Annotated in this window: 62 protein-coding genes (2 of these 62 only partly in view); 34 read left to right on the top strand and 28 right to left on the bottom strand. The window is 42.1% G+C overall.

Annotated elements, in window-relative coordinates:
• A protein-coding gene (purD, locus tag Q4574_RS14015; protein WP_303474767.1) for a phosphoribosylamine--glycine ligase crosses the window boundary here: on the top strand, positions 1–854 show its 3' portion. Its footprint begins 433 nt before the window's first position; the window shows 854 of its 1,287 coding nt (coding positions 434–1,287); the start codon falls outside the window, past its left edge; it ends in the stop codon at positions 852–854.
• Complete coding sequence (locus Q4574_RS14010) at positions 820–1,095, top strand: VF530 family DNA-binding protein (RefSeq protein WP_368411644.1); 276 nt, start codon at positions 820–822, stop codon at positions 1,093–1,095. Before purD ends, Q4574_RS14010 begins: the two co-directional genes overlap by 35 nt.
• On the opposite strand, the gene Q4574_RS14005 is transcribed toward Q4574_RS14010, so the two are convergent.
• Positions 1,072–1,680 carry a 3'-5' exonuclease gene (locus tag Q4574_RS14005; protein ID WP_303474765.1) on the bottom strand — a complete coding sequence of 203 codons (609 nt, stop codon included), beginning with the start codon at positions 1,678–1,680 and terminating at the stop codon, positions 1,072–1,074. The two genes, Q4574_RS14010 and Q4574_RS14005, sit on opposite strands and share 24 nt — an antisense overlap.
• Positions 1,681–1,755: 75 nt before the next feature.
• On the opposite strand from Q4574_RS14005, the gene Q4574_RS14000 reads away from it, so the two are divergent.
• From Q4574_RS14000 to envZ, 6 genes are all read left to right on the top strand, one after another.
• A complete protein-coding gene (locus Q4574_RS14000; protein ID WP_303474764.1) occupies positions 1,756–2,190 on the top strand; it encodes an ion channel in 435 nt (144 codons plus the stop codon).
• A gap of 23 nt (positions 2,191–2,213) precedes the next feature.
• Complete coding sequence (locus tag Q4574_RS13995; protein WP_303474763.1) at positions 2,214–2,606, top strand: cupin domain-containing protein; 393 nt, start codon at positions 2,214–2,216, stop codon at positions 2,604–2,606.
• A gap of 101 nt (positions 2,607–2,707) precedes the next feature.
• Positions 2,708–3,610 (top strand): phosphoribulokinase, encoded by a 903-nt coding sequence (locus Q4574_RS13990; RefSeq protein ID WP_303474762.1) that lies wholly within the window; start codon positions 2,708–2,710, stop codon positions 3,608–3,610.
• Positions 3,610–4,593: a Gfo/Idh/MocA family protein gene (locus Q4574_RS13985; protein ID WP_303474761.1), complete on the top strand. Its 984-nt coding sequence runs from the start codon at positions 3,610–3,612 to the stop codon at positions 4,591–4,593. Before Q4574_RS13990 ends, Q4574_RS13985 begins: the two co-directional genes overlap by 1 nt.
• Positions 4,594–4,742: 149 nt before the next feature.
• Complete coding sequence (gene ompR / locus Q4574_RS13980; RefSeq protein WP_303474760.1) at positions 4,743–5,465, top strand: two-component system response regulator OmpR; 723 nt, start codon at positions 4,743–4,745, stop codon at positions 5,463–5,465.
• Positions 5,466–5,504: 39 nt separating this feature from the next.
• Positions 5,505–6,797 carry a two-component system sensor histidine kinase EnvZ gene (gene envZ, locus Q4574_RS13975; protein WP_303474759.1) on the top strand — a complete coding sequence of 431 codons (1,293 nt, stop codon included), beginning with the start codon at positions 5,505–5,507 and terminating at the stop codon, positions 6,795–6,797.
• 154 nt (positions 6,798–6,951) lie between these two features.
• On the opposite strand, the gene hslO is transcribed toward envZ, so the two are convergent.
• Entirely contained in the window at positions 6,952–7,848 is an 897-nt protein-coding gene (hslO, locus tag Q4574_RS13970; RefSeq protein WP_303474758.1) for an Hsp33 family molecular chaperone HslO, read from the bottom strand.
• Positions 7,849–7,857: 9 nt separating this feature from the next.
• The gene (gene hslR / locus Q4574_RS13965) at positions 7,858–8,262 is read right to left on the bottom strand and encodes a ribosome-associated heat shock protein Hsp15 (RefSeq protein ID WP_303474757.1); all 405 of its coding nucleotides are present in this window, start codon (positions 8,260–8,262) and stop codon (positions 7,858–7,860) included.
• 141 nt (positions 8,263–8,403) lie between these two features.
• On the opposite strand from hslR, the gene gspC reads away from it, so the two are divergent.
• The 12 genes from gspC (at position 8,404) to Q4574_RS13905 (ending at position 19,839) form a co-directional block, all read left to right on the top strand.
• Positions 8,404–9,351, top strand: coding sequence for a type II secretion system protein GspC (gspC, locus tag Q4574_RS13960; RefSeq protein WP_303474756.1), 948 nt, complete (start codon positions 8,404–8,406; stop codon positions 9,349–9,351).
• 11 nt (positions 9,352–9,362) lie between these two features.
• On the top strand, positions 9,363–11,414 hold the full coding sequence (gene gspD / locus Q4574_RS13955; protein WP_303474755.1) for a type II secretion system secretin GspD: 2,052 nt from the start codon (positions 9,363–9,365) through the stop codon (positions 11,412–11,414).
• A gap of 65 nt (positions 11,415–11,479) precedes the next feature.
• Positions 11,480–12,988, top strand: coding sequence for a type II secretion system ATPase GspE (gene gspE / locus Q4574_RS13950; RefSeq protein WP_303474772.1), 1,509 nt, complete (start codon positions 11,480–11,482; stop codon positions 12,986–12,988).
• Between the two features lie 2 nt (positions 12,989–12,990).
• The gene (gene gspF, locus Q4574_RS13945) at positions 12,991–14,214 is read left to right on the top strand and encodes a type II secretion system inner membrane protein GspF (RefSeq protein WP_303474754.1); all 1,224 of its coding nucleotides are present in this window, start codon (positions 12,991–12,993) and stop codon (positions 14,212–14,214) included.
• Positions 14,214–14,654 (top strand): type II secretion system major pseudopilin GspG, encoded by a 441-nt coding sequence (gene gspG, locus Q4574_RS13940; protein ID WP_303474753.1) that lies wholly within the window; start codon positions 14,214–14,216, stop codon positions 14,652–14,654. Before gspF ends, gspG begins: the two co-directional genes overlap by 1 nt.
• A gap of 17 nt (positions 14,655–14,671) precedes the next feature.
• Positions 14,672–15,298: a type II secretion system minor pseudopilin GspH gene (gene gspH, locus Q4574_RS13935; RefSeq protein ID WP_303474752.1), complete on the top strand. Its 627-nt coding sequence runs from the start codon at positions 14,672–14,674 to the stop codon at positions 15,296–15,298.
• A complete protein-coding gene (gene gspI / locus Q4574_RS13930) occupies positions 15,295–15,684 on the top strand; it encodes a type II secretion system minor pseudopilin GspI (protein WP_303474751.1) in 390 nt (129 codons plus the stop codon). Before gspH ends, gspI begins: the two co-directional genes overlap by 4 nt.
• Positions 15,681–16,310 (top strand): type II secretion system minor pseudopilin GspJ, encoded by a 630-nt coding sequence (gspJ, locus tag Q4574_RS13925; protein WP_303474750.1) that lies wholly within the window; start codon positions 15,681–15,683, stop codon positions 16,308–16,310. The genes gspI and gspJ overlap by 4 nt, the downstream gene beginning before the upstream one ends.
• A complete protein-coding gene (gene gspK, locus Q4574_RS13920; protein ID WP_303474749.1) occupies positions 16,307–17,407 on the top strand; it encodes a type II secretion system minor pseudopilin GspK in 1,101 nt (366 codons plus the stop codon). Before gspJ ends, gspK begins: the two co-directional genes overlap by 4 nt.
• Positions 17,407–18,600, top strand: coding sequence for a type II secretion system protein GspL (gene gspL, locus Q4574_RS13915; RefSeq protein WP_303474748.1), 1,194 nt, complete (start codon positions 17,407–17,409; stop codon positions 18,598–18,600). Before gspK ends, gspL begins: the two co-directional genes overlap by 1 nt.
• 1 nt (position 18,601) lies before the next feature.
• Complete coding sequence (locus tag Q4574_RS13910; RefSeq protein WP_303474747.1) at positions 18,602–19,081, top strand: type II secretion system protein M; 480 nt, start codon at positions 18,602–18,604, stop codon at positions 19,079–19,081.
• Positions 19,078–19,839, top strand: coding sequence for a type II secretion system protein N (locus Q4574_RS13905; RefSeq protein ID WP_303474746.1), 762 nt, complete (start codon positions 19,078–19,080; stop codon positions 19,837–19,839). The genes Q4574_RS13910 and Q4574_RS13905 overlap by 4 nt, the downstream gene beginning before the upstream one ends.
• 54 nt (positions 19,840–19,893) lie before the next feature.
• Here Q4574_RS13905 and yrfG read toward each other — a convergent pair whose 3' ends face one another.
• On the bottom strand, positions 19,894–20,574 hold the full coding sequence (yrfG, locus tag Q4574_RS13900; RefSeq protein WP_303474745.1) for a GMP/IMP nucleotidase: 681 nt from the start codon (positions 20,572–20,574) through the stop codon (positions 19,894–19,896).
• Between the two features lie 93 nt (positions 20,575–20,667).
• On the opposite strand from yrfG, the gene nudE reads away from it, so the two are divergent.
• The 3 genes from nudE to Q4574_RS13885 are packed head-to-tail and all read left to right on the top strand — an operon-like array spanning position 20,668 to position 22,659.
• Entirely contained in the window at positions 20,668–21,246 is a 579-nt protein-coding gene (gene nudE / locus Q4574_RS13895) for an ADP compounds hydrolase NudE (RefSeq protein WP_303474744.1), read from the top strand.
• Positions 21,246–22,070 carry a 3'(2'),5'-bisphosphate nucleotidase CysQ gene (cysQ, locus tag Q4574_RS13890; protein WP_303474743.1) on the top strand — a complete coding sequence of 275 codons (825 nt, stop codon included), beginning with the start codon at positions 21,246–21,248 and terminating at the stop codon, positions 22,068–22,070. The genes nudE and cysQ overlap by 1 nt, the downstream gene beginning before the upstream one ends.
• A 10-nt stretch (positions 22,071–22,080) precedes the next feature.
• Entirely contained in the window at positions 22,081–22,659 is a 579-nt protein-coding gene (locus tag Q4574_RS13885; RefSeq protein ID WP_303474742.1) for a YceI family protein, read from the top strand.
• A gap of 510 nt (positions 22,660–23,169) precedes the next feature.
• On the opposite strand, the gene Q4574_RS13880 is transcribed toward Q4574_RS13885, so the two are convergent.
• From Q4574_RS13880 to Q4574_RS13865, 4 genes are read right to left on the bottom strand one after another with little or no spacing between them, the layout of a single operon-like run.
• Positions 23,170–23,388, bottom strand: a complete 219-nt coding sequence (locus Q4574_RS13880; protein ID WP_303474741.1) for a YheU family protein — start codon at positions 23,386–23,388, stop codon at positions 23,170–23,172.
• A gap of 2 nt (positions 23,389–23,390) precedes the next feature.
• Entirely contained in the window at positions 23,391–24,428 is a 1,038-nt protein-coding gene (locus Q4574_RS13875; RefSeq protein ID WP_303474740.1) for a hydrolase, read from the bottom strand.
• Complete coding sequence (locus tag Q4574_RS13870) at positions 24,425–24,910, bottom strand: TIGR02444 family protein (protein WP_303474739.1); 486 nt, start codon at positions 24,908–24,910, stop codon at positions 24,425–24,427. Before Q4574_RS13870 ends, Q4574_RS13875 begins: the two co-directional genes overlap by 4 nt.
• Positions 24,888–26,822: an ATP-binding cassette domain-containing protein gene (locus tag Q4574_RS13865; RefSeq protein WP_303474738.1), complete on the bottom strand. Its 1,935-nt coding sequence runs from the start codon at positions 26,820–26,822 to the stop codon at positions 24,888–24,890. Before Q4574_RS13865 ends, Q4574_RS13870 begins: the two co-directional genes overlap by 23 nt.
• Before the next feature lie 116 nt (positions 26,823–26,938).
• Between Q4574_RS13865 and Q4574_RS13860 the strand changes: the two genes are divergently transcribed.
• A complete protein-coding gene (locus Q4574_RS13860; RefSeq protein ID WP_303474737.1) occupies positions 26,939–27,142 on the top strand; it encodes a YheV family putative zinc ribbon protein in 204 nt (67 codons plus the stop codon).
• 99 nt (positions 27,143–27,241) lie between these two features.
• Here Q4574_RS13860 and Q4574_RS13855 read toward each other — a convergent pair whose 3' ends face one another.
• Together Q4574_RS13855 and Q4574_RS13850 are read right to left on the bottom strand one after the other, a co-directional pair.
• The gene (locus tag Q4574_RS13855; RefSeq protein ID WP_303474736.1) at positions 27,242–27,457 is read right to left on the bottom strand and encodes a SlyX family protein; all 216 of its coding nucleotides are present in this window, start codon (positions 27,455–27,457) and stop codon (positions 27,242–27,244) included.
• Between the two features lie 16 nt (positions 27,458–27,473).
• Positions 27,474–28,484, bottom strand: coding sequence for a WD40 repeat domain-containing protein (locus tag Q4574_RS13850; RefSeq protein WP_303474735.1), 1,011 nt, complete (start codon positions 28,482–28,484; stop codon positions 27,474–27,476).
• Between the two features lie 287 nt (positions 28,485–28,771).
• Here Q4574_RS13850 and Q4574_RS13845 point away from each other — a divergent pair, with 287 nt between their 5' ends.
• From Q4574_RS13845 to Q4574_RS13835, 3 genes are all read left to right on the top strand, one after another.
• On the top strand, positions 28,772–29,503 hold the full coding sequence (locus Q4574_RS13845; protein WP_303474734.1) for an FKBP-type peptidyl-prolyl cis-trans isomerase: 732 nt from the start codon (positions 28,772–28,774) through the stop codon (positions 29,501–29,503).
• A 545-nt stretch (positions 29,504–30,048) separates the two neighbouring features.
• On the top strand, positions 30,049–30,522 hold the full coding sequence (gene greB, locus Q4574_RS13840) for a transcription elongation factor GreB (RefSeq protein ID WP_303474733.1): 474 nt from the start codon (positions 30,049–30,051) through the stop codon (positions 30,520–30,522).
• Between the two features lie 119 nt (positions 30,523–30,641).
• The gene (locus tag Q4574_RS13835; protein WP_303474732.1) at positions 30,642–32,990 is read left to right on the top strand and encodes a Tex family protein; all 2,349 of its coding nucleotides are present in this window, start codon (positions 30,642–30,644) and stop codon (positions 32,988–32,990) included.
• A 177-nt stretch (positions 32,991–33,167) separates the two neighbouring features.
• Here the strand turns inward: Q4574_RS13835 and Q4574_RS13830 are convergent, their stop codons facing one another.
• Genes Q4574_RS13830 through bioH form a run of 3 tightly spaced genes read right to left on the bottom strand, consistent with a single transcriptional unit; the run spans position 33,168 to position 35,314 of the window.
• Entirely contained in the window at positions 33,168–34,142 is a 975-nt protein-coding gene (locus Q4574_RS13830) for a putative metalloprotease CJM1_0395 family protein (RefSeq protein WP_303474731.1), read from the bottom strand.
• 17 nt (positions 34,143–34,159) lie between these two features.
• A complete protein-coding gene (locus tag Q4574_RS13825; RefSeq protein WP_303474730.1) occupies positions 34,160–34,480 on the bottom strand; it encodes a hypothetical protein in 321 nt (106 codons plus the stop codon).
• A gap of 54 nt (positions 34,481–34,534) precedes the next feature.
• A complete protein-coding gene (gene bioH / locus Q4574_RS13820) occupies positions 34,535–35,314 on the bottom strand; it encodes a pimeloyl-ACP methyl ester esterase BioH (protein ID WP_303474729.1) in 780 nt (259 codons plus the stop codon).
• A gap of 26 nt (positions 35,315–35,340) precedes the next feature.
• Between bioH and Q4574_RS13815 the strand changes: the two genes are divergently transcribed.
• Positions 35,341–36,099, top strand: coding sequence for a ComF family protein (locus tag Q4574_RS13815; RefSeq protein WP_303474728.1), 759 nt, complete (start codon positions 35,341–35,343; stop codon positions 36,097–36,099).
• A 1-nt stretch (position 36,100) separates the two neighbouring features.
• Here the strand turns inward: Q4574_RS13815 and Q4574_RS13810 are convergent, their stop codons facing one another.
• Entirely contained in the window at positions 36,101–38,656 is a 2,556-nt protein-coding gene (locus tag Q4574_RS13810; protein ID WP_303474727.1) for a M14 metallopeptidase family protein, read from the bottom strand.
• Positions 38,657–38,880: 224 nt separating this feature from the next.
• On the opposite strand from Q4574_RS13810, the gene nfuA reads away from it, so the two are divergent.
• Entirely contained in the window at positions 38,881–39,459 is a 579-nt protein-coding gene (gene nfuA, locus Q4574_RS13805; RefSeq protein WP_303474726.1) for a Fe-S biogenesis protein NfuA, read from the top strand.
• A 31-nt stretch (positions 39,460–39,490) separates the two neighbouring features.
• A complete protein-coding gene (locus Q4574_RS13800; protein ID WP_303474725.1) occupies positions 39,491–39,769 on the top strand; it encodes a hypothetical protein in 279 nt (92 codons plus the stop codon).
• Here the strand turns inward: Q4574_RS13800 and Q4574_RS13795 are convergent.
• Positions 39,714–41,060, bottom strand: coding sequence for an MATE family efflux transporter (locus Q4574_RS13795; protein WP_303474724.1), 1,347 nt, complete (start codon positions 41,058–41,060; stop codon positions 39,714–39,716). The two genes, Q4574_RS13800 and Q4574_RS13795, sit on opposite strands and share 56 nt — an antisense overlap.
• Between Q4574_RS13795 and Q4574_RS13790 the strand changes: the two genes are divergently transcribed.
• Together Q4574_RS13790 and Q4574_RS13785 are read left to right on the top strand one after the other, a co-directional pair.
• Entirely contained in the window at positions 41,060–42,145 is a 1,086-nt protein-coding gene (locus tag Q4574_RS13790; protein WP_303474723.1) for a polysaccharide deacetylase family protein, read from the top strand. The two genes, Q4574_RS13795 and Q4574_RS13790, sit on opposite strands and share 1 nt — an antisense overlap.
• 56 nt (positions 42,146–42,201) lie before the next feature.
• The gene (locus Q4574_RS13785) at positions 42,202–42,669 is read left to right on the top strand and encodes a GNAT family N-acetyltransferase (protein ID WP_303474722.1); all 468 of its coding nucleotides are present in this window, start codon (positions 42,202–42,204) and stop codon (positions 42,667–42,669) included.
• Here Q4574_RS13785 and Q4574_RS13780 read toward each other — a convergent pair.
• Genes Q4574_RS13780 through Q4574_RS13750 form a run of 7 tightly spaced genes read right to left on the bottom strand, consistent with a single transcriptional unit; the run spans position 42,666 to position 48,108 of the window.
• Positions 42,666–43,583 carry a dienelactone hydrolase family protein gene (locus Q4574_RS13780; RefSeq protein WP_303474721.1) on the bottom strand — a complete coding sequence of 306 codons (918 nt, stop codon included), beginning with the start codon at positions 43,581–43,583 and terminating at the stop codon, positions 42,666–42,668. The two genes, Q4574_RS13785 and Q4574_RS13780, sit on opposite strands and share 4 nt — an antisense overlap.
• Before the next feature lie 54 nt (positions 43,584–43,637).
• The gene (locus Q4574_RS13775; protein WP_303474720.1) at positions 43,638–44,279 is read right to left on the bottom strand and encodes an N-acetyltransferase; all 642 of its coding nucleotides are present in this window, start codon (positions 44,277–44,279) and stop codon (positions 43,638–43,640) included.
• A gap of 10 nt (positions 44,280–44,289) precedes the next feature.
• The gene (locus Q4574_RS13770) at positions 44,290–44,928 is read right to left on the bottom strand and encodes an SCO family protein (RefSeq protein ID WP_303474719.1); all 639 of its coding nucleotides are present in this window, start codon (positions 44,926–44,928) and stop codon (positions 44,290–44,292) included.
• Positions 44,925–45,839, bottom strand: coding sequence for a heme o synthase (gene cyoE, locus Q4574_RS13765; protein ID WP_303474718.1), 915 nt, complete (start codon positions 45,837–45,839; stop codon positions 44,925–44,927). The genes Q4574_RS13770 and cyoE overlap by 4 nt, the downstream gene beginning before the upstream one ends.
• A gap of 9 nt (positions 45,840–45,848) precedes the next feature.
• The gene (locus Q4574_RS13760) at positions 45,849–46,826 is read right to left on the bottom strand and encodes a heme A synthase (RefSeq protein WP_303474717.1); all 978 of its coding nucleotides are present in this window, start codon (positions 46,824–46,826) and stop codon (positions 45,849–45,851) included.
• Between the two features lie 12 nt (positions 46,827–46,838).
• Entirely contained in the window at positions 46,839–47,405 is a 567-nt protein-coding gene (locus Q4574_RS13755) for a hypothetical protein (protein ID WP_303474716.1), read from the bottom strand.
• Positions 47,398–48,108 carry an SURF1 family protein gene (locus Q4574_RS13750; protein WP_303474715.1) on the bottom strand — a complete coding sequence of 237 codons (711 nt, stop codon included), beginning with the start codon at positions 48,106–48,108 and terminating at the stop codon, positions 47,398–47,400. The genes Q4574_RS13755 and Q4574_RS13750 overlap by 8 nt, the downstream gene beginning before the upstream one ends.
• Positions 48,109–48,141: 33 nt before the next feature.
• On the opposite strand from Q4574_RS13750, the gene Q4574_RS13745 reads away from it, so the two are divergent.
• Positions 48,142–48,351 carry a DUF2909 domain-containing protein gene (locus Q4574_RS13745; protein ID WP_303474714.1) on the top strand — a complete coding sequence of 70 codons (210 nt, stop codon included), beginning with the start codon at positions 48,142–48,144 and terminating at the stop codon, positions 48,349–48,351.
• Between the two features lie 25 nt (positions 48,352–48,376).
• Here Q4574_RS13745 and Q4574_RS13740 read toward each other — a convergent pair whose 3' ends face one another.
• From Q4574_RS13740 to lexA, 5 genes are all read right to left on the bottom strand, one after another.
• Positions 48,377–49,261: a cytochrome c oxidase subunit 3 gene (locus Q4574_RS13740; RefSeq protein WP_303474713.1), complete on the bottom strand. Its 885-nt coding sequence runs from the start codon at positions 49,259–49,261 to the stop codon at positions 48,377–48,379.
• A gap of 11 nt (positions 49,262–49,272) precedes the next feature.
• Positions 49,273–49,842, bottom strand: coding sequence for a cytochrome c oxidase assembly protein (locus Q4574_RS13735; RefSeq protein WP_303474712.1), 570 nt, complete (start codon positions 49,840–49,842; stop codon positions 49,273–49,275).
• A 12-nt stretch (positions 49,843–49,854) separates the two neighbouring features.
• Entirely contained in the window at positions 49,855–51,444 is a 1,590-nt protein-coding gene (ctaD, locus tag Q4574_RS13730; protein ID WP_303474711.1) for a cytochrome c oxidase subunit I, read from the bottom strand.
• A gap of 11 nt (positions 51,445–51,455) precedes the next feature.
• A complete protein-coding gene (gene coxB, locus Q4574_RS13725) occupies positions 51,456–52,601 on the bottom strand; it encodes a cytochrome c oxidase subunit II (protein ID WP_303474771.1) in 1,146 nt (381 codons plus the stop codon).
• A gap of 493 nt (positions 52,602–53,094) precedes the next feature.
• Positions 53,095–53,718, bottom strand: a complete 624-nt coding sequence (lexA, locus tag Q4574_RS13720) for a transcriptional repressor LexA (protein ID WP_303474710.1) — start codon at positions 53,716–53,718, stop codon at positions 53,095–53,097.
• A 255-nt stretch (positions 53,719–53,973) separates the two neighbouring features.
• On the opposite strand from lexA, the gene plsB reads away from it, so the two are divergent.
• Positions 53,974–56,424, top strand: coding sequence for a glycerol-3-phosphate 1-O-acyltransferase PlsB (gene plsB / locus Q4574_RS13715; RefSeq protein ID WP_303474709.1), 2,451 nt, complete (start codon positions 53,974–53,976; stop codon positions 56,422–56,424).
• 127 nt (positions 56,425–56,551) lie between these two features.
• Here plsB and ilvA read toward each other — a convergent pair whose 3' ends face one another.
• Positions 56,552–57,247, bottom strand: the 3' portion of a protein-coding gene (ilvA, locus tag Q4574_RS13710; RefSeq protein WP_303474708.1) for a threonine ammonia-lyase, biosynthetic. Its footprint extends 846 nt past the window's final position; only the last 696 of its 1,542 coding nucleotides appear in the window; its start codon lies off the right edge, out of view — the gene reads right to left on this strand; its stop codon occupies positions 56,552–56,554.

The following is a 57,247-nucleotide window of genomic DNA, read 5'->3' as shown; positions in this document are numbered from 1 at the left end:
AAGCCGACGGTTTAGCCGCAGGCAAGGGTGTAATTGTAGCAATGACAGAGCAAGAAGCTGAAGATGCAATTCGTGATATGTTAGCTGGAAATGCCTTTGGTGACGCTGGCAGCCGCGTGGTTATTGAAGAATTTTTGGATGGCGAGGAAGCCAGTTTTATCGTAATGGTAGATGGTAAAAATGTCCTGTCTTTTGCCACCAGCCAAGATCACAAACGAGTTGGTAATGGCGATACTGGCCCAAATACAGGCGGCATGGGAGCATACTCACCGGCTCCAGTAGTCACCCCAGAAATCCACCAGCGCATAATGGACGAAGTGATTTACCCAACAGTTGAAGGAATGGCAAGTGAAGGCAATCCTTATTCTGGCTTTTTATATGCTGGTTTGATGATTATGGCTGACGGCACACCTAAAGTAATTGAATACAATTGTCGATTCGGCGATCCTGAAACCCAACCCATTATGTTACGTTTGCAATCCGACATTGTTGCCCTTTGTTTGCAGGCCACAAAAGGCAAACTGGATGAAGCTAATATTGAATTTGACTCCAGAGCGGCAGTAGGGGTAGTTCTTGCGGCAGGGGGTTATCCTGGAAGTTATGCTAAAGGGAAAGAGATCCAAGGGCTAGAGCTGGCTTCACAAACCGAAGGTAAAGTATTTCACGCTGGCACAAAATTAGTGGATGCTAAAGTCACCACTAACGGTGGCAGAGTGTTGTGTGCCACCGCTTTAGGAAACTCAGTAACAGAAGCCCAAAAGAACGCCTATAATTTAGTTCATAAGATTAATTGGGACGGTATGTTTTATCGCGACGATATTGCCTATCGCGCCATTGCTAGAGAACAAAATTAAATTGGATATCAAAGATAACAAACCAGGCCAACAGGGTGATCCATTACATGGCATCACCCTAAAGAAAATGCTTGAAGCACTGCATAAAGAGTATGGCTTTGAGGGCTTAGGTTGGAGAATTAAAGTAAAATGCTTTATTGAAAATCCAAGTATGAGCTCAAGTCTGAAGTTCCTTAGGCGAACGCCGTGGGCCCGCAAGAAAGTCGAAGAACTCTACTTATCTACCTTCTGTAAAAAGTAGGTTTTCGATAGTAAGCGCTCGCTTACGAAGCCACATATCTAACGTTGCTGCAAGGCTGCGTACATCATACAAGGCGTTGTGAATATGCCCTTGCAGTGATATTCCATGGAAACGAGCCAAAGCACCACTTGACTGTTCAACGCCTTGTAAACCTAAATTGCGAATAATCATCTGCAAATTGTGAAAGCCACGTTGAAAATCTGGTAGTTGTAAGGAATATAATTCACAATTTTGACGTAGCACAGATAAATCGTTGCCCCATGAAAATACGGGGATATCCCCTTGATTACAGAAAAGATGGAATTGTTTTAATGCAGAAGCAAAATCAACCCCCATTTCATCAATCATAGCTTGTTCAATACCGGTTAAGTTTGTTATGTAATCACTAAGTTGCGGGTTAATAGTGGGGCGTATTAATTCATTGAAACTAGCCAGTATTGAAGCTGAGTCACGGGTCATACGAATTTTAACCGCAGCAATTTGAATAAGCTCTCGATGTTCCCAGTTTTCAGACCAGTTTCGCTGCTTGGAACCATGCCAGGCAGTAAATTCCGTATCAAAGAGCACACACTCAAGTACTTGCATCAATTTCCACAAAGCATATAGTTGATTTAATCTATAAACTTATAATGTCTCAGTATTATATAAAGTCAAACCATTATGCTTAACCAGTTAGTTTTAGGTTCGTTCATCATCATTTTAACGATTATCGTTCAAGTGATATTTTTAGGTATATTATCATCTCGTTTTGACCAGATACGAAAATTTGAAACCAGAGATTATATGCACATCAAGAGTCCTATTGTCATTGTACTATCGGTTCTGTGGTTAGTCTTAGGCATCACTATCAATACCTGGATATGGGCATTTGCGTTTCTGTTTGTTGGCGAATTTACTGAGCTGGAAGAGGCACTGTACTTTGCCATTGCGTCCTTCACGACACTTGGATTCGGTGATGTGATTTTAAGCCAACAATGGCGAATTATGGGCGCACTAAGTGCCGTAAATGGACTCCTAGTCTTCGGCTTGAATGCTGCATTTCTAGTGGAATTAATCGGTATCACTTGGGGTAAGTACAAACCCAACAGAAAATAACCTGTCACTACGGGGTAATAAAGATGCTTGCTAAAACATTATTAAAGACCTTTGCTATTATAAAACCCGACTTATCAGTCGCGACAAAAGACGTTAGCGACAGTATTTACCAGCAGCTAGACCACGAGTTTTCAGGGTTTAAAGATCATTCTTTAGTCTCAGCCCATAGCTTTACGGAGAATTGGCAAACGTGGGAAATGCACCCTACAGGAGACGAGTTAGTGGTTTTGTTGTCTGGACAATGTAAGTTAATCATCCGCGTGGGGAAGCAAGACCAAGAACAATTATTAAAACAACAAGGTGACTTTGCCGTCGTGCCAAAAGGTCATTGGCACACCGCCCATTGCGACGAAGCTACCAGTTTACTGTTTATAACCCCAGGTGAAGCCACCCAAAATTCAAGCACCCCAAATTAGCTTAATTTCAGAATTGAATTAAACTTTGCCAGCGTAAATGACTTGACCATTTGGCTCGCCTTGCTTATAACTAATGGTCCTTAATCCTCGAAACGTTCAATATGTCTGTAAAACATCCAATTATTGCAATAACAGGTTCCTCTGGAGCAGGTACAACTACGACGACGAATGCCATTAGGCATATATTTCGTAATTTAACTGTCAATGCGGCCTCTGTTGCGGGCGATAGTTTTCACCGTTTCACACGTCCGGAAATGGAAGTTGAAATTCGTAAAGCCCAAGAGCAGGGCCGGCATATTAGTTATTTTGGACCAAGAGCCAACGACTTTATTATGCTCGAAAAACTGTTTGCTCAATATGGTGAAACAGGTACAGGTCAGCATCGTCAATATTTGCATACTTTTGACGAAGCAGTGCCTTTCAATCAGATGCCCGGCACTTTTACGCCGTGGCAAGATCTCCCTGAAAACACTGATTTATTATTTTATGAAGGATTGCATGGCGGTGTCACCACCCCAGAAGCCGATGTCGCTAAGCATGTTGATTTGCTGGTAGGCATGGTGCCTATTGTCAACCTAGAGTGGATACAAAAGATTATTCGCGATACCACAGATCGCGGCCATACTCGCGAAGCTGTGATGAGCAGTATTGTGCGCAGTTTGGAAGACTACTTTCACTATATTACTCCGCAGTTTTCAAACACCCATGTTAATTTTCAGCGGGTGCCTACGGTAGATACGAGTAACCCTTTCAGCGCCCGAGAAATTCCAACTCAAGACGAAAGCTTTGTCGTAGTAAGGTTCCGCCGTGAAATGAGGACTGTAGACTTCCCTTACTTATTGAAGATGATAGATGGATCTTTCATGTCTAGAATCAATACTTTAGTGGTACCAGGCGGTAAAATGGGACTCGCCATGGAATTGATTTTATCCCCCTTGATAGAAGAACTATTGGAGCGGAAGCGTAAAGCAGGCTTCCAAATGGATTGGGTTAGCAAAGAATAATGGGTAGCCGGTCTGACTCAATTCGTTGGGGTATGATTGGTTGCGGTGGTGTGTGCGAAAAGAAAAGCGGCCCTGCCTATCAGCAAGTGGCTGGATTTGAATTATATGGAGTAAGCGCTCGCTCACCCGGAAAAGCTGCAGAATTTGCTTCTCGCCACAGCATTCCCCATCACTATACTTGCCCACAAGCGTTGATTGATGATCCCAATATAGACGCTGTTTACATAGCAACCCCACCTGATAGTCACTGTGATTTAGCGCTGAAAGTCGCCAAAGCAAATAAGATTTGCTGCATAGAAAAACCGATGGCATTAAATTTCAGTCAATGTCAGTTAATACAGGACACCTTTGAGTCTCAAAACCTTCCCCTTTTCATAGCCTATTATCGACGTTCATTACCCGGTTTCGTTGCACTCAAAAATGTTTTGGAAAAAGGAACAATTGGCACCGTTAGACAAGTTTCATGGCTTTATAGCCGCTTCCCTTCAGATAAAGATTTACGTCAAATACCCAACTGGCGTACCGACAAAAGTGTTGCCCTCGGTGGATACTTTGATGATCTTGCCAGTCACGGATTAAACGTCATGACGTTTTTGTTGGGACCCGTGCGGCAAGCACAGGGAATTTGCCGCAATCAGCAAGGCTTATATTCAGCCCATGACGCTATTGTTGCCAACTTACTGTTCGAATCTGGTGTAACTGGCATCGGAAGCTGGAACTTCGCCTGTGATTCATATCAAGACAAAATGCAAATACTCGGCAGCAAGGGGCGTATAGAGTTTGCAATATTTGGCGATCAACCGGCCAGTATTTTGACCGACCAAGGTAGTGAGTCACTGGCGATGCCCACCCCAGATCCCATTCAAGGCCCTTTTGTACAAGCCATGGCCGAACATTTACGCGGGTTGAGCGTTCATCCCAGTCAGGCAACTAGTGCCAGCCACACCAATTGGGTAATGGATAAAATATTAGGTGTGCTATAGCAAAATCACTCCATACCGCGGTGCCCCCACTACCCGTCACAAACAATTTGTAACACTCCACTGAACATTGTTACTTTGCTAATCTTTTGAATTCCCTAGTATTCATTTATAGTGGTGTGATTAGCGGATTATTTCCTTTGAGGGTCGACATGGGACAAGAAACACAGAAAGTATTGGTTGTTGATGATGATATGCGCCTACGTAGCTTGCTAGAACGCTATTTGGTGGAACAAGGTTATCAAGTGCGTTCAGCGGCCAATTCTGAACAAATGGATCGCTTTCTAGAACGTGAAAATTTTCACCTGTTAGTACTGGATCTGATGTTACCTGGTGAAGATGGCCTCTCTATATGCCGTCGTTTGCGTCAAAAAGAAAACGAAATTCCAATTATCATGTTGACCGCAAAAGGCGACGAAGTAGACCGTATCATTGGTTTAGAAATGGGCGCAGATGATTATCTGCCGAAACCTTTTAACCCCAGAGAATTACTGGCGCGAGCCAAAGCAGTATTGCGTCGAAAAACCACCGAAGCGCCCGGTGCTCCATCCCAGGAAATGCAGATAGTGGAGTTTGGACAATACAAATTAAACCTCGCCACACGGGAAATGTTTGCAGACGGTGAAGCGCTAACCTTAACCAGTGGTGAGTTTGCGGTATTAAAATCATTAGTCACCCACCCCAGAGAGCCGCTATCAAGGGATAAACTCATGAATTTAGCAAGGGGTAGAGATTACAGTGCTTTAGAACGCAGTATTGACGTTCAGGTATCGCGTTTAAGACGGATGTTGGAGATAGATCCTGCCAACCCTCGCTATATTCAAACGGTTTGGGGATTAGGATATGTATTTGTTCCCGATGGCGAAGCTCAGTAAATGAAGTTATGCCATGCTAGCTAGATTGAAACACTACTGGTGAGAATCTTTCCTAAAAGTGCATTTGGACAAACCGTCTTATTGATTGGCGTGTTATTGTTGATCAACCAAGTAGTGTCATATTTATCAGTAACTTACTATTTTATTCGACCCAATTACCAACAGATTAATTCCTTAATTGCCAAACAAATTAATATGGTATTTTTGGAAGAAGTCGATTATCTCCATCCACAAACTCAACAGCATATTTTCGATGCGACCAATATTCGCATTTACAGCGAAAAACAAGCTGTCGAAAGTGGCTTGCAACAAGCTATTTATTATCAATTTTTCTCTCGTCAAATTTCCGATTTATTGGGAGGAGAAGCAGACGTTAGGATTTCAGTTTCTGAACCATACCTAATTTGGGTTAACCCTCCGCAAGATCCAAAAGTGTGGATCTCCATTCCCATGGCGAGTTTTAGCGAAGGTGATATTTCCCCGCTAACAATCTATTTGATTGTCATCGGCGTGTTGAGCGTAGCTGGCGGTTGGATTTTTGTGCGTCGCTTGAATAAACCCATCCACGCCTTGCAAGTGGCGGCGTTAGAGGTGGCGAAAGGCAAGGTTCCTGCACCGTTAAAAGAAGAAGGTGCAAGTGAATTAATTGCAGTCACCAGCGCATTTAATCAAATGTCGAAGGGAATTAAACAATTAGAAGATGATCGAGCACTATTAACCGCGGGGATATCCCACGACTTGCGCACACCATTAACACGCATAAGACTAGCAACTGAAATGCTTCCCGACGAACAACTATGGATAAAAGACGGGATCGTTCACGACATAGAAGATATGAATGACATTATCGATCAGTTTATTCATTATGTGCGACAGGATACCCGAGAACGTCGAGAGTTGCTGTCGCTGAACGAGCTTATCGAAGATGTTGTCCAAGCTCGTAATATTCAAGAAAATTACCATATCGATACCCAATTGACAGAATTGCCAAAGGTCATGATAAGACGGATTGCGATTAAACGCGTATTGGATAATCTCATTGAAAATGCCTTTCGTTATGGCAGTGAAAATATCCTAATCACTAGCTGTTATGATAAACCCAAGCAACAAGTGTGTTTTGAAGTCCGAGATTACGGACCTGGCATCCCAAAAGAAAATATTGAAAACTTGTTTCAACCTTTTACTCAAGGCGACACCGCCAGGGGCAGCGGAGGTTCTGGCCTTGGCCTTGCCATCATTCAACGAATTGTTGCCCTGCATAAAGGAAACATCGAACTAAGTAACCACTCTGACGGTGGCCTTGTGGCAAGAGTCACTCTACCTATTAGCTAATTTAGCCTAATCAGGGCTATTCACGATACCCAAAAACGGCATCTAGAACCACTAGATAACAGCCCTGAGCGACAACATAACATAACAGCCCTGAGCGACAACATAACATAACAACCCTGAGCGACTAATTATTTTCTGTAACGACAAGGTCGCTTTATTGCGTTTGCTTTGGGGCCGCATATGCGCCGTTATGGATAGATTCCACATCTACGGCATCGAAGCTGTATTCTTTATGGCAGTACTGACAATTCAATCTAACAGCACCATCTTCTGCGACAATATTCAGTAACTCTTGTTTATCAACATTGGCGATTGCCGCGGCACTTCGCTCTTTGCTGCAACTACAAGAGAATTTAACCTCTTGAGGCGGATAAAGTTCAACTTCTTCCTGGTGATAAAGTCGGTGCAATACATCAGTGGCGGGTAAACCTAACAACTCTTCTGCGGTAATAGTTTGGCTGATAGTACTTAAATGAGCGAATTCCTCATGTTCAGATTCGTTAGTCATTTCGCTGCTTGTGGGTAAAACCTGTAGAAACAAACCACCCGCTCTATTTACACCATCACTTGCAGAGGTTTTTAAAATAACCTTAGTAGGTAATTGCTCAGATTGGCTAAAGTACCCTTCAAGACATTCAGATAAGGTTGGCTTGTCTACAGCGACTATTCCCTGATAGCGCTCCCCTTCTTCAGGGGTAATGGTAATTACCAATACACCTTTAGGTAATAAATCGGTAAGGGATGCAGGCAGTTCTTTTACTTCACTATCCCACCTAGCCACACCACGTAACTTTTGATCGTGAGTGCCATTGATCACTGCATATTTGATACAGCCTTCACTTTGCAATTGCAGGGCAATTTCACCTTTGAACTTTAAGGTTGCAGTTAGAAGAGATGCCGCTGCCATTAGTTCGCCGAGCAACTTTTGAATAACAGCAGGATACTGCTGCGAATCCAGAATTTCTTGATAACTGTTTTCTAGTTGGACAAGTTCACCGCGTACATTGGCGTTGGTAAAGACATAACGATGTAACTGATCAAAATGGGACATAACTTTCTCTTACTGCTGTTTAAATTGAATAATTTTGCGACGTTGCTTTTTATCCGGTCGACTTTCAGGTCGCGGACTATGAAATGCGCTTAATTTTCGCGCTTCTGCATTTTTTTCACGTTGCGCGATACTTTTTTCGGTTTCCCCATAAAGTAATTGAGCTTGGGGAGCACTGACTCGTTTGTCACTTAACCCTTCAACAATTACTTCCTTGCTATCGAATCCGGCAGGGAGCACAATTGTCGCACCCAATTCGACACTTCGGCTGGCCTTTGCTCGTTGTCCATTATATTGCACCTTGCCAGATTGCACCATGTCTCGAGCTAAAGATCGGGTTTTAAAAAACCGTGCAGCCCAAAGCCACTTATCCAAGCGAACTATTTCAGTGTTTTTGTTGTCTGTCTTATTCTTCATATATAGCCTATTGCGCGTAAGCTTAAAAACCTTTGAACTGTAATTATATGGTAATGTTAATCTTTAATAGTTGTGAGCCTTTAATCTACTGGTTATCATTGTCCTCGTTTAGCGACAATAATCGACCAAGAAGTGGTAAAGATGAGCCTTAGTAGTACAAACTTAAATCAAATATGGCTGCAAATTAGCAAATATCAATCACAGATTAATCTGTTGGTGGTTATTTTGTTAGTTTTGTATCTTTTGGCTTTTCTTGCACAGATGACTTGGCGGCTGATTCCTGAACCGGAATCGACAGCTAAATCTAGTTTTCAAACGAGTCAAACAGGTAATAATTCGAATAATTCAAGTTCACGGGTGAGTTTGTCGCAACTAAAAAGTTTAAACCTGTTTGGCGATTTAACAGCAAAAGAAAGTACGCCTGTTAAACAAGAAATCACAGAGGCTCCTGAAACTCGTTTGAACTTAACCCTTACCGGTGTCGTCGAAACTGACGAGTCAGGCATTGGTGCAGCCATTATTGAAAACCGTGGTTCACAAAATACCTATGGCATTGACGACGAAATTGATGGTACAAACGCAAGCTTAGTTGAAGTCTTTGCAGATAGGGTAATTATTAAAAATGGCCCTAGACGTGAAACCTTAATGTTAGACGGGTTAGAATACTCAAAAGAAAGCCAAGCTTATCAAGCCCCTGTTGAAGTGGCCAATAACAATACAATAGACGATAAAGAACAATTTACTGAATTAACGCCAGATTTGGTGGAAACGACTCGCGAAATACGCCGTAATCCAAGCGGGTTTACAGAATATTTTATGGTTTCGCCTGTTCAAGGCCAAGGTGGTTCAATTGCTGGCTATAAAATAGCACCAGGTAAAAATCCAAGCTTATTTAAAGGTGCGGGGTTTAAAGTTGGCGATGTGATTACAGAGATAAACGGCTTAGATTTGACTGATCCTGACCAGGCTATTGAGGCCTTGGCAGCGTTAAATCAATCAGATTCGCTACAACTAACAATTAGTCGAAGTGAGGAACTTCTCACTTTGTATTTAGATTTCCCTGAAGGGGAAGAAGAACAAGATATATGAGGATTACCCCTATGACGCAAACAAGCCGTAGTAGATTTAGAGGCTTATGTTTGGCAGTGTGTGCAGTGTTTTTAACGGTGTCTACCATGGCATCAGCTAAAGAGTATTCACCCAATTTTAAAAATGCTGAAATCTCCGAATTTATAAATATTGTCGGTAAAAACCTGCAAAAAACTATTATCGTAAGCCCTGATGTCCGCGGCAAAATTAGCGTACGCAGCTATGATCTTTTGAATGAAGAACAATATTACCAATTTTTCCTAAACGTATTACAAGTATACGATTTTGCTGTGGTAGAAATGCCCAACGGCATTTTAAAAGTTGTCAGAGCCAAAGACGCAAAAACATCAAACATTCCGGTGATTCAAGGAACACCTTTTGATGGTGATGAAATGATCACCCGTGTGGTCCCAGTATATAATGTACCTGTGCGAGAGCTTGCCCCCATTCTTCGACAATTAAACGATCAAGCCGGCGGCGGTAACGTAGTGAGTCATGACCCTTCAAACGTAATGATGTTGACAGGCCGAGCTGCGGTTGTGAACCGTTTGGTGGAAATCATCGAGCGTGTCGATCAGGCTGGTGACGAAGAAGTTGAAATTATTAAACTAAAATATGCATCGGCATCAGAGATGGTAAGAATTGTTGAAAACATCAATAAATCATCGACTAAAGCCCAAACAACGGGTAAATCTGAGCCTCGCCTTGTTGCCGATGACCGTACCAACAGCGTTATTGTATCTGGCGATAACAAGGGCCGTAAACGCCTCATTGATTTAATCACTAAAATGGATCAGGAACTGGAAACCAGTGGTAATACTCGAGTCATTTTTGTTAACTACGCCAAAGCGGAAGATTTAGTTAAAGTACTGCAGGGCGTGAGTGCGAGTATTCAAGCGGAAGAAAAAGGCGGACAGACAAGCGCTAACACCCGCAGTAGCTCGTCAAATAACCGAGAAGTGAGTATTGATGCCCATCCAGACTCTAATGCCCTAGTGATTACCGCAGAACCCGATATGATGCGTTCGTTAGAAGAAGTCATACGACAGCTAGATATTCGTCGCGCCCAGGTCACCGTTGAAGCCATTATTGTTGAAGTATATGAGGGTGACGGAACGACCTTAGGTGTGCAATGGGCAAGTGAAGACGGAGGTGGTCAACAATTTACCAACGGTGTGGTTGGTATAGGCTCTTTAGCAGTAGCTGCAGATGAAGCTGAAGACCAAACTACCACCACAACAGGTTTCGACGACGATGGTGACCCCTACTCTTACGATTCAGTCACCTCTGGCGATTTTACCTCATTAGCATCTTTGCTTGGCGGCCTAAACGGTTTGCTAGTTGGTGTGGTCAAAGATGGTTGGGGAGCGGTATTACAAGCGGTTAGTACGGATACCAACTCCAATGTGTTATCGACACCGCATTTAACCACACTAGACAATGAAGAAGCTTTCTTTATCGTCGGTCAAGAAGTTCCGATTATTACGGGCTCTTCTACCGGCTCAAATAACGCTAATCCCTTCCAAACCGTTGAACGTCAAGAAGTGGGTATCAAACTTAAAGTTACCCCGCAGATTAATGAAGGTGACGCGGTACAATTACTAATTGAGCAAGAAGTGTCCAGCGTGAGTGGCGCAACTTCAGTTGATATAGCGATTAACAAACGTGAAATCAAAACCACGGTAATTGTGGATGATGGCGGCACTATTGTTTTGGGTGGCTTAATTGATGATCAAGTTCAAGAAAGTGTTTCAAAGGTACCGATTCTCGGGGATATTCCATTCTTAGGTAACTTATTTAAGTCAACGACCACCAGCACGACAAAACGAAACTTGATGGTATTTATACGCCCGACCATCGTTCGCGATGGTGCTACAATGAACAGTATCAGTCACAAAAAATACAACTATATTCGTGCACAACAATTGAAGCGCAGTGCAGCAGGAATTCCATTAATGCCCACACAAGAGACGCCTGTGTTGCCGGCTTGGGATGATGAGTTAGCCTTGCCGCCGACCTTTGACCAGTATTTGTTAGAAAAAGAGCAGGAAAGCGAAAACTAATGAGTATTGAAACAGCTGATAATGCCGAGCTGAATATAGAACAGTCGAGCCCTGACGCTGACTTAATGTTAGCACCAGAGACAGCTCAAGAAGAACAAACTGAGCAGCATAAACAATTAGCGTTTAGCTTTGCAAAACGACACAAGGTATTGCTAGACACAGGTGAGCAGCCGGCGGTTTTATACCATACGGCTATGACCGACTTTTCTATTTTTATTGAAGTTCGACGATTCCTGCAGGCTGATTTTCAATTAAGAGAAATTGCCGACGAGCAATTTGAAAATCTGTTAACCAACGCTTTTCAACGAGACTCCTCTGCAGCCAAGCAGTTAATGGAAGATATTGGCAATGAAAGCGATTTATTTGCCTTAGCCGAAGAGCTACCTGACACCGAAGACTTATTAGAAAACGAAGATGATGCACCGATCATCAAATTAATCAATGCAATGTTAAGTGAAGCAATTAAAGAAGGTGCGTCAGACATTCATATTGAAACCTTTGAAAACCAATTGATTGTGCGTTTTCGGGTAGATGGCGTTTTACGAGAAATACTGCGACCAAACCGTAAACTTTCTTCCATGTTAGTTTCTCGTATAAAAGTGATGGCAAAGTTAGATATCGCCGAGAAACGCGTTCCTCAGGATGGCAGAATCACCCTCAGGATCGCCGGCCGTGCAGTCGATGTCCGGGTTTCGACCATGCCTTCAAGTCATGGCGAACGTGTGGTTTTACGTTTATTAGATAAAAATAATGCACGCCTAAATCTAACAGATTTGGGCATGACTTTAAAAAACCGCGAAATCTTCTCCACTTTAATTCGAAAACCCCATGGCATTATCTTAGTGACCGGCCCAACGGGTTCAGGTAAAAGCACCACCTTGTATGCCGGGTTGAGTGAAATAAACTCTAAAGACCGTAATATATTGACGGTTGAAGATCCCATAGAATTCGATTTACAAGGTATTGGCCAAACTCAGGTTAATCCTCGCGTCGACATGACATTTGCACGAGGCTTACGTGCTATATTACGACAAGATCCTGATGTGGTTATGATCGGCGAAATCCGTGATCTTGAGACTGCGCAAATTGGTGTACAAGCCAGTTTAACGGGGCACTTAGTATTGTCCACATTACACACCAATACTGCAGCGGGTGCGATAACTCGACTAGAAGATATGGGAATAGAACCCTTCTTGTTGTCTTCTAGTTTATTGGCTGTTTTATCTCAGCGCCTGGTAAGAACCCTATGTGCAGATTGCAAAACTCCCCACCTGCCAAGCGAAGCTGAATGTCAAATTCTGGGCTTAGATCATGCCATCAACAGCCAAGAAATATACAGCCCTAAAGGCTGCGCAGCGTGCAATCAGACCGGCTATCGCGGTCGAACAGGTATCCATGAATTGCTCGTTGTTGATGAGGAAACTCGTGACATAATGCACAATGGTCATGGTGAGCAAGCAATAGAAAAACACGTTCGTAAAAACACCCCAAGTATTCGCGAAGATGGCTGTAACAAAGTACTGCTAGGATTTACGTCCTTAGAAGAAGTACTGCGTGTTACCCGAGAGGATTAGTCGTGGCCGCCTATGCTTACAAAGCGATAAGTCAATCTGGTCGCAACAAAAGTGGTGTTTTAGAAGGGGATAATGCTCGGCATATTCGTCAACAACTGCGAGAATTAGAGCTTATTCCCCTAGAAGTTGAGCAGGTAACTGAACAGCAACAACGTGACAATAAAAACCGTTTCACTTTATTTACGCGGGGAATATCCGCCAGTGATCTTGCCCTTTTAACACGCCAAATAGCCACCTTAGTTGAGTCAGCCTTGCCCATTGAAGAAGCGCTTTTAGCCGTTGCTGAACAATGTGAAAAGCCCCGCCATAAAAATATGATGATGGCGGTTCGCAGTAAAGTGGTCGAAGGCCATTCACTTGCCGATGCAATGGGTGAGTTTCCGCAAGTGTTCGATGAGTTATTTCGAGCAATGGTTGCGGCAGGTGAAAAATCAGGACATTTAGACACAGTACTGAATCGACTGGCGGATTACACCGAGAAAAGTCAACGTACACGCAGCCAAATCACCCAAGCGCTGGTATACCCAGCTATCATGTTATTTTTTGCCTTTGGTATTATTTTCCTCTTGTTAACTGTGGTTGTTCCGAAAATCGTAGGCCAATTTGACAACATGGGACAGGAACTTCCAGCCATTACCAGCATCTTAATCTCTGTAAGTACCTGGTTGCAGAGTTATGGCTTGATTGCAATGATACTAATAGTTGTACTGGCCATTGTAATTAAACGAATACTCCAACAGCCGCTGATGAAAAAGCGTTATCACAAATTTATTTTGCAAGTACCACTGATTGGAAAAGTATCCAAAGGCCTGAACACGGCGCGCTTTGCCAGCACTTTGAGCATTCTCACCGCAAGTGCGGTCCCTTTGTTGGAAGCCATGCGCATTGCCGGTGATGTACTTGAGAACTTGCACATTAGGGAAGCTGTGGCAGAGGCCGCAGTGAAGGTAAAAGAAGGTTCTAGCTTACGCGGTGCGTTAGAAAAAACCAAAATGTTTCCACCAATGATGATGCACATGATTGCATCAGGTGAAAGAAGCGGTGAGCTTCAACAAATGTTAAAACGAGCAGCAGATAACCAAGATAGGGAATTTGAAGCCCTTGTGGGTGTCTCTTTAAAAGTTTTCGAACCGATTTTGATTGTTAGTATGGCAGCAATTGTATTGTTTATTGTACTGGCTATCCTACAACCAATTTTAGCGCTTAATAATATGGTGAATATGTAATGAAAAAGAACAACCCTAGACAGTCTGGTTTTACCTTAATTGAGGTAATGGTGGTGTTATTGATTATTGGAATCATGGCAGGTTTAGTGGCGCCGCAAATACTGGGTAATCAAGAAGAAGCTCAACGAAAAGCGGCGGCTATTGATATCCAATCATTAGAAAGTGCATTAACCCGTTATAAATTGAGTAATAACCGCTTTCCAACCACAGAACAAGGTTTAGATGCCTTAGTGAGTGAACCTACCATAGATCCAATTCCACGTAACTATCCTACTGGCGGCTACATCAATCGTCTTCCTAATGATCCTTGGGATAACCCATATCAACTGGTTAGTCCGGGTGAATTAGGCGTAATCGATGTTTTCTCAAATGGCCCTGATGGCGAACCAGGTACGGAAGACGATATTGGTAACTGGAATCTTGGCGATTACCTTAACTAACCATTGAGTTACCCATAATGCGAGCACGGTCAGCAAAGTACCATTCAGGATTTACTCTCATCGAGATCATGGCGGTGCTAGCAATTATGGGAATTGTCATCAGTGTCATCTCGTTTAATAACTTTGCTCCCACCCCGTCTGAAGAATTGGAAAAACAGGCTAAACGCTTCCAGATTGTTGTCGATATGGCATCTGATTTCGCAGTATTAAACCAACAAGAAATTGGTATACGCATTGAACCAGAAACCGCTGAATACATATTTATGTGGTTAGATGACGAGCAAAATTGGCAGTTATTAGAAGGGCAGCAGGCATTTGGCCGTTATCAACTTCCCCAACCTTATGCTCTGGAATTAGAGTTAGACGATTTACCTTGGGTGGAAGAAAGCAATTTATTTAGTGACGGCATTTTTGATGAATCCCTGTCGTTCGAAGAAGACCGCGTTGACATTGGCAATGAAGAAGAAGAGAAAAAGCTACCGCCTCCACAAATCATGTTGTTATCCAGTGGCGACGTAACCCCCTTTAGTCTGACGATGATGTACGAACCTGACTTTTCTACTGATGACCCTGTGTATTTTAAATTAAATTCCTATGACTCTGTGCCCATAGAAAGACTCGGGCCTTTGGACAGTGACATATGAAACATAACACCAGTCAGCTAGGATTTACCCTGCTAGAGGTTATGTTGGCGCTTTTAATATTTGCGATCACGGGTACCGCCATCATGAAATCGGCCACAGACCACTTAAATGGTGTTAGCCAAATAGAAGATATTACCTTTGCCACTTGGGTCGCGAATAACCGTCTGACCCAGATCAACATTGAAAACACTTGGCCGTTAAAGGATAACTTAAAGGGCGAAGAAAAAATGGCTGGCACCACCTGGTATTGGCAACAGAAGTTATTAGCCACACCCGATGAGACTTTAATCGGCGTTGAAATTATTGTGGGTAAGGATGAAAACTTCGAACGCACAATCACCAGTGTGACCACTTACATGGCGCAACCCAAGAGCACCATAAGATGATAAGGAACAAACAGCAGGGCTTCACTCTTATTGAAATTATGATTGCGGTTGCAATCTTCACCCTGATTGGCATTGCTTCCACCAGCGTAATGACCGCGGTAATCGATAGTGATGAGCTGTCTGAAAATCGTTTTGAAAAGCTACAAACATTGCAAAGAGCCATGCTCACCATTGAAAGAGATATGCTGCAAGCCGTGCCAAGGGCAGTGCGTATTGATGGCCAAGAAAACACCCAAGTCATGCGAGGCGAAAAGAACTTGTTGGAGAGCGAAGCTGACGGCATTGCTTTTGTTCGAACAGGTTGGCAAAACCCGCAACTAATGTTGCAACGCAGTACCTTGCAAAGCGTAGCTTATCGCCTACAAGAGGGAAAATTAGAGCGTTTGTTTGGTAATTACGTCGACAACGTGGTTGGGTTTGAGCCCAAAGTCAGGGTGTTATTAAATAACGTTGAGGACTTTGAAATTCAGTTTTTATTAAATGCTGGCGAAGATGCTGGTGATTCGGAAAGCTGGGATGACAATTTCGCGCAAGACACGCTTCCTGTGGCTATCAAACTAACGATTACCAGCCAGGAATTCGGAGTGATTCAACGGCAATTTTTAATGAGTAGCGCAGACTCGTGAATACCAGGCTTTTGAATCAACAGAGGCAGCAAGGTGTCGCACTAATCATAGTGTTGATGATTGTTGCATTGGTCGCCATTATTGCCACCGAAATGGGCTCTAGATTACAACTACAAGTGACGCGTGCCACCAATATTAAAGATAATAATCAGGCCTTTTGGTACGCAATGGGAGCGGAACAATATGCCATCAAATCTGTCCGCCTATTGTTAGAGTCCAATTCCGATGTGGTCTCGTTGGAAGGAGGTTGGTCTGAAGAGTTTACGTTTCCTCTAGAGGGGGGCGGGATACAAGCTCAACTAACCGACATGCAAACCTGTTTAAATCTAAACGCCATTGATTCGGTAAATCGAGTCCAACAGGGGGGCAGTCAAAGTGACAACAATAATAATGACAACAACAACGACAATAATAACGATAGCAATAGCGAAGTAAAAAGGACCTTACGGGGTAACACCAGTGGTGATATTAATTCTGCGCCTGAAGAAGCCCTGGCTTTTGAGCGTTTACTAACCAGTACGGTTCCAGAACTAGACAACTATTCGGTAGAAGTCGTGAGAGACTCGTTAATTGATTGGCTAGACCAAGATGACAACATGTCCCAAAGCGGTGCTGAAGATGCCGATTACGCTGCGTTAGTAAATCCTTACTTAGCCGCAAACAACTTAATGGTCAGTAAATCGGAAATTAGATTGGTTAACGGCGTTAAACCCCAATGGATTACAGAACTGTTGCCAATGATCTGTGTTATTCCCAATGTTTCCGAAATGAAAATTAATGTGAATACCATCACCGAAGAGCAAGCTCCTGTGTTGGCAGCATTAACTGGCGCACCAATTTCAGACATACAAAGCCTTATTAGTAATCGTGAACCAGATGGCTACCAAAACGTACAAGATTTTTTAGCTGAAACACTATTTACTAATCACACATTAACCGATCAACAACAAAGTTGGTTTGATGTAAAAACAGAATACTTTCTATTACATACCAAGACCCGTTACAATAACGCCACATTTGCTATGTCTTCCCTACTGAAAGTAGAAAATAACGACCAAATAACCGTCATACGACGAGAATTTGGAGGAGTACTTTAATGGAACATCTGGTTATTCGCCTAGGTTCAACCACACATGACCCGGTAAATTGGTTAGTTTGGTCAGGTCAAGAGCATGAGATTATTGCTTCTGGCGTGCTAGATAACGCGGAGCAACTTAAATCTTTGTCCGAACGCGCAGGTAAGCGTCCTATTACCGCCTTGGTTCCTGGTTGTGACTTTTTGCTAAAATGGGTAGCTATGCCCGCCAAAGCATCGCGAAAAGCGCTAATGGCAATACCATATATGCTCGAAGAAGATTTGAGTATGGACATTAGCGAGCAATTTTTTGCCTTAGGGGAAAAAGACGGCAATATGCAAGCGGTTGCGGTAGTAAGCCGGGACAAGATGCAAGACTGGATACAGGCCATCAAAGAAGCAGGCTTATATTGCAATAAAATGCTCCCCGATGTACTAGCTCTTCCCTATGTAGAAGATGCGTGGAGCTTAGTCACCCTTGGTCAGCAAGCCATCATACGTCAGGATCAATGGCAAGGTTTACAAGGCGAAGCAAGTTGGTTGTTACAAGCCACCGAGCATTTCGCCAAACAACAAACGACCCCTTTAAAAGTAGCTAATCACAGTGATTTAGATATTTCTCATTTGGCCAACGTTGAACAAATCGAGCAGCAACTGGATTTACCCATGCAACTGCTGGCAACCGGTGCCCTGAACACGTCGTTCAACCTATTACAAGGCGAATTTAAAGCTAAACAACAAAGCCGCAGTCAATGGCGTCAGTGGCGTGTTGCAGCAGTATTAGCGGTTATTGCTTTATTAGTGACTTTGGTCGATAAAGGCTTGCAAGTGAATCAATTGAAACAACAAAGCGCCGATCTAACCAAACAAATGCATGAACAATTTGCTAAAGCCTTCCCCAGTCAACCTAAACCAACTCGAATTCGCTTAGCAATGGAAAGGGAACTGAAAAAGCTAAACAACGGTGGTGGACAGGCTTCAATGCTGGCCATGATGTCACAACTTACTGAAGCCTTCCAAAGTAGCCAGGTTAAACCGCAAACCATTCGTTTCGACAGCGCCCGCTCAGAGTTGCGACTGCAAGCCGTGGCCAACAATTTTGAAGCTTTAGAAGAGTTTAAACGCTTAGCTCAGGATAAAGGCTTCGAAGTAGAGCAAGGTGCAATTAACAATAAAGACGACCAAGTCATTGGTTCGTTATCCATAAGGAGCTGATATGCAAGATTTATTGGATAAATTTAATCAGCTATCTGAGCGCGAGAGAATATTAGTGGCAGTATCAGGGGTATTGCTAATAATTTTTCTGTTTTATTACATAGTCTGGGCCCCCATTGATAAATCATTAGAAACCCAGAGTAAGTTAGTTGCCACTAAACAAAGCGATCTACTTTGGTTTAAACAAAATGCCAATCGCGCTATCCAAATGCGCAGCGGCAATGGCGCAGCGACAGTCTTTACAGGTTCTCTTCCACAAGCGGTGAACAAAAGCGCAGGGCGAGTGAATATTGCCATATCAAGAATGCAGCCCCAAGGCGATGAATTAAAAGTATGGGTCGATCAAGCTCCCTTTAACGACGTACTAAGTTGGTTACAAAGCTTAGAAAACCTCGGAATACGCATTATCAACGTTGATTTGGCGGAAGCCAACGTATCAGGCATGGTAAAAGTCAGAAGTTTGCAGTTAGGAAAATCATGAAGCAAGTTGTTAAATGGAGCCTTTTAGGGATTCTAGCCTATTTGGTTTTGCTTATTATTAAGTTACCCGCTAGCCAAGTTATTTACCGCGTGAATCAATCCAACGATTTAAGTATTGAAGGGGTTCGAGGAACCATTTGGAATGCTTCAGCAAGCAGAATTAGTGCAAATAACCTAACTATTGAAGATGTTAGCTGGCAAGTTTCATTTTGGGACTTACTAGTGGGTCAATTGACGTTAGACATTGACGGTGGTGATATACGTGCAAATGACAAAGTCTCAATTAAAGGGCTTGTCAGTCTTGATCTATTTGATCCAAATCATGTGCAATCTTCTAACTTAGCGGTTTATTTACCAGCCGACATGGCAATTGCTCAAGTCCCTTTACCCATACCTGTAAATGCAGGAGGCCGCTTCAAAGTGGCCATAACTAATTTGGACTATGCAGGGAAATGTGTCGACCTATCGGGCAATGGTCAATGGTTAAATGCTCGGCTAGAAGGACTTGTGGGCCTGAATGAACCTTTGAGTTTAGGGAACTTCACAGCAGATTTAAGTTGTATTGAAGATGATATATTAGTCAAAATCACACCGCCTAATGTATTTAACTTAACCGCTGATGCGCGGATCCCCAAAAACTTCAAAGTGAAATTAAATGGCCAGTTCAAACCCGAAAATACTTTACCCAAGCAGGTTAGGGACGCAGCACAATTTTTTGGCCGACCAGATAAACAAGGGTTTTATAAGTTAAAACTATAGATAGCTAAGGAAACTCAGTTTTCCTTAGCTACTGCGCCGGGTATCACCCGCATTTTACATGATTGGATTGTTTTTAATATCTTCAATCAAGAATCGGTAGTCTTGTATACCCGAAAATTCGTCACTTTTACGAATTTCACCTTGGCTATCGGGGTTTTCCACAGCCAACAAATGCGCAATTCCAAACTCTTTAGCAGCGTGTAAAATCGGCACACTGTCATCAACAAACAAGGTACTCTTTGCATCAAACCCTAGGCGTTTCTGTAGTTTTTGCCATAATAGCTGGGATTCTTTCGTTACCCCAAACTCATGGGTAGAAATTAAGGTGTCGATATGACTGTCTAACTGCGTCTGTTCAATTTTAAGGGACAAGCTGCCAGGGTGTGCATTGGTTACCAACACAACTTGTCTGCCGCTACTATGCAGCGCATCTAGAAATGGCAAAGTATCTTCACGCATACTGATTAAATGTTTAATTTGGCGTTTTGACTCCATAATATCCATATCCAACTTTTGCGCCCAATAATCGAGGCAATACCAATTTATTGTGCCCATGACTTTTTGATACTCTAAGTGAATATATTCTTTTGCTTTTTCGAGACTGATGGCTTTTTTATGTGCTATCTTTTGCGGCACGACTTCCATCCAAAAATGGTTGTCGAAGTGTAAGTCGAGTAACGTTCCATCCATATCGAGTAAGACAGTTTTAATTTGGTTCCAGGGCAACATTGGCAAGTCGGTTATCCATGAGTTAAAGTAAGACAAAATAGTAGTAAAAGTGCAGCATCCACATCATGGAAACTGCCGTTAGTTTAACGTGATAGGTAAATGAATAAAATAGACCCGAACAAAACTCTGCCCCAAATCCATCAACGAGAAATCGTCGCAAAGAGCGGTTTATTTCGAGTCGAACGTATTGATCTTGAATTTTCCAATGGTGCTACACGCCAATTTGAAAGAATGGCCGGTTCCGGTAGTGGCGCAGTGATGATTGTCCCTTTCATAGATCCTGAAACCATTTTGCTCATTCGAGAATATGCCGCAGGCACACACTCATATCAATTAGGTTTTCCTAAAGGTTTAATTGATCCTGGTGAGTCTCCCCTTGAAGCCGGTAACAGAGAATTAAAAGAAGAAGCAGGATATGGGGCAAACTCGTTAAAAGAGATCCATACTGTGAGTATGGCGCCAACATTTTTTGATGCCAAAATGAATATTTTATTGGCCCAAGACTTATATGAATGCAGATTAGAAGGGGATGAACCTGAACCTTTAGAGGTTATTCCGTGGTCTATTCATGATATAGACACATTGTTGGCACGTGAAGATTTCATTGAAGCGCGCTGCATTGCAGCATTGTTTTTGGTACAAAAGTATTTGGCGCAAAATTCATCAGGGGAAAAATAATGGCAGTAGACCCTCGACAAAATTTGTTAGACATTGCAAAGTTTGCGGCTAAAACCGCAGGCGAAGAAGTGTTGAAGATCTATGATAGTGGCGATTTTAAAGCTTACGAAAAAGCAGATGAATCCCCAGTGACTTCAGCTGATTATAAAGCCAATGAAATCATCATGGACATACTGCAAAAGCAAACCCCTGAGATTCCCATCATGTCAGAGGAAAGCAATAATGGTGACTTATCCAGTCGTCAACATTGGCAACGTTATTGGTTAATCGACCCTATTGATGGAACCCAAGAGTTTATTGCTCGCAGTGGTGACTTTGCCGTCAACATAGCGTTAATTGAAAACAATGAACCTGCTTTGGGGGTGATATACTGGCCCGCTGGTGAAACGCTGTATTTTGCCAGCAAAGGACATGGAGCTTATAAGTCTTGCTCCCTAGAAAATAATAAACAGATCCATGTCCGTAAATTTGAAGAGCCCGAAACCGACGTGGTGATGATAGCCATTAGCCGCCGCCAACCCCGTGAAAGAATAATGAACCATATGAGCGATGCGCGTTCATATCAAACACTCCCCCTAGGAAGTTGTTCTCTTAAAGCCTGTTTTATTGCCGAGGGGAAAGCAGACGTATTTTTACGTGTTGGGGTAACGGGTGAATGGGATACAGGCGCTTCCCAATGTATTGTTGAAGAAGCAGGTGGTAGCGTACTTTCAGCTGAATTCCAACCACTTACTTATAACCGACGAGATACGACTGACAATCCAGACTTCGTAGTGTTAGGGGATCATAAAGTAAACTGGCAAAAAATCGTCGAATATAAATAAGGAATCGTAAATGAGAAAACATAGTCTAATAAGTTTAGCCGTTTGCTGTGCAACATTCGGTGCATTCGCCCATGCAAGTTGGACCCTCGATAATGATTCATCTACCCTGAGTTTCATTTCGACTAAAAACGAGCACATTAGCGAAATTCATCAATTCACTAAATTATCGGGCCAACTTAGTGACTCAGGCCAACTCAAAGCGGCCGTGCACCTGAGTTCAGTGGAAACCAATATTCCCATTCGCAACGAAAGAATGCAGACATATCTTTTTGATGTGAAAAGCACGCCCGAAGCAGTAATTACCGCGCAAATACCCAAATCTGTCATGGAGATGAGCCCTGGCACAACAGAAATGGTGACACTCGATAGTGAGATTACAATCAAAGGAAAATCTGCAGCATACAAAGTTGCATTAAGCGTCAGTAAAGATCAAGACGGCAATTTCCACGGAACAACCGTTGAGCCGGTTTTAATTAAAGCGGCAAGCCATGATTTAGACCCTGGCGTCGCCAAATTACAAGAACTGGCTGGATTAAAAAGCATTGGTTTAACCGTACCAATGACATTTTCCGTGACATTTACCCAATAATGCATAGCACGGGCTTCGGCCCGTGTATATAAACCCAATCAACACACCTGTAGCATGGTCTTTAGGCCATGAATGTAAAACCCAATCAATACACCTGTAGCATGGTCTTTAGGCCATGAATGTAAACCCAATCAACACACCTGTAGCATGGTCTTTAGGCCATGAATGTAAACCCAATCAACGCACCTGTAGCATGGTCTTTAGGCCGTGAATGTAAAACCCAATCAACACACCTGTAGCACGGTCTTTAGGCCGTGAATTTTATAGCTTTGCAGAATTTACGCCGGGCTAAAGCACCCGCCTACAGGCAACGGAGCAATGCAATAACAGATCCTTGTAGCTCGGTCTTTAGGCCATGGATTTTCCAGGTTTGCAAAATTTGCGCTGGGCTAAAGCACCCGCCTACAGACAACGAAGCAATCCAATAGCAGGCATCTGTAGCACGGTCTTTAGGCCGTGAATTTTATAGCTTTGCAGAATTTACGCCGGGCTAAAGCACCCACCTACAGGCTAGGTCTCAATTTGGTCTTTACTTACAATATTCACACTTTCGTGTAATTCAGAATATTGCACAAATGCCTGACCTGACTTGAGTTGCATCATCACATGATTTACTTTCTGCTCGAGATCGTATTCCATTTCACCATAATCTGTGCCCTCTTGAAGAACAAAGGCTTCCACTAGGTTTTGTAATGTTTCAGGAGCGATCTCATTTAAAGGAATAATCATTCTTATACACTTGTGTTGATTGCAAAAGGCGCAATAAAATCAGAAATACGTTTATGAAACCAGATATTCGGATTCCAAGGAGTTCCTTGTAAAAACCCGACGTGGCCACCAGTTTCACTCAATTCCAATTGTACCGCTTCAGAAAGTTCATGTTCTTCAGGCAGCACTGCTTCATTCATAAACGGATCATCAATTGAGTGGAGCACTAAAGTAGGCGTTTCGATATGCTTAAGGAAACTAATTGCACTGCATTTTTGGTAATAATCATCGGCATCGGCAAAGCCGTGTAAAGGCGCTGTCACATTTTGATCAAACTCTTTAAAGTTAGTCAATTTGGCGGCCTTTTTGTCATCAATAGAAAGTAGCCCTTTGTAATCTATAATGCGCATTTTGGCGCGCAGGGTTTTCACCATACTTTTTAGTAAATAACTCTGATAAACCTTAGAGAAACCCTGATTAATACTTTCAGCGCATTCAGCCAACTTGAACGGCGTAGATACTGCCACGGCAGCCTTTAAAAATGATTGCTTTGGCGTTTCTCCTAACAGTTTAAGTAGCATATTAGCACCTAGTGAAAAGCCAATAGCCACTTTAGGTAAGTCGGGAAATTGTTTGTTCAACCAATCCATGAAAAAGTTCGCATCTTCGGTTTCCCCAGAGTGATAAGCCCGAGAAGTCTTATTCGGCTCACCACCACAGCCCCGGAAGTGCATTAACACAGTTTGCCAACCTTGAGACTGCAATTCAGCCATTAAGTCATTGGCATAGTGGGATTTTACTGACCCTTCTAAACCATGGAAGATCACCGCAATACCTTTACTGCTGAGGGTTGCTTCCGGCTGTCCCCAAACCACACTGACTTCGTCATTATCCGGTAACTGTAACTTTTCTACTCGTAACGCTAGCGGACGTCGACGTTGAATAAACCTAGGCCATAGCGTCTGAACGTGACGATTCCTAGCCCAAAACGGTGCTTTGAAGTCGCTTCGCTTTATTCTATTTTGTTTAAGGTCAATGACTGTTTTATATTTTTGGTTCATATTTCAGGATTAGTTTGATTGTTGCAAATGAGCTCGGCTAATTGCTTAAGAATACACTTTAAATCACCATTATTTTGGTATTCAAGTGAGTTTAAATAGTGCTCAAAATTAGATTTGGCCTGTTTCGTTAAACGTGTTTTATTACAAAATTCTATAAGTTGTTTTTGTTGCGCTTTTTCAGCCTGCAATTCTTGCTCTAAAAGTTGAGCATACAACGCTGGTTGAGGGTTTTTAGCTTCAATGCGTAATTTTCTTATACCCTCAACCTCTTCTACAGATTGCGCAATAAACTTAGTTAATCGTATAAATTGTTTCACACTGAGTTGTCGATTATGCCTATCTAAAAAAGCGCAAAGAAGCAACAGGTTGACGTTTAAAGAATAATCATTCTGCAAACACAGAGCTAATCGTTTAACTTCTGAATTGGCATAATGAAATAAGGAGAACTGCCAAAAATCTTCAGCTAACCATTTGTTGTTCATCAAATACCTGTTGTTTTAATTCCAACTCTTCTTGGGCCTCCATCCAGCGCATTTCTGCGTCTTCTAAGTCGCCCTTAATATTGGCTTGTTCTAATAATAACTGCTTTAACTTAGCTTTATTTTCTTCAAGGTAGAGATCAACGTCAGTCAGTGCTAATTCTAATTTCTCTAAAGCAAGGGTGCATTGATTCATTTGCTTTTCCGCAGACTGAATAGTCTTGCGTAGCCCTTGAGTTGCTTGTCTAAACTCAGCTTCTAAGCGCTTTACACTTTTTCGATCAACTTTACTTTCAATGGGTTTAGATGTTAAAGAATCATTATTCTTGTTATTCGTTTTCTGAGTAGCGTCTTTTAATAACCAATCTCGATAATCATCTAAATCGCCATCAAAAGACTGTACTTTTCCGCTATCCACTAAATAGAAATCATCGCAAACAGAGGTGAGTAGAAAACGATCATGTGATACTAAAACCATTGCCCCTTCGAAACTTTGCAAAGCGATATTTAGGGCATGGCGCATTTCAAGATCGAGGTGGTTAGTAGGCTCATCTAATAACAATAAGTTTGGTTTTTGATAAACCAATAATGCTAATACTAACCTTGCTTTTTCGCCACCCGACATAGGTTCAACTTTGCCTAACGCCTGATCTCCATGGAAACCAAAACCGCCTAAAAAGTCACGCAGAGTCTGTTCTGGAGCTTGCTTGTCTAATCGATAAAGGTGATCTAGAGCACTGTCTTGAGGGCGTAAAAATTCGAGTTGGTGCTGGGCGAAATAACCAATACTCAAACCAGCAGACGTCATGTATTCACCGCTCATGGGCGACTTTTCATTTGCCAACAACTTTATCAAAGTAGATTTACCCGCACCATTTCGTCCTAATAACCCAATGCGGCTGCCAGGCACCAAATTTAAATGCAAACTATCAATAATCACAGTGTCGTCATAGCCCACTTGCACCTGCTCCATTTTCACCAACGGATTCGGTAGCTTAGGAGGTGTAAAAAACTCAAACGAAAACTGCGATTGAGCATGGGCTGGCAGCAAATCTTCCATTTTTTCTAATTGCTTAATCCGGCTTTGCGCCTGCTTGGCTTTACTCGCTTTGGCTTTAAAACGATTTATAAATGATTCTAAGTGAGCGACTTTAGCTTGCTGCTTTTGATATTCCAAATCTTGTAAACGCAAACGTTCTGCACGCTGGCGCTCAAAGGAGGCATAATTACCTGTATAGGCAATTAACTTCTGACTTTCGACACTGAGTATTTCAGTCACAGTGTTATCCAAAAAGGACTTGTCATGGGATATAAGAATTAATGTTCCTGTATATCGGGTTAACCATCTTTCTAACCAGATAACTGCATCCAAATCCAAGTGGTTAGTCGGTTCATCAAGTAATAACAGATCAGAATGACATAATAATGCCTGGGCTAGGTTAAGACGCATTCGCCAACCACCGGAAAAGTCTGTTACCGGATTTTTAATTTGTTGGTGGCTGAACCCCAGACCTGCGAGAATAGTCGCTGCTCTTGAATCAATATCGTAGGCTCCAGCTTGTTCTAATTGACCATGAATTAAGGCGATTTTCTCACCATCATGGCTTTCTTCAGCTTCTGCCAGCTTTTGTTGTAATTGGCGGTACAGCACGTCGCCATCAATCACATAATCTAATGCGCAGCGATTTGATGCGGGGGTTTCTTGAGCCACTGACACAATTTGCCAGTTTTTAGGTACTTGGCACTCTCCTGCATCAGGTTGTAACTCCTGTCGCAGCAAAGCAAATAAACTCGACTTTCCACAACCATTTGAACCAATAAGTCCAACTTTGTGGCCAGGGTAAATAGTCGCGGTAGCATGTTCTAGGAGGACTTTACTGCCTCGCAATAAAATCAGTTCTGAAATTTGGATCATTTACGAAGAATACTAATCAAATTAGTTGAATTGGCGTATTATATACCTATACCACTTTAAATTGCGCGTTTGTGCAACAATGAAAGTTAATTAGCCTAATCAAGTAGCAAATATTAATGACTAACAAAACTAAAAAACGCTTCGTGGCCGGTGCCATATGCCCCAACTGCAAAGCACAAGATACCATAATGCTGTTTTTCGAGAATAATGTTGAAAAGCTAGCCTGTGTAAAATGTGATTACACTGAGTCACAAACAGAGCAACAAGTTGACTCCGCTAAACGACAAAATGAAAGTGTTATTGGCGTGTTTAAGCCCTAAAACAGGTTAGCGGAAGTCATCTTTTTCCATGGTTGTTGAAAAAACTAGAGTCAATAGTGTTCAACAACCGAAGAATACTCGAACCTTGAGTTAACAATGTTAATAGTGGGGTGGAGGAGCTTCTTCTGTGGAATCTGCAATATTTGAAGGCTCAATCTGTTTCATCCTCTCGGTCATATGCTTAAGCTGGAAGGCCATTTTGTCGATTTGAATCTGTTGGTCGGCCAATGCTCTGTTTAGTTGTTCAATAGTGTCTTCTTGAAACGCCAACTGCGTCTGCAGGTGCGCTATTTCATTGTGTAAATCGGTACTCATATTTGTACTCATATTCCTATTCGATTGCCCAATACTCGGCAAGTCCGCTGCTACTTTCAGATAATAACTGATTTTTTTGTTCGAAGCTCACCGCATAAACCACCGCACTTTGAGGTTGCGTGCCATCTTTGGGGGTGACACGCCATTCTTGAATCTCACTGCCCGTGGAAACTGACCAGAGATTCAGCGATCTTCCCGGCGAACCCGTGGCTAAATATTTACCATCTTCGGAAAAGGTAGCGGCACTAAAGATTTTTTGCCGTTGTATAAAAGATAACTGACTTATTTCTTGCCCAGTTTGCAGGTCCCATATTTTTGCGCCTCGTTTACTGTCTGCAGTAAACGCATAGCGGCCAGCATCATCTAACGCAACTTTTGTTACACGGCTGGAGTGAGTAAACCGATGGACAACCTGACCACTACGAGTATCCCATAGGTAAGCAACATAATCATTGCCACCGGTGAGCGCATAGAACCCATTGGGCGATATATCTACGCTATTGATTTTCTCTTGATGACCAAGAAACTCCAGTCGGCGCCCTGTAGTAGGCTCAAAAAACATTGCTTTGCCATTCCCACGGCCAACTAAAATGCCACGCCCATTATTACTTACAGCAATATCGCGAACACTGGCTTCATCTATTCGCCAGAACCCTTCAGGTTCCCCTGAGGATAAGTTCCAAAGTGCAAAAGCATCTCTATCTGCAGTTACCACATAGCTGCTATCGGCAGCTATGTGCACTATGCCAACAGTGTTGACAACATGACCTTCCCCTTCATGGCTCCATTTGAATTTTTCGGTTTGCGCGACTAAATCCCAAACTAAAACCCCCTGTTGGGCGGTGGAAACTACAGCAATTTTATTATCCACAGAAATATCTGCTGCATAGGCTCCCTCAATGGCATGACGCACCGATTTATCGGGCTCACTAATGGCACCACTGCATCCAGCAAGGATAAAGATTAGCGGGATGCAAGCTTTTCTAAGTAGATTTTGTAAAATCATTCGGTCGGCTGTTTTGTACATACTGTCTATTCAAATTTGTGTATTAGTTCAGTTCGTTTAGTATATACCCAAGTCACCTTAAAATGCGCGTTTGAGAACGATTGGTGAGTTAAATACCAAGCCGTAAACGAGTAAATTCACCTACTCGTTTACAGTTTGTTGCTAGCATGTTTAGACAGATAGATTTAAACTGCCCCGCAAATATATATGAGATTGTTGAGTCTAGGTCCCAACAATGAAAAGACGCATTTGAATGTTTGCTTAAATAAATAAGCAAATTGATTTTTTAGAAATTTTGGAGAAATTGAATGAAAAAGGCAGCTATTGCATTAGTCGTCGCATCTGTTTTCGGCATAACTGCTTGTCAACAAAAAGCCGATCCGTTAAAAGTTGAAGAAGTGAAGTTCACATCTGCTGAAGAAGAGCAAGCTTATGCGTTCGGCGCAAGTGTTGGCGGTTTTGTTGAACAACGTTTGGCCACCCAAGAAAGTATGGGCGTTGAACTAGACAGAGCACTAATTTTGAAAGGCTTTGCTGCTGCTATGCAAGCACAATCTCAATTGGAGCAAGGTGAAATTCAAAAATTGAATGCTGATATTGATAAAGCTATGCAAGCAGGTCAACTGGCATTAGCAGAAAAAAATATCGAGAAAGGAAAGCAGTGGCTAGCTGAAAATGCGAAAAAAGAAAACGTGACTGAAACAGAATCAGGACTTCAATACGAAGTCTTAATTTCTTCAGAAGGTGAAAGCCCTTCAGCTGAAGACACCGTAAAAGTTGATTACCGCGGTACCCTGTTAGACGGCACAGAATTCGATTCTTCATACAGCCGAGGCGAGCCGGCGACTTTCCCACTCAATCGCGTAATCGCAGGTTGGACTGAAGGTGTTCAATTAATGACAGTTGGTTCGAAATATAAATTTTATATTCCGTCAGAGCTTGCTTACGGCGAACGCGCTACAGGTAAAATCACGCCAAACTCAACACTAATTTTTGAAGTTGAACTTTTAGACATCTTAAATAAAGAAGCTGTTGAATAGATCGCTATTTTTTAAATAAGCAAGTCAATAAAAAGCCGGAAGTCAAAATGACTCCCGGCTTTATTTTTTATCAGCATTTTCCTTGCTGAACCTAATTCCACGATTTTTATTGGTCTTTCTAATCGACCTTAAGGCCCAAATTTAATTCGGGTTTAAATTTTAAATTGTACTACCTAATTGTAATGAAGGTGCAACACGATAAGTGTTCAACACCGACAGTTTTTACCGATAGGCCTCCTTTAAAAAGTCACCTTCGATTAATTTACGTTATATAATAAAACCCTGTAACATGCTCGGTAGGAAAGTCAGCTACAGCGTACGTTAAAACGACATTTTAGTTATCTACTTTAAGCTTCAGGACGTCGTTTAACTATCTTTAATATTAGCCTAAAATGTCGTTTTTGGCTGCTAAATATAATCGTTTTTTTGGAACATTTTTGACTAATAAAACATCAGTTATAATTTATAGTTAGGTTACTAAATAGCCGTCGACAACTAAGTCTTTGAATACAAAACAGTGTTTAACAAATAAAGAGGTTTTTCGATTGAGAACCCCGTTAATAACCCGCAAGGGATATCAAAAATTACAGAATGAACGCGACCACCTTTGGCGCGTTGATCGTCCCGAAACAACGAAAAAGGTCACTTGGGCCGCTAGTTTAGGCGACCGCAGTGAAAACGCAGACTATCAGTATAATAAGAAGCGTCTGCGTGAGATTGACAGACGCATTCGATATCTAACCAAGAGTCTCGAAAATTTAAAAGTTGTCGACTACTCCCCACAGCAAGAAGGCAAAGTGTTTTTCGGTGCTTGGGTGGAAATAGAAAACGACGACGAAAAAACCTTAAAACTGCAAATCGTCGGCTATGATGAAATATTCGACCGTAAAGATTGTATTTCCATCGACTCTCCCATGGCTCGCGCCTTATTAAAAAAGGAAGTTGATGAAGAAGCGACCGTACGAACCGAGGCTGGCGAGTTCAATTGGTTAATAAAAAGCATCGAATATGAAAAATAACCGCTATTAGGTGTTTTTTATCATCTGTCGCACTGGTAAAGTTGCGGCTGTTTATTTCTGGGCTCTTAGAAGCCCATTTTTAGTTTTTCAAGGCAAATATGCCTTATCAAGGGTCTTGTATGATCATCGAAAAAATTGCTAGCGAGCTTAACGTCGAGCAGAAACAAGTTAATGCGGCTGTTGAACTATTAGACGGCGGCGCCACAGTACCATTTATCGCGCGTTACAGAAAAGAAGCCACTTTTGGCTTAGATGATGCGCAATTAAGAACTTTAGAACAGCGCTTAGGCTACTTACGTGAAATGCAGGAGCGTAAAGTAGTGATTCTTAAATCCATTGATGAGCAGGGCAAACTCACCCCAGAGTTGAGTCATAAGATTCAGGCATCTGAGAATAAAACCGAATTGGAAGATCTATATTTACCCTTTAAGCCCAAACGACGCACCAAAGGACAAATCGCAATAGAGGCTGGTCTTGAGCCACTAGCAGACACGCTGTTTGCAAATCAACAATTAGATCCTCAGGAAGAAGGCGAAAAGTTTGTTAATCCAGAAGCAGGTGTTGCAGATGCAAAAGCTGCTCTAGACGGCGCTAAATATATTTTAATGGAACGTTTCTCTGAAGATGCGGCCTTATTGCAAAAAATTCGTCGTTATTTGCAGCAAAATGCTCATATCAGAAGTACCGTCGTCAACGGTAAAGAAAAAGAAGCAGCCAAATATTCAGATTATTTCGCCCACAGTGAAAAAATCAATAAAGTGCCCTCCCACCGCGCCTTGGCCATGTTTCGTGGGCGCAATGAAGGACTACTTCAAGTTAACCTTGATGCCGATCCACAACGAGAAGAAAACGATCGTAGTGCCTATTGTGAGACCATCATTCGCGACCATCTAGATTTACAATTTAGTGGGCAACCTGCTGATGCGTGGTTAACCACGGTAGTGCAGTGGACTTGGAAAGTAAAAATCCAACTGCATATGGAATCAGAACTGTTTGGAGCAATCAGAGAGCAAGCCGAAGAAGAAGCGATTGGCGTATTTGCTCGCAACTTAAATGACTTGCTAATGGCCGCTCCTGCAGGAGCAAAAGTTACCATGGGATTAGACCCTGGTTTAAGAACTGGCGTAAAAGTAGCAGTAGTAGACACCACCGGTAAAGTGGTTGCGACCAACACAATTTTCCCTCACGTACCACAAAATCAGTGGGACAAATCACTGCGCACATTAGCCAATTTGTGTAAGCAACACAAGGTTCAACTAATCAGCATTGGCAATGGCACAGGCTCGAGAGAAACAGACAAACTCGTGGCAGAGTTAATTAAATCTGCGCCTGAATTAAACCTGCGCAAAATTGTCGTCAGTGAAGCAGGTGCATCGGTATATTCTGCATCAGAACTAGCTTCTCAAGAGCTGCCAGGAATGGACGTATCTTTACGCGGGGCAGTGTCCATCGCTCGCAGATTACAAGATCCCCTTGCTGAGCTTGTAAAAATCGAACCTAAAGCCATTGGCGTTGGTCAATATCAGCACGATGTAAGCCAAAGTAACCTTGGCAAATCCCTAGAGCATGTTATTGAAGATTGTGTGAACGCGGTGGGTGTGGATGTAAATACTGCCTCACCTGCATTGTTATCCCATGTATCAGGGTTGAATCGCACGCTAGCGCAAAACATTGTTATGTTTCGCGATCAGCATGGAGCCTTTAACCAACGCAAAGATTTACTCAAAGTAGAAAGGTTAGGTCCAAAGGCTTATGAACAAGCTGCTGGTTTCTTACGCATCGTGAATGGTAGCAATCCACTTGATGCCTCAGCAGTCCACCCAGAAGCTTACCCTGTGGTTAATGACATCGTTGATAAAACCGCCTGTGCCGTCAACGATCTGATTGGCAATAAAGATATTTTAAAAACCTTATCTCCTGAAACCTATACCAATGATAACTTTGGTTTACCCACTGTAACCGATATTATCGCGGAATTAGAAAAACCTGGACGGGACCCTCGACCAGAGTTTAAAACCGCGGCTTTCAAAGAAGGCGTCGAAAAAATATCTGATTTGAAAGAAGGCATGATTCTAGAGGGTGTGGTTAGTAATGTAGCCAACTTTGGGGCCTTTGTGGATGTGGGAGTTCATCAAGACGGTTTGGTGCATATTTCTGCAATGACCAATAAGTTTATTTCTGACCCCAGAGAAGTCGTAAAAGCCGGTGACATAGTCAAAGTTAAAGTCATTGAAGTGGATGAACAGCGCAAACGAATCGCATTTACTATGAAATTAGATGACAACTCGGCTAAGCCTCACAGACCGAGAGAAAATTCATCAAGAACTGACAACAGAAGTAGCAATAAAAGTCCTCGTCCGGCTAAAAGTCAAGGCCGAGATAATACCCGCAAGCAATCATCTGCACCAGGCAATGCGGCTATGGGGAATGCATTTGCAGATGCATTTGCAAAAGCAAAACAGAAGTAAAAACGACCATCCTCATTGGGAAGTTGTCAATATCCCCACGGGCAAGGTTATGCTTGTTTGTGAGGATGTTGGCACCAAAGCCGACTAACAGCTAATAGTGAATCATTAACAATCAATAAGGTTGATTGCTAAATTTAAAGGGATAAAACAAAAGTAACCACTTACTTCAAGTGGACTTTAGGCACTGAGTTGTAATTGTGAAGAGCGAGGTTCAGATACTTTTTGATAGAAATTTTCAATCACGGATACTCGCTGTAAGATTCCGCCATCACGATTTTCAAGGCGCTCGCGGTTTTGCTCAAGACTGGCAATATCCGCACCTCGATCTAACGAGCGAGTCGGAGGCTCGGCAGCAAACCCGTCGACAATTTCATCTAAATCGGGAACATTGGCGGTAAGGGGCGATTCCGTTGACTCTTCAACAGATGAGCTATACGAATCACTAAATTGTTGCTCGATATTATTAGTAATAGCTTGTTTAGCACTTTCCGCTTTTTCCTTAGCGATATCAGAACGCGCTTCTGTTGCTATTTTAGTGGCTTCACTTGCAACCCGTAAATCTTGTGATGAAGGATCTGCTGGCGCAAGAGCTGCAGCCCTTACCTGCTGCATTTTACGAATAGTTTCTTCAGGAGTTTCCTCCTCCGAAATGTCGATAGACACTTCGCCACTAACAGCATATTGATTACCATCAGGCCCGTTTTCATATTCATAAGTGGGCGACGCAGCGTACTGACCGCCTACGGCAGCATGGGCTTGTTCATGTGACCGAACTTCGGCATCACGCTCTTTTAATTCCTCAATTTCTTGCTGATCGGCTAGTTGTTGCTGCTGCTGTTTACTTTCCGCGTCTTCTTTGCCAGCACTAGGATCTTCAGCATTATCTTTATCTGCTAAATTTTCTTGTGTCGCACCGCTTTGAGTTTGACTGTTCTGTTGAGCTTGAGGTCGCTCATAGGTCACCTGAACTTGTTGACTAGGGGTTTTTACACGATCTGACTCCGAGCCTAAGCCACTCTCAGCTGCAGAATTTTCAGCATTGCTGGTCTGTGGGATCGTTTCCCGCTGTTGATTATCCCTACGAGCAGCGTCAGTGCTGACATTATTCGTTGGAAATAATATGGCGGTTGGGGTGGGAGTGACAATATTCATGCTAAAAGCTCGATATCCTAAGCCAGCTCATCAATGATACGACCGACAGTATCATTAGCCACTTCCAATACTTTGCCAGATGCTAACGCATTACGACTGTTAATTTGCAAAGAAAGTAAATTATCAGTTAAAGAATCACCGCCACTAGGTAGTAGCTGACTAACCTGACCTAACTGTTGGGTTGCAGCATTGGCTAATAGATCTTGAGTCGTCTGACCCTGACTATTATTCTGCGCAATCGATATCGAGGCTTCTGTAATGCCCTGCTGCGCACGATTCAACCCAAGCGTTCCAGATATGATCGCTGAATTTACATTATTTGTTACATCAAATGCCATAGATAACCCCCATTACCTGTGCAAATTATAGCCTATTTAGATTAAATTGGAAACTTAGGGAGTGATGTTTAAACACTTGTATAAAATCTGCATAAATTCCTCTGGATGGGAAATGAAAGGGGCATGGGAAGCGTGGGCAAAAACATGCGACAAATTAGAGGGTTGAATACTCTCGATTAACGGGATCACTTTTGCTGGAACTAAACTATCTAAGCGACCATACAAGCGAAACGTAGGGCAGTTTATTGCACTTAATTGCGAGCGCAAATCGGCATTAGCCAAAATATTCAGTCCGGCCCTCAATGCGATATCGTCTGGAATGGGGTAATGCTGGATGTGAGATTTGATTAACTTAATGTCTTGTTTAGCAGACTCGCTACCGATGGCTTGAATTGCCATAAAACGATCCAGAGTTTTACTGAAGTCTTTTTCCAGTTGTTGAGTAAATACTTGTAAAACATTCGCTTTTATTCCTGGCCAGTCTTCAGATTCCGAAAACTTAGGAGAGCTTGCGACTAACACCAAGCTTTCAACCTTATCAGGATGACTAATGGCAAGTTGTTGGGCAACTAACCCACCAAGCGACCAACCTAGAAAACTAGACTTGTCGGGAATACAGTCTGCAACCATACTGCTAATAGAATCTAAGTCGTAATGTGCGGGCAAGACATCAGCATTGCGTCCAAAACCTGGCAAATCTAACAATGTTATCCGAAAGGACTGTTCCAAAATATGACTAATAGGTTCCCAAACACCGCTATTGAGCCCCCAACCATGTAAAAGCACCAAATTAGGACCTTGTCCTCGTGTTTCAAAAAATAAGGGATTACTCATTGGATTCTCATTATATAAGGTATGTTATGGGACTAGATTTTTTTCAAATTGCATCTATCAATATTAGCAAAGGCCGTAATTTTAGTAAAAAACTCGCAACTTGGTTGGAACTAAACCAGCATTGCCTTTTGTGCCACCAATCTAGTGGTTATTTAATTTGCAGCTACTGCGAGGGGGATATCAGCTACTTTGATCATCAAAAATACGACAATAATTTGCTCAACAATGTAGCTGTATATCTGGGATTAAGTGCAATAAATTTTGACAGTTTAACGGCACTTGCCGAATACCAATGGCCACTGTCACAGTTGATCACTCGACTAAAATTTAATAGCAAAAGCATCCACGCTAGGGGTTTAGCACAATTGTTTTGTAGTCACGCGCTTGCCACAAAAACACAATTGCCACAGGCCATTATCCCAATTCCGCTGCACAGTTCAAGATTAGCCCAACGCAAGTATAATCAAGCCGCTATTATCGCATTGAAAATAGCCAAAGAAGCGGATATTTTGTGTTTAACCGATACCCTATCGCGAACCAAAAATACCTCGGCACAAACCGAATTAACTGCCCATCAACGACAACTCAACACCCAAGGTGCGTTTGCAATAAACTCGCCTTTACCGCAACCTTTAACTCATATTGCATTGTTTGACGATGTCGTGACGACTGGAGCAACCATGAGTTCAGCCGCCGAGGTGTTGCGTAGGGAGTATCCCGAAATGCAAATTGACGCTTGGACAATTTGCATTACACCGAAAAAAAATCAAACTAACTCAGCTTAAATTAGTCGATAAATTGAGACATAAATATGGCGTTACCCATTAGCCTGCTGGTTCCGTACCAAACACCGCGGAAGTTAGGGTTGTTTACAAAGCCAATCACACGGCCCTTACCAAATCGGTGAGCCACTATGGCTGCAGAGTCAGAGATAAGATCTTGCATCTCATCGGAGGCAAAACCGGCCATTAGCGGCTTTTCAACATACTTGGCTGGAGTAATAAATGGTTGTTCTGGCATCAATAGCACTTCTGTGGTGTTGCGAAACACCGGTAACAAAGAACGGTTATATCCGAATCCTAATGGATGACTGATATCTAATCTAGTTTCAAACACCGCTCCAGCAATGCGTTGCTTAGCTGCAAACGCCTCTCGATCAGCAAAACTGAGATTTTTGGCATTAAATGCGTCCTGAATTTCAGACCTTTTCATAAAGGTGGCTTTTAACCAGCCATTATCACTTAAAAATTTGGTACCACTTTGCTGACCAATTAATACACCGCCATTATCAACCCATTCAGCCACTTTTTCGATAACGACTTCGGACAGATTTTTGTATCTTCCACTGACCCAAATCATATGGGTATAGGCTGATAAATCGACCCCAGATAAGCGATCCATGTCAACCATTGACACTGGCATGCCAACCCTAGTATCTAAGTAATGCCAAGTTTCACCGGCTTCGTATTGATTGACTCCTAAGCCACCAACTATCATCACTTTAGGGAGCGTTATGGGAGCCATTTTAGCGCTGCCTAAATCAATACCTTGTCCAGTTAGTCCGCTTTCAATCGACCAAACCGGGATATTCATTTCGGTGGATAAGGATTGAATTTTCGAAAACATATCATCAGGTTGATCTAGCCCAACAGGAATGACTATAGAGCCCGATGAAAAACTAATAGTGCCACTGCTAGTTTTCGCTGAAAACGCGGTTTCAGCAGCTCTTACTTGAATACCACTTTGTAATAATCGTTGCAGCAATTTAGGTGCTTTGAAGTCTTCCCAACTAAAGCCATACGCATAAGCTTCAGGATTTAACTTGGGTAACTTCGCCACTTTCAATTCTGCTTGCTTGTCAGAATATGAGATTTTACGGAAATCTCCTTTGTCTACTTCTGTGTATTGCAAATTAAATGCTAATGGCAAGTTCCAATTAGAAACATCGTAAAAGGTATTGTCGTCAAACCGTTTGCGAGTCGAAAATATCGACTTCACTAAACGATACCGAGACTGGTTAGTAGGAACAAAAATGCTATCTACTGAATTGTATGTAACATCATCTATTTTAACGTTCTTATTTAACGAATAATGCTCAATTTTATGTTGCTGTAGAATTTTCTTTAACTCATTGAATCGACTTTTATCATGACTTTCACTAAGCAAATAGCCTTTTACTCGATCATCTTTTATCAGCTCATTAGTGTGTTGATTAAAATTAGATTGATAGTCAACAAGGGCTTGTTTGTTTGCCAGCGCACCTTTGAAGGTTGATAAAGAAGTAGTGACTTGATTTTGAATCGTTTCAGAGAAGGTTAGCTGTCCATTATCGGTGTCTCGCAAATGGCCACGACTACTGGCTTGTTCAAACAATATGCCAATGGTGCCTAAACCATCAGGATAAGTAGAGCCTTTACCATAGTAGAAGTCGTCATAAGCCTCCTGAGTAAAGTACAGCTGTTTAGTATCATCCAAGGCGGCAGCGTGAAAGTTCGCAAGAGCCTCTGTGAGTTGCACATTTTGCTCTGGTGTCCAGGGGTTTTTGCGTGATGAAATACCTGGCTGAAAAAAGAACGTACTGTTGGAGCCCATTTCATGAAAGTCGGTTAATACATGGGGACGCCACTGCTGAAACTGCTTAATGCGAGCTCGAGACTCAGGATGAGTTAATAGTAACCAATCACGGTTCAGGTCAAACCAATAGTGATTTACCCTGCCTCTAGGCCAACGTTGATTTAATTCTCTACTATTAGGATCTGCAACCAAGTTTTGACTTTTATGCATATTCGCCCAATGTGCAAAGCGTGCTAAACCGTCTGGATTAAGGGCTGGATCCAACAATACAATGTTGTTTTCCAATAGTTTATCTACTTCAGGCCCTTGCGCTGCGGCTAAATAATAAGCCACGAGTAAGGACGCATTTGCCCCTGAAGATTCGTCACCATGAACACTGTAGCCCATCCACAATATCAAGGGATCAGTGTCATTTGACTTGGCCCCTTGTTCAATAACCTGCAAGTGACGTTTCTGAATGCTTTTAATGTTTTTTTGGTTATCAGCAGAGGTGATTGTCATCAACAGAAGACGACGATTCTCGTAGGTTCTGCCGGTTTCAGTTAAGCTAACTCTATCCGAGGATTCCGCCAATATTTCCATATAACGAACGATTTGATCATGGCGAGCATGCCATGTCCCCACGGGAGAACCTAGTACTTCTTCAGGCTTCGGAATACTTGTGTCATAGCTCACTGTTTTAGGAAGGTAATCTAAGTCAGATAAGGCGGAAGCAGAAAAGGATAAACATAAAAAAAGTACGGTGGCGCATAAACGCTTTAAATTCATATAAAACTCTTTAAAGTAGATTTTAATTATTATTTTGACTAACGCTTAAGGACTAAAGCCATCTGGCCTTCAACGACTGGGGCAGTTCCTTTTTATTTTGTGTATATTATGCATCAATTCTTTGTTAGTTAAAAATTTCATATACAGAATCACATTACTTGAGTGTTTTACTCAAGTATTTCTGCTAAACTAGCGCTCTAATTTGAAAAGATCAGGAATGATTGATGATTAATATTTCTGAAAGTGCCCAAGCGCACTTTACTAAATTGCTTGAAAAACAAGAGCCCGGCTCAAACATTCGTGTCTTTGTGGTTAATCCTGGTACACCAAGTGCTGAGTGTGGCGTGTCTTATTGTCCACCAGATGCCGTCGAAAAAACCGATGTCTTACTCACATTTAATGGTTTTGACGCTGTTGTCGACCAAGAAAGTGCCCCCTTTTTAGAAGAAGCGGAGATTGACTTCGTTACCGACCAAATGGGTTCACAACTTACCTTGAAAGCGCCAAATGCTAAAGCCCGCAAAGTAGACAGTGATGCGCCACTCGCGGAACGCATTAGTTACATGATTGAAGCGGAGATAAACCCACAACTAGCCAGTCATGGCGGCAAAGTCATGTTAATGGAAATCACTGACAATGGTGAGGCAATATTACAATTTGGCGGTGGGTGTAATGGTTGTTCAATGGTGGATGTAACCTTAAAAGATGGTATTGAAAAACAAATGTTAGAAGCCTTTGCTGGTGAAATAACGGCTGTTAAAGATGCCACTGAGCATACCGCTGGTGAGCACTCTTATTATTAACCTGAACACGTCCTATTTTTAACATTCGATCATGTTTAAAAACTGGCTGTATAAAATGGGGAGCAATCCCCATAAAAGTTGGGCCGATTTTAAAATCGGCCTCGCTATTTTTATGGCTGGGGTGATATCCATTTTTGCAGGTTTAAAGCTATCGATTTGGTTGCAAATTCCGGGAGTTTTAATGTTAGCCTTAGGGTTATTTTTCGCTGCAAAAGGGTATTTAGGTATATTTGCAAATCGATTTTCACAAACCCTTAATCGGTTTGAACAGGCCAGCGGTAAAGCCAAAGGAAATACCCCGAAAGACTGATCCCTCTGGCCCCAAGAAATGCTAACAAGGCTATCCACAAGGCTAAATTACCCATATCTTGGCAAAACCACCAAACCGGAAAATACACCAACACCGCACTTATCAACATACTATCGCGCATCGCATTAGCCCGTGTTAAGCCTACAAAAACACCATCCATTAGAAAACACCAATGTGCCACTATGGGTAGTAACCAGATAATAGGTAAAAACTCAGCAGCAGCCTCTTGCAAGGTCGGTAAATCTGTCAACAAAGCGATGATATTGTTACCCCAAAGCACAAAAACTAAGGTATAGACCACAGCAAAAGCGCTGGACCAAATAAGTCCTAACGCAACATTTGCTTTTAATGAGCGCTGATTAGATGCCCCCTTGGCCTCTCCGACTCTGGCTTCAACTGCAAATGCAACCGCATCTAAACCCAACGCAATAAGCACAAAAAACTGCATTAATAAGGCATTTATTGCCGCTGCTTGTACCCCTAAACGGATACCTTGAAAGGTCATGAATACCAAACAGGCTTGCAACGCTAAATTGCGGATCAACATGGCGCTATTTAAGCGAGTTAAGATGGCCAAGCTTTCAACCTTGAGCCATTCTCGTTGCGGTAAAATACCTTGTCCTTTAAAGACAAAGAACAATCCCACTAAGGTAATGCAATATTCAGCGATAACTGTGGCAGCAGCCACACCGGCAACCTGCCAGTCAAAAACAAACACAAAGAGTAGATTCAGAACTATATTCAACAAGTTGGCAAAAACTTGGCTGTACATCACTAATTTATTTCGTTGTTGACCGAGTAACCAACCAATGAGAGCCAAATTAGCCAAGGCTGCAGGAGCTCCCCACACACGAACATTAAAGTATTCGACAATCACTTGAGAAACCAATTCATTTGCTTCTGAAAAGTGTAGTCCCACAGCCAAAATAGGCTGCTGAAATAACAACAGTAAAACTGCAATTATGCCCGCACTAAACATACTCTGATAAAATACCTTAAAGCTCGCTTGAGTCGACTTTTGTCCTTTTGCTTGGGCACTTAGCCCTGTAGCAGACATGCGAATAAACCCGCAAATCCAGTAAATTTGAGTTAGTATTAAAGTGGCAACTGACGCACCGGCTAAAATATGGCTACCTTCCATGTGCCCGAGTACGGCAATATCAACAAATCCCATTAAAGGCGCAGTAATATTTGCCAATAACATTGGAAAAATTAACGCAATCATTTCTAGATGGGCGTTTTTTTGCCAGAATAAGGGTTTTGATGCGGTTGAAGTAGGAAGCTCAGGCAATGATGAAATCCAAAATGAGTGACACAAGTAAAGTTAAGTATTATTCCATTTTTTTAATGCTTGGCGGCTTTTTATTTCTAGTCGTTAGCAAAATAGCTTATGCAAATCCTCAGCATGGTGTGGTATTGCTATATCACCATGTGAGTGAGGATACGCCAGCAAGTACTTCTATTAGTCCCGACAAGTTTGAAGAACATATGGCGTACTTGAAACAAAATCATAAGGTTGTTCCATTACAAAGATTAATCGAGAATATTCAAAACAATCAACCTTTACCTGAAAACAGTGTTGCTATCACCTTCGATGACGGCTATCGAAACATAGCTGAAAATGCGCATCCAATTCTACTCAAATATGATTTCCCATACACTATCTTTATTAGTCCTGATTTAATTGGCAAACAAAAACATCAACTCAATTGGTCTGAAATAACAGAACTCAGTCAACAAGGAGTCACTTTCGCTAACCACACGAGTATTCACAAACATTTGCTTTTGGATAATGATCAGGAGGGGTGGTTGGCTAATACCATTGAAGACATCGAACATGCTGAGCAAAGTATTAAGCAGCATACTAGCTTCAACTTAAAGTACCTTGCCTATCCTTATGGCGAATACAATCAAGCCCTTAGTCAAGCGCTACTGGAGAGAGGTTTCATAGGGTTCGGGCAACAATCTGGAGCTATCTCTAAAAATAGTGATTTCGGCGCATTACCACGTTTCCCCGCTGCGGGCATATACGCCAACCTAAACACCCTAAAAGTAAAAATGAACACCTTAGACATGCCGATAATCAGCAAAAGTATAGCAGAGCCACAACTAAGCCTTACCGAACGAACACCGTCTCAAACCATTAAGGTTGAATTAGATGACATACATAAAAATCAACTATCGTGTTTTTTCGCCGGACAACCAATCGATTTGAGTTGGGAAGATAATGCTTTTACTTATCACATTCAAACTAAACTCCCCAAGGGACGTTCAAGAATAAATTGCACGGCGCCGAGTATCGCATATGCGGGTAAGTACTACTGGTTTTCGCAACCTTGGTTTGTACCTGATGAAAACGGCAACTGGCTGGATTAAAAGCGCTTTTCATTTAATAAAGATAAAGTAATGGAGATGGTGAAAGGAAACTGTTTATGAAAATAACCAAAGAGCAGCCAATTTCTGAGCAAGTCATTGCGCTTTTAAAAGCCCATCATCAAGAAATGTTCGAACATTCCCCACCAGAGAGTGTGCACGCAATAGATGAGTCTAAATTTAATGCAGACGACATCACTTTCTGGGGGTTATGGCAAAAAGATAAATTGGTGGGATGTGGCGCCCTTAAAGCGCTTTCAGATAAACATGGTGAGATAAAGTCTATGCGCACCTCGAACCAGTTTCTGCGTCAAGGGGTGGCAGCCAAGATGCTTGCTCACCTAATCAGCGAGGCGAAACAACGGGGCTATCATCGCCTTAGTTTAGAAACGGGAAGCATGGCGTTTTTTGCGCCAGCTAGAGCCTTATATGCGAAACATGGGTTTATACAATGTCCACCTTTTGCAGACTATGAGGAAGACCCCCATAGCGTTTGCATGACCTTAGATATTCCCAGTAACGACTAAAATATCGGTTTACTGGTATTTGCGTTTTGCGCCAGATGGGTTGCAAAAAAACTTAGTGTGCGTTGCCAAGCCAGTTCCGCCGCAGATTGATCATAACGACTGGTAGAATCATTATGAAACCCATGGTTCACATCTTGGTAAGTATGGGCAACATAATTTGCGTTATTTGATTCTAAAACCTTTTTATATTCTGGCCAGGTGGCATTTACGCGCTTATCTAACCCCGCAAAATGCAGTAACAGTGGCCCTTTTACATTATTAACAACATCCTCTTTTCCAGGCGTTCCATAAAATGGCACAGCAGCGTTAATCACCTTGGGTAGGGTGGCAGCCAGCATATTACTGATATAGCCACCAAAACAAAATCCGACAACGCCCAGCTTTCCGTTGCCTTTTTCATGGGATTTAAGCATTAAGGCGGCAGCTTTAAAGTCTTCCTCGATTTTGACTCTGTCCATTGAACGTTGCATTTTACGCCCATCATCATCGTTACCTGGATAGCCACCTAAGGGGAACAACGCATCTGGTGCAAAGGCGATATAACCTGCTTTAGCGAGGCGACGAGCCACATCTTTAATGTAGGGATTAAGGCCACGATTTTCATGCACCACCAGTACAGCGCCAAGATTCTCGTTCTGTGCTTTAGGAAGCACTAAATATCCACGTCCTTTGCCATGGCCTTTGGGAGAGTCGAATTCTAAGTAAGATGCTGTTATCTCGGGATCATTAAACGAAACTTGCTCCGCTTTAGCATAATTAGGGGTCAAGGAAGCCGCAATTGTAGAGATTGCCAAGCCGCTGATGGCTAAACTAGATAGTCGCGTGATAAAGGTACGTCTGTCTATATCACCATGGGCGTATTCGTCATACCAATCAAAGGCTTGCTGGGGAATTTTAACCGTTTTATCACTCATCACATCGACCTCTTTTGTTGGTTGTTTAAAAAATTGAATAAAGCTTCTGTAACCTTACACTAAACTTTTTTGCATGTGAATGTGGGGTAAGAAACCCATTTTTTTCGCTTCTTTGCTTGGTTGAGATTTAGATTTTTCCATAAAGCCAAATTTAATATAAGCCTGAATTGCAATATCATTGTCTTCCATCACATCTAATACAAGGGTTGATTTGCCTAAGTTTATAGCCACTTCTTGGCAGTAATTTAGCAAATTAGTCGCCACTCTCTCCCTGCGCTTTGAGGGTTCAACAGCCAAATGACCAATACTTAACTCATTGCTGGATGGTGCTCTTACCAAAGTCGATAAACCTTCACTGTTTTTTAGGATAGAAGCGGTTTCTGCAACACCAAAATGGGTCATTAAACTGGCTAAAGTCTGTTGTTTAAACAAATCGCTCATTGGTGCTTGCCAGTAACTGACGCAGCCACATATAACATCCTGTTTAAATGCCACTATTTGATTTAGGTAACCAAATTGCCCATCGGGAATTTGTAGAGCTGTTTCTAGAAAATCTAAACAGATTTTTTGTTTTTGTTGCAGGGTTAAAGCCGTTTGATGACTAGTGAGTAAGCTTATTAAGTTGTCCGAACCAGACAAAAATAGCAACTGCGCCAGAGAGCGATAGTCACTTTGTTTTGCGCGGGTAATGAACATCTTATTGGAATTACATTGAAACGACGATAGGCATATCTTCGACTATTTGTGAGCCTTCACTCACAGGTATGGAGCCAGGTTCAAGTGTTGGTTTGAAACGCCCAACTACCTCGCCTTTTGGGTTAATCAAGGTGATGGAGGCACTGTGATCCACCAAATAATTGGGATCATCCGTGTTATCGCTCATGGCGTACATCATGCCCATTGATCTAACCAATGGAAACAACTGTTTATGTTCGCCAGAAGTGGCCCAAAAATCAGAATTAAAAAAGTTTATATATTCTTTTAAACGCGCTGCGGTATCCCGTTTTGGATCAACAGATAAGAACCAAATCTTGATTGGGTAATCACTATTAATCGCCTGCAACTGAGGATAAATACCTTTGAGCTCAGCTAAAGTAGTAGGGCAAATATCAGGACAAAATGTATAACCAACGAAAGCTAACGTCCAATAACCTTCAAGCTGTTGATTGCTAAATAGGTCATCATTTTGATCATAAAGCTCAAACTCTGGTAACGCCCGTGCTGCCGGGTACTTTTGCAGATACTTAACCTCAGCAACATCAGGTGGCGCAATTACTATCGAAAAATACAAGCCTGCTATTAAAGCAACAATAGCGACTATGCCAATTAATAAATTTTGTTTCATAGGGTGAATTTTAAATAATGGTCAACGAGTAATACAACAAAGAGTACCATCAAGTGCACGATTGAAAAACCAAAGGTTTTCATCGCTGTGTTTTCGTTAGCTGCATATTTTAATTTCCACGCGTAATACATAAAGCCAACATTCAATAAACCTGAACCTAATAAATAGATAACCCCAGACATTCCGGTTAAATAGGGCAACAAACACACAATAGTAAGTAATAAGGTATAAAGTAAAACTGAGGTTTTGGTAAATTCCACTCCATGAGTCACAGGTAACATGGGAATTTCAGCTTTCGCATAATCTTTCACTCGATGAATAGCTAACGCCCAGAAATGAGGAGGGGTCCAAGTAAAAACTATAAGCACCAAAAGCAATGCATGGGAATGAATTTCACCAGTAACCGCCGTCCACCCTAGCAAAGGAGGAGCGGCTCCGGCTAAACCGCCAATGACGATATTTTGCGGAGTAGCTCGCTTCAAAAACATGGTGTAAACACCAGCATATCCAACTAAGCTGGCCAAAGTTAATAGTGCAGTTAGGCGGTTAACCCAAAGTTCCAGACATATATAACCTGCAACTCCCAACACAAAAGCAAAGATAGTGGCGCGCAATGGACTTATTTTGCCTTTCGTCACCGGACGATTAAAGGTCCTGGCCATTTTGCTATCGATATTCCGATCGACCACATGATTAATCACCGCCGCAGAAGACGACAATAAACCAATGCCCCCTAAGCCAGCAATTAATACCTGCCAACTCACCCATGTCTCAGTGGCTAGGCACATTCCAACTAACGCGGTCAGTAACAACAGCATCACTACTTTGGGTTTAGTTAATTCATAGTAGTCACGCCAATTAGCGACTTGCGAAGATGATTTTGCATAGTTTGCTTGCAGCGTTTTATTCACGTTGATCTCCTAAGTCTTTCTGTAAAGGGTGTAACAGAGTTTCACCATCACTAACAGTAAGCATGCCGCTACAGCATTGTGTAAAACAGCTACAGATAAAGGCAGACTGAACACTACATTGCTCACTCCAAGCATAACTTGTAACCCTAGAATCAAAACCAAACTGATAGATAAACTCTTTATTAATTGAGAGGATGCAACGGCGTATAAACGAATTGCTAACCAACATAAATATACAAATGTCACGATAGCACCCAATCTATGAGTAACATGCATCGTCATTCTTTCAGCCCAATCATGCACCCCAAATTCATAATTTTCTGCATGGGGAATACTATAAGCCCCGGCATAGTCTAATTGACTCACCCAATCACTTTCACAGAAAGGAAATTCGGTACAGGCTAAAGCGGCGTAGTTTGCTGAAGTCCAGCCACCTAGGGCTATCTGACCGATTAAAATCAAAATTCCCAAGGCACAGTATTTAGCAAACACTTTCATCTGTGAGTCACCACCAGGTATCCGATAGGGTGTTAATCTCAGATATAATAAATACAGACAAGACAACACCGCAAAACCACCTAGTAAATGCCCCATAACCACCAGCGGCATCAAGTTAAGTGTTACCGTCCACATTCCCAATGCTGCCTGGAAACAAACTAAACACAGTAAAAAAAACGGTAATTTAACTGGACTGTGAAATGACCGTTTAACTAAGCTAACGGCAAAAATAACTAAAATGAATAAACCCAAAGTACCTGCGGCGTAACGGTGGATCATTTCATTCCAAGCTTTATGCGCCTCAAAAGTGCGTTCTGGAAATGCATCCTGGGCGGCACTAATATGGGTATCACTAGCGGGTACACTCAAATGGCCGTAGCAGCCTGGCCAATCAGGACAACCTAATCCAGCATCGGTTAAACGAGTGTAAGCCCCCAACACTATTACCACTATTGCTAGCACCACTGAAGCCAGCACTAATTTTCTCATTGCAACCGTTCCTTACCCAATGCGAGACAGCTTTAATAACTTGCGTAAATCGGCCAAAATGTCGCGGCTCTGTTGAATCGCGTCTTCTTGTTGTTGTTTAATTGGATACTTTAAAATGACATTTCCTAGAGTATCAACAATGAAAATACCATCTGCAGACTCATCTTTAAACAAATTATTTACATTTTGCTCATCGGTTTTTAACACCTTGATATTGGGATGACGTTGCATGTCGGTCAATTCGATTTGTTCGCTTTTTTGATGAGTCAAAACCAAAGGCTCAACCCGATCAGATTCTTTCCCTAAAGCGACCCAAATCTGGTTAAGGCTATAAAGTGCATTTTCACATCCTTGTCCACAATCCTGAGGCATAATAAACAGTAGTCGCCACAAAGGTTTTCGCTCAGCAACCACAGCACTCAAATCTAGTGGCGGTGTAATTAATGCACCTTTATTTGTTGCTCCTTTATTGAACCAATCGAAGGTTAATGCTAGGTAAGCAAGCACCACTGGAAGAACAAACACTATGAACATTATAATAGGTGTTTTCGATTTTTTGTTGTTAACAACTTCAGACATCTTTAGGTGCGTTCCTTTTTCGTAATGCGACAACATAAATAACAAAACAAGCCATTGCCAAAGCAAACCACTGTATTGCATAACCATAGTGTTTTTCAGGAGCCATAACTACGGGTACCCAATGGCGAGAAAAGCCAATGGGAAACGCCGGATCTAATTGCAAAACCATGGGTAATACCTCCGTCCCTAAAAACTTCGACATCAGGGTTAAATCGATACTTTGTACCAATACCGGCCAACTGTCGGTAATTTGTGCCGTTTCTGTCACCATTGGGTTAACGGTGGGAACCCAGCTTGTACCGAACAACACTTGTTCATAAGTGGGTAGATCAAATTTAGGTAAATCATTGCGATACTGACCGCCTTTAACCCAACCTAAATTAGTAATTACAACACCAAACTCGGTGCGAACAGGAACTAAAACATGAAAACCTACCTGGCCATTTTCAATTCGATTATCAAGTAAAAAGATCTTATTCACTAACATTCGACCTTTGAATTCTAATGGCAAGTCTCGCTTGTCCTGACGTTCTAAAATATCTTCAATATTCAGGGGGGTCGTTGCCTTTCTCAATTCAATTTGTTGAATGCGATCCGTTTTATAATGCCCACGCTGCAATTGCCATACGCCCAAAGAACACAAAATTGCTACTGCCAACAACACTAAAAATGTGGCAAAGTAAGGGTGTTTGGAACTATTCAATTTAGTGACCATAATTCTTAAGGAGTGATCGATTTGTTAGTTAAACTATTAGTTGGCGGCTTATTGCTTTTTATGCTCTACAATCTTTTTCGCGCCATGATAATAATGTTAAAAAACGACCCCAATCAACCTCCTATGAGTAAATTTATCGGCCGCCGGGTTATGACCTCCGCAATTATTGTGATTTTGTTATTGCTCGCTGTAGCAACGGGACTTATTACTCCCAATCCGCGTCCCTATTGAGGGACGCTTAGGTACCTCATTGTATTTACAGTATGTAGACAAAGAAAAATAGCATTACCCACACTACATCTACAAAGTGCCAATACCAGCTACCGGCCTGAAATGCGAAGTGATTATCTGGTGTAAAATGACCTTTGAGCACTCTGAAAAACAATACAATCAAAATGATTGTCCCCAAGGTAACATGCATTCCATGAAAGCCTGTTAATAAGAAGAATGTATTACCATAGACGCCTGATTGTAAGGTCAGATTCATTTCACGATAGGCGTGCACGTATTCTTCAACTTGCAAGGTTAGAAAGAAACAACCAAGTAAAATTGTCACACCCAAAAATGCAATCAACTTGCCGCGTTGTTGCTTCTCCAGCGCCACATGAGCAAAATGACAAGTAACTGAAGATATTAACAATATTATGGTGTTGTACAGAGGTAAGCCCATCCAACCCATTGCAGTTGTCTCAACACCACCAGGGGTTTTAGTTAATGGCCATACAGCTTCAAAATTAGGCCATAACACTTCAGCTGTCATGGCATTGTTGCCCGCCCCGTCTAGCCAAGGCATAGCAATCATTCGAGCATAAAACAGCGCGCCAAAAAATGCCGCAAAAAACATCACTTCAGAGAAAATAAACCACGCCATACCTTGGCGGTAAGAGCGACCTAATTGAGCGCTGTACTTGCCGGCCATAGATTCATGGATCTGATTTCTGAACCAACCGACTAACATAACTAACAAAGTCGCTATGCCGGCAAGAAGCGTCCAGCCACCATAGCCACTTTCACCTTTGGTTTGTTCCACGACAAAATTGCCTGCACCAAACGCAATCAGAAATAAAGCTATCGCTCCAACAATGGGCCAAGGGCTTTGGTCTGGAACATAATATTTTTCATAAACTTGTTGTTGTGCCATTTTTATTCCTTTTATCCTTGATTCATTGCAACGCCTTCGGCACTTGCCGTTACGTCATACAAGGTATACTGAAGGGTGAAAAATTTAATATCTTTTGGTAACTGTGGATCAACGTAAAACTTCATTGGCATAATCGCTTCTTCACCAGCAGCCAAAGGCTGATTATTAAAGCAAAAGCACTCTGTTTTATTCATATACAAAGCTGCCGTTCCTGGTGAAACAGAGGGAACGGCTTGTGCCACATAGTCTTTGTGAGTGTTATTTTTAACGTAAAAATCTACCTGATTCATTTCACCCGGATAGACTTCGACCTTGCGGGTTTGCGCTTTGAACTCCCAAGGCATACCCGTGTTTGTGCGGGTAATAAACTCAATGGTTATCATCCGAGAGTGATCAACTTCAATTGATTCATATATCGCTGCGGTATCACTGGTTTTGCCATTAATGCCAGTAACTTGGCAAAACACTTCGTATAGCGGAACCAATGCAAAAGCGAAACCAAACATGCCAATCACCACAGCCACCAGCTTTAAGACCAGTTTACCGTTGTTAGATTGGCTGTTGTTTGAACCCTCAGTCATGATGAATCACACTTACTTAATCACTGGCGGTGTATCGAAGGTATGATAAGGCGCTGGAGAAGGGATCTCCCACTCCAAACCTTCTGCACCTTCCCAGACTTGGTCAGAAACAGGCTCACCGTGTTTACGACATGCTTTTATCAGCAAGGCAAGGAAGATCAGTTGAGACAGTCCGAATGCAAATCCACCCAAGCTTATCCATTTGTTAAAGTCAGCAAATTGCAAAGCGTAATCTGGAATACGACGAGGCATACCAGCTAAACCAACAAAATGCATTGGGAAAAATAGTACATTGACGGAAATCAGCGAGCACCAAAAATGCCATTTAGCTAAAGTCACATCGAACATTTTGCCAGTCCATTTAGGCAGCCAGTAATACACCGCTGCCATGATGGAAAATATAGCGCCTGTCACTAATACATAGTGGAAATGAGCCACTACAAAATAGGTATCGTGATATTGGAAGTCCACTGGTGTAATCGCCAGCATTAAGCCAGATAGCCCCCCAATGGTAAACAATACAATAAATGCCAAAGCAAATAGCATAGGCACTTCAAATGAGAGTGAGCCTCGCCACATGGTTGCTACCCAGTTGAAGACTTTGACTCCAGTGGGTACCGATATCAACATAGTGGCAAACATAAAGAATAGTTCAGCACCGACCGGCATTCCCGTAGTGAACATATGGTGAGCCCAAACGATGAATGACAGCAAAGCGATGGAGGTTGTGGCATATACCATAGAGGCATAACCAAATAATTTTTTCCTTGAGAACGTCGGCACTATGGCTGAAATGATGCCGAATGCAGGAAGGATCATGATATACACTTCTGGATGCCCGAAGAACCAAAATATATGCTGGAACATCACGGGATCACCACCGCCAGCAGCATTGAAGAAGCTCGTTCCGAAAAATTTATCGGTTAACACCATGGTCACTGCACCAGCTAGAACTGGCATAACAGCAATTAACAGAAACGCGGTAATTAGCCATGTCCACACAAATAGTGGCATTTTCATCCACGTCATCCCTGGTGCGCGCATATTGAAAATAGTCACTATCACGTTAATCGCCCCCATGATGGAAGAGATCCCCATAATATGCACCGAAAATACGAACAAGGCTGTGGTGTCATTACTGTAAGTTGTAGAAAGAGGTGCATAGAAGGTCCAACCGAATGCTGGACCACCGCCTTCCATAAACAACGACGCCAGTAGTATGGTAAATGCCATTGGCAATATCCAGAAACTCCAGTTATTCATTCTCGGTAATGCCATATCCGGCGCACCAATCATCATAGGTACCAGCCAATTTGCTAACCCAGTGAATGCAGGCATAACCGCACCAAATACCATGATTAGGCCGTGCACTGTAGTCATTTGATTGAAGAAGTTCGGATCAACTATCTGCAAACCCGGCTGAAATAATTCAGCACGTATTACCATGGCCATCGCGCCGCCAGTTAAAAACATGATGAACGCGAACCACAGATAAAGGGTTCCGATATCTTTATGGTTTGTCGTAAATAACCAACGCTTTATGCCACTAGGAGCATGATGGTGATGGTCGTCATGATCGAGTTCGGTTGTCGCTGTGCTCATAACTGCTCCCCTTATTGACCTGTCATTACGGCGTTAATATCTTTGGCTTGGACCATGTCGCCGGTATCGTTACCCCAAGCATTACGTTCATAAGTAATAACTGCAGCCAGTTCACTCATGGTTAATTGTTTTCCAAAGGCTTGCATGGCAGTTCCCGTTTTACCGTTTACAACGATATCGATGTGAGCCGCCATATCATTGAGAACCATGTCACTGCCGACCAAAGCGGGAAATACGCCGGGTAAACCTTGCCCATTTGGTTGGTGACAAGCTGCACATGCACGCATGTAAACCTGTTCACCATTGCTCATCAATTCTTCCATGCTCATATTCATGGCGAGCAATCGTTGCTCTTCTTCTTTTGCTTTGCGCTGCACTTCTTCTTGAGCGTTTATCCATTGTTCATATTCGGCAGGTTCTTTGGCGATAACAACAATGGGCATAAAGCCGTGATCTTTTCCACATAACTCGGCACATTGACCGCGATACACACCTGGTTCAATGACGTTTGCCCAAGCTTCATTAATAAATCCAGGGTTTGCATCTTTTTTAACCGCAAAGTCAGGAACCCACCATGAATGAATGACGTCATCGGAGGTCACAAGAAAACGGACTTTTTTACCCGTTGGAATAACTAAAGGACGATCAACTTCCAGGAGGTAGTTGTGGCCTTTTTCAAATTTGTTATTGATCTGTTCTTGTTGAGTGGCCATCACGGAGTAATATTCAACATCGTTCTCCATGTATTTATAATGCCACTTCCATTGGGAACCCGTCACCAGAACAGTGACGTCTGAATTTTCAGGATCTTCCATTGCGATCAATGTTTTAGCTGCTGGAAATGCCATTACCACGAGAATAATGAAAGGGATTATTGTCCATGCAATTTCCACTTTGACACTTTCATGAAAATTAGCAGGTTGTGCGCCTCTGGATTTACGATGGAAAATCATACTCCAAAACATCACACCGAATACCAACACTGCAATTACGACACAAATGAAAAACATCAGCATATGCAAGTCATAAACTTGACCACTAATTTCTGTCGCGCCTTTGCGTAAATTTAATTGATACTGATCAGCAGTCGAAGTCGATTCTGCGGACACTGTAAATGCAATTAGACTGGTCAGTATTACCAATATGCTGGACCATATCTTTTTCACTCAACACCTCCTGATGATGTAAGCCTTTTCCAAAGGAGCAAAGCAGAGTAATAAACCGCAAAAGACTCTAACATGGTAAATGACTTGAAATCTTAATGTTACATAACTGTAAAAACTAGTATAAGAATTACTCAACTAAAGTCTGACGTCTAGTGTTTTTTGTTAAAATTTTAATCAACCGGTTGATTTTCAATCAAAATAGAGGGAAAAGTTATCTTTTATATCAATTTGAAATAGATACACTGAATATGGAATTTGAACTGGTAATTTTTGTCTTTAAAACGAAAAATTCCTAACTGAAGCGGTTCCCAAGCTCCATGATATGAAATAAGTAAACGAAATTTTGTTGAGAAAAGTGAATTTATTGAAGGGGAGAAAATAGATAATTAACAATTTAAATTTTTTAAATAACCAAATACAAGTCATTAAAAAGGTGACTAGATAAGTCACCTTTTTGGAATTATTCAACTTTAGACAATTTGGTTTACATCCAATCAGCGTTACGAATAACCCCCACGGCAATACCTTCAATGTTGAAAGGTTGAGAGGCTAAATCCACTTTAATAGGATTAAAATCATCATTTTCAGCATGTAGGATGACTTCCCTTCCACGCTTTTCTAAGCGTTTTACGGTGACATCTTCATCTACTCTCGCCACAACAACCTGACCATTATGAACATCTGTAGTGCGATGAACAGCTAGCAAATCGCCATCCAAGATACCGATATCTTTCATACTCATGCCGCTAACTCGCAGCAAAAAGTCTGCGCTAGGTTTAAATAAGTCCGGATCAACTTTGTAATGACACTCAACATGCTCTTCGGCCAAAATAGGTTCGCCCGCAGCCACACGCCCAATTAAAGGTAAACCGGTTTCTTCCAATTCATCTTCCAAAGGAACATTCAGTTTAATTCCTCTTGAGGTACCGGGAAGAATCTCAATGACACCTTTGCGGGCCAGTGCCTTAAGATGCTCTTCAGCCGCATTAGCCGATTTAAATCCCAATTGACGCGCAATTTCGGCACGCGTAGGCGGCATTCCCGTTGCTAGCATGGTTGTTTTTATTAATTCAAGAATTTCGCTTTGTCGTGGTGTTAGTGGACGCATAAACAGCCTGTTTTTCTATACAGTTTAACTGTTAGTATATACAGTTGCGAAGATAACACAAATTTTGTTTTTCATTTATTGCTGAATTATCAAAAACCTATTCAGCTAATTAGGGTGACTTTACATGCCGTAACAATATAAAATGGTTGTTCAACTTAATAGACGTTAGTCTGCGCATTTTAGTATGCAAACATGAATAGAGTTGTACTCTTCATGCTATGCTTTTAACGATTTCGAAACCTCAAGGTGTTAAATATGGATTGGCTGCATAATTTGCTGCTTTCGATTTTTGCTTTTCCCGTGAAATGGCTAGTTAAAGTCAATAGTATTCCCACTGACATTGAAACTGAGTTAGGAATAGATAAAAGCAAACCTATTGTATATTTGCTTAGAACCCACTCGATTACCGATCAACTTGCCCTAAAAATGTCTACCAAGAAGGTTGATTTACCCAACCCGACTAAGAAAATCGTTATTGGCGGAGAAGAACACAGTGCCAGCGTTTTCCTAGAACAACCTCAATCCGTCATAGGTAGAACCATTAAAGGGACTAAAATTGCGGCAGATTTAACCCATCTATTTCAGCTTCACAAAGACAATACAGATCTAGATTTGCAAATCGTCCCAGTCACGGTTTTTTGGGGACGTGCTCCTGGCAGAAAATCTAACGGTTTAGCCGATCTCCTTGCAGACAAAGCATCGCCAAGTTGGTTACGAAAGTTTTTTATAGTGCTGTTTTTAGGCCGTGATAATTTTGTTTCTTATAGTAAAGCCGTATCTTCAAGGGATATGACCAAACTCCCTGGCACTGAAGCTGAAATCGCACACAAATTAATTCGCTTGGCAGGCACGCATTTTCACCGAAAAAGACAGGCGTTTAACGGTCCAATGCTGTTAGAAAAGCAAGAATTATATAATTCAATTCTTGGTTCAGTGACGGTCATCAATGCCATCAATGAAGAGTCTAGACAAAAGAAAATACCTTTGTCCAAAGCCAAGGCCAATGCAAAATCTTACATCAACGAAATTGCCGCGGACTACCGTGAAGGGTTGATCCGTTTCGGTGATCGGGTGCTAACGCGGATCTGGAATAAAATATACGATGGAATCGAAGTAGGTCACGCGGATAAAGTCAGAAAGCTCGCTCAAAATGGTCATGAAATCATATACGTTCCCTGCCATCGCAGCCATATGGACTACTTACTGTTAACTTACGCAATTTATCACCAAGGCTTGGTTACTCCGCATATCGCTGCTGGAATTAATTTAAACTTTTGGCCTGTTGGCGGCATTTTCCGGCGCGGTGGCGCATTTTTCCTACGCCGCAGTTTTGCTGGTAACAAACTATATACAAGCGTATTTCGTGAATACTTAGAACTGTTATTTAACAAAGGCTATTCCGTTAAATATTATGCTGAAGGCGGACGAAGCCGCACGGGACGACTGTTACCTCCGAAAACCGGAATGTTAGCAATGACCTTGCAGGCCATGATTAAAGGGGTAAATCGCCCAGTGAGCATAGTGCCTGTGTATATAGGTTATGAACACGTAATGGAAGTGGGCAGTTACCTTAGTGAGTTAAAAGGCAATACTAAGAAGAAAGAATCGATATTTGGTTTATTTTCTGTCGTCAGAAAGCTGAAAAACTATGGCCACGGATTTCTCAATTTTGGCGAACCTATCCAGCTTAATAATTTCCTCGATGAGCAGGTACCCGATTGGCGTGACGCACAAAACAGTGAAGTTGATAAAAAACCAAGTTGGCTCACTCCCACAGTAAATATCCTTGCCAACCAAGTCATGGTGCGAATTAATCAGACAGCGGCGATAAGTGGTATGTCATTGTGTGCATTGTGTTTACTTTCTGCTAAGAAAAACGCCATGGGGCAATTGGAATTAGAGCAGGCTGTTGATGATTATATTCATTTACTAAAATTATCGCCGTACAGTGAACTGGTGAGCCTGCCGGATAAGAATGGCCATGAAATTGTAGAACAAACCCTAAAACTGGGAAAAATGAATGTCTCGGAAGATAGCTTTGGTAAGATTATCTCTCTAGAACAACGTAATGCCGTAATGCTAACTTATTATCGCAATAATATTTTGCACTTGTTCGCCATCCCTGGGTTAATTGCCGCTATCGTGTTTGCTCACAATGGGTTAGGTAAAACCAAACTGCTTGATCTTATTATGCGCCTTTATCCCATGTTGCAGCGAGAGTGGTTTTTGTATATGTCGCCTGAACAAGCAAAAGAATATGTGGAAGGGCTAATTGATAGCATGTTAGAAATGGGCATGATTGTCACAATAGGGCGTAAATTAGCCCCCGCCGAGCCGACAGCGAATTCATTTTATTCATTATGGTTACTCAATCGTTGTATTCAAGAAACCTTGCAACGTTATGCCCTAGTATTGTCTTTGTTAGCAAAAGAAAAGAAAATGAGTCGCGGCGCTTTAGAACGGCAAAGTGCCAAGTTTGCAGAACGCTTAGCCGCTTTGCACGGTATCAGTTCGCCGGAGTTTTTCGATAAAAATGTATTGGCAAGCTTCGTGAATGCACTACGGGAAAATCAGCTTCTCGCGGACAGTGAAGATGGTCAATTGCAACATTCAGAAACAAGCGAGACCTTGCGCCAAGATATCATTGCATTAATCGCACCTGAAATTGCACAGCGTTTGGAAAAGCTCTACGCACTGCAAAACTAATCGCATAAGCAAAAATAAAAAGGCCTGAGTCCGATACAATATCGAAATCAGGCCTTGGTTACCCCTTAGCAATGAGCCCAACTAAATGGGGTCACTTCATTAAGGAGCCATTTGCATTTTTTGGCAACTATTTAGCTAAATCAGATAAAAAGAATTGATAAGCTGGATTGCTTGTTTGTTCGTCATATTGATAGCCAAGTTTATCTAGATGCTGATCGAAGTCGACTCTCCCTTGATCAGGTAAATCAAACCCAGCAAGCACTAAACCTTCGGCAGCACCATGATTCCGATAATGGAATAGCGTGATATTCCATGACTCACCAAGAGTATTTAAGAACTTCATCAAAGCTCCGGGGTATTCCGGAAACTCAAAGGAAAAGATGCGCTCATTGAGCAACGTAGGTGGACGTCCACCCACCATGTAACGCACATGCAGCTTAGCCATTTCATTTTCAGACAAATCAAAACACTGATAGCCGCTATCGGTGAGTAACTTCTCTAATTGATGATATTCTTCTCGTCCAAAGCGTAATTTTATACCAACAAAAATATGGGCTTCACCATCATTGGCATAGCGATAATTGAATTCAGTAATGGTTCTGCCACCTAGCAATTCGCAAAAGCGTTTAAATTCACCTTTCTGTTCAGGGATTTTAACGGCAAAAACCGCTTCTTTTTGCTCTCCTAGCTCACAGCGTTCAGATACGTATCGCAGGGTATGAAAATTGATATTCGCACCACATAAGATGCCACCAATTTTTTTGCCCGATAGAGTATGCTCACTAAGGTACTTTCGAATCCCGGCCACAGATAAAGCACCAGC

It is taken from the genome of Aliiglaciecola sp. 3_MG-2023, assembly GCF_030548205.1.
GTDB lineage: Bacteria > Pseudomonadota > Gammaproteobacteria > Enterobacterales > Alteromonadaceae > Aliiglaciecola.
The sequence above is the reverse complement of the archived record's forward strand: the minus strand, read 5'-3'. Positions and strand labels throughout refer to the sequence as shown.

Coding starts and splice junctions, on each gene's coding strand:
- Q4574_RS14005 (WP_303474765.1), bottom strand. CDS start 1,680: ATGCAAGTACTTGAGTGTGTGCTCTTTGATACGGAATTTACTGCCTGG.
- Q4574_RS14000 (WP_303474764.1), top strand. CDS start 1,756: ATGCTTAACCAGTTAGTTTTAGGTTCGTTCATCATCATTTTAACGATT.
- Q4574_RS13995 (WP_303474763.1), top strand. CDS start 2,214: ATGCTTGCTAAAACATTATTAAAGACCTTTGCTATTATAAAACCCGAC.
- Q4574_RS13990 (WP_303474762.1), top strand. CDS start 2,708: ATGTCTGTAAAACATCCAATTATTGCAATAACAGGTTCCTCTGGAGCA.
- Q4574_RS13985 (WP_303474761.1), top strand. CDS start 3,610: ATGGGTAGCCGGTCTGACTCAATTCGTTGGGGTATGATTGGTTGCGGT.
- ompR (WP_303474760.1), top strand. CDS start 4,743: ATGGGACAAGAAACACAGAAAGTATTGGTTGTTGATGATGATATGCGC.
- hslO (WP_303474758.1), bottom strand. CDS start 7,848: ATGTCCCATTTTGATCAGTTACATCGTTATGTCTTTACCAACGCCAAT.
- hslR (WP_303474757.1), bottom strand. CDS start 8,262: ATGAAGAATAAGACAGACAACAAAAACACTGAAATAGTTCGCTTGGAT.
- gspC (WP_303474756.1), top strand. CDS start 8,404: ATGAGCCTTAGTAGTACAAACTTAAATCAAATATGGCTGCAAATTAGC.
- gspD (WP_303474755.1), top strand. CDS start 9,363: ATGACGCAAACAAGCCGTAGTAGATTTAGAGGCTTATGTTTGGCAGTG.
- gspE (WP_303474772.1), top strand. CDS start 11,480: ATGTTAGCACCAGAGACAGCTCAAGAAGAACAAACTGAGCAGCATAAA.
- gspG (WP_303474753.1), top strand. CDS start 14,214: ATGAAAAAGAACAACCCTAGACAGTCTGGTTTTACCTTAATTGAGGTA.
- gspH (WP_303474752.1), top strand. CDS start 14,672: ATGCGAGCACGGTCAGCAAAGTACCATTCAGGATTTACTCTCATCGAG.
- gspI (WP_303474751.1), top strand. CDS start 15,295: ATGAAACATAACACCAGTCAGCTAGGATTTACCCTGCTAGAGGTTATG.
- gspJ (WP_303474750.1), top strand. CDS start 15,681: ATGATAAGGAACAAACAGCAGGGCTTCACTCTTATTGAAATTATGATT.
- gspL (WP_303474748.1), top strand. CDS start 17,407: ATGGAACATCTGGTTATTCGCCTAGGTTCAACCACACATGACCCGGTA.
- Q4574_RS13910 (WP_303474747.1), top strand. CDS start 18,602: ATGCAAGATTTATTGGATAAATTTAATCAGCTATCTGAGCGCGAGAGA.
- Q4574_RS13905 (WP_303474746.1), top strand. CDS start 19,078: ATGAAGCAAGTTGTTAAATGGAGCCTTTTAGGGATTCTAGCCTATTTG.
- nudE (WP_303474744.1), top strand. CDS start 20,668: ATGAATAAAATAGACCCGAACAAAACTCTGCCCCAAATCCATCAACGA.
- cysQ (WP_303474743.1), top strand. CDS start 21,246: ATGGCAGTAGACCCTCGACAAAATTTGTTAGACATTGCAAAGTTTGCG.
- Q4574_RS13885 (WP_303474742.1), top strand. CDS start 22,081: ATGAGAAAACATAGTCTAATAAGTTTAGCCGTTTGCTGTGCAACATTC.
- Q4574_RS13880 (WP_303474741.1), bottom strand. CDS start 23,388: ATGATTATTCCTTTAAATGAGATCGCTCCTGAAACATTACAAAACCTA.
- Q4574_RS13875 (WP_303474740.1), bottom strand. CDS start 24,428: ATGAACCAAAAATATAAAACAGTCATTGACCTTAAACAAAATAGAATA.
- Q4574_RS13870 (WP_303474739.1), bottom strand. CDS start 24,910: ATGAACAACAAATGGTTAGCTGAAGATTTTTGGCAGTTCTCCTTATTT.
- Q4574_RS13865 (WP_303474738.1), bottom strand. CDS start 26,822: ATGATCCAAATTTCAGAACTGATTTTATTGCGAGGCAGTAAAGTCCTC.
- Q4574_RS13860 (WP_303474737.1), top strand. CDS start 26,939: ATGACTAACAAAACTAAAAAACGCTTCGTGGCCGGTGCCATATGCCCC.
- Q4574_RS13855 (WP_303474736.1), bottom strand. CDS start 27,457: ATGAGTACCGATTTACACAATGAAATAGCGCACCTGCAGACGCAGTTG.
- Q4574_RS13850 (WP_303474735.1), bottom strand. CDS start 28,484: ATGTACAAAACAGCCGACCGAATGATTTTACAAAATCTACTTAGAAAA.
- Q4574_RS13845 (WP_303474734.1), top strand. CDS start 28,772: ATGAAAAAGGCAGCTATTGCATTAGTCGTCGCATCTGTTTTCGGCATA.
- Q4574_RS13835 (WP_303474732.1), top strand. CDS start 30,642: ATGATCATCGAAAAAATTGCTAGCGAGCTTAACGTCGAGCAGAAACAA.
- Q4574_RS13830 (WP_303474731.1), bottom strand. CDS start 34,142: ATGAATATTGTCACTCCCACCCCAACCGCCATATTATTTCCAACGAAT.
- Q4574_RS13825 (WP_303474730.1), bottom strand. CDS start 34,480: ATGGCATTTGATGTAACAAATAATGTAAATTCAGCGATCATATCTGGA.
- bioH (WP_303474729.1), bottom strand. CDS start 35,314: ATGAGTAATCCCTTATTTTTTGAAACACGAGGACAAGGTCCTAATTTG.
- Q4574_RS13815 (WP_303474728.1), top strand. CDS start 35,341: ATGGGACTAGATTTTTTTCAAATTGCATCTATCAATATTAGCAAAGGC.
- Q4574_RS13810 (WP_303474727.1), bottom strand. CDS start 38,656: ATGAATTTAAAGCGTTTATGCGCCACCGTACTTTTTTTATGTTTATCC.
- nfuA (WP_303474726.1), top strand. CDS start 38,881: ATGATTAATATTTCTGAAAGTGCCCAAGCGCACTTTACTAAATTGCTT.
- Q4574_RS13800 (WP_303474725.1), top strand. CDS start 39,491: ATGTTTAAAAACTGGCTGTATAAAATGGGGAGCAATCCCCATAAAAGT.
- Q4574_RS13790 (WP_303474723.1), top strand. CDS start 41,060: ATGATGAAATCCAAAATGAGTGACACAAGTAAAGTTAAGTATTATTCC.
- Q4574_RS13785 (WP_303474722.1), top strand. CDS start 42,202: ATGAAAATAACCAAAGAGCAGCCAATTTCTGAGCAAGTCATTGCGCTT.
- Q4574_RS13780 (WP_303474721.1), bottom strand. CDS start 43,583: ATGAGTGATAAAACGGTTAAAATTCCCCAGCAAGCCTTTGATTGGTAT.
- Q4574_RS13775 (WP_303474720.1), bottom strand. CDS start 44,279: ATGTTCATTACCCGCGCAAAACAAAGTGACTATCGCTCTCTGGCGCAG.
- Q4574_RS13770 (WP_303474719.1), bottom strand. CDS start 44,928: ATGAAACAAAATTTATTAATTGGCATAGTCGCTATTGTTGCTTTAATA.
- Q4574_RS13760 (WP_303474717.1), bottom strand. CDS start 46,826: ATGAGAAAATTAGTGCTGGCTTCAGTGGTGCTAGCAATAGTGGTAATA.
- Q4574_RS13755 (WP_303474716.1), bottom strand. CDS start 47,405: ATGTCTGAAGTTGTTAACAACAAAAAATCGAAAACACCTATTATAATG.
- Q4574_RS13740 (WP_303474713.1), bottom strand. CDS start 49,261: ATGGCACAACAACAAGTTTATGAAAAATATTATGTTCCAGACCAAAGC.
- Q4574_RS13735 (WP_303474712.1), bottom strand. CDS start 49,842: ATGACTGAGGGTTCAAACAACAGCCAATCTAACAACGGTAAACTGGTC.
- ctaD (WP_303474711.1), bottom strand. CDS start 51,444: ATGAGCACAGCGACAACCGAACTCGATCATGACGACCATCACCATCAT.
- lexA (WP_303474710.1), bottom strand. CDS start 53,718: ATGCGTCCACTAACACCACGACAAAGCGAAATTCTTGAATTAATAAAA.
- plsB (WP_303474709.1), top strand. CDS start 53,974: ATGGATTGGCTGCATAATTTGCTGCTTTCGATTTTTGCTTTTCCCGTG.